General features: G+C 55.9%; 33 protein-coding genes (1 of these 33 running past the window's edge). 21 read left to right on the top strand and 12 right to left on the bottom strand.

The window, feature by feature from the left end; translation table 11 throughout:
* Nucleotides 1-1,143: Clp protease N-terminal domain-containing protein (locus VKV29_RS09150; RefSeq protein WP_324201005.1), on the bottom strand; the 1,143-nt coding region annotated here is incomplete at its 3' end.
* Nucleotides 1,144-1,433: 290 nt separating this feature from the next.
* Between VKV29_RS09150 and fliJ the strand changes: the two genes are divergently transcribed.
* Genes fliJ through VKV29_RS09135 form a run of 3 tightly spaced genes read left to right on the top strand, consistent with a single transcriptional unit; the run spans nt 1,434 to nt 3,178 of the window.
* Nucleotides 1,434-1,937, top strand: coding sequence for a flagellar export protein FliJ (gene fliJ / locus VKV29_RS09145; protein WP_324201004.1), 504 nt, complete (start codon nt 1,434-1,436; stop codon nt 1,935-1,937).
* Between the two features lie 2 nt (nt 1,938-1,939).
* The gene (locus VKV29_RS09140; protein WP_324201003.1) at nt 1,940-2,557 is read left to right on the top strand and encodes a lytic transglycosylase domain-containing protein; all 618 of its coding nucleotides are present in this window, start codon (nt 1,940-1,942) and stop codon (nt 2,555-2,557) included.
* A 24-nt stretch (nt 2,558-2,581) separates the two neighbouring features.
* Nucleotides 2,582-3,178 carry a MotE family protein gene (locus VKV29_RS09135; protein ID WP_324201002.1) on the top strand — a complete coding sequence of 199 codons (597 nt, stop codon included), beginning with the start codon at nt 2,582-2,584 and terminating at the stop codon, nt 3,176-3,178.
* 513 nt (nt 3,179-3,691) lie between these two features.
* Here the strand turns inward: VKV29_RS09135 and VKV29_RS09130 are convergent.
* A complete protein-coding gene (locus VKV29_RS09130) occupies nt 3,692-4,075 on the bottom strand; it encodes a glyoxalase superfamily protein (RefSeq protein ID WP_324201001.1) in 384 nt (127 codons plus the stop codon).
* 316 nt (nt 4,076-4,391) lie between these two features.
* Between VKV29_RS09130 and VKV29_RS09125 the strand changes: the two genes are divergently transcribed.
* The 3 genes from VKV29_RS09125 to xylA all read left to right on the top strand — a co-directional run bounded on the left by VKV29_RS09125 (nt 4,392) and on the right by xylA (nt 9,003).
* A complete protein-coding gene (locus VKV29_RS09125; RefSeq protein WP_324201000.1) occupies nt 4,392-5,378 on the top strand; it encodes a tetratricopeptide repeat protein in 987 nt (328 codons plus the stop codon).
* Between the two features lie 14 nt (nt 5,379-5,392).
* A complete protein-coding gene (locus tag VKV29_RS09120) occupies nt 5,393-7,657 on the top strand; it encodes a hypothetical protein (protein WP_324200999.1) in 2,265 nt (754 codons plus the stop codon).
* A 179-nt stretch (nt 7,658-7,836) separates the two neighbouring features.
* A complete protein-coding gene (gene xylA / locus VKV29_RS09115) occupies nt 7,837-9,003 on the top strand; it encodes a xylose isomerase (RefSeq protein ID WP_324200998.1) in 1,167 nt (388 codons plus the stop codon).
* Between the two features lie 75 nt (nt 9,004-9,078).
* Here the strand turns inward: xylA and VKV29_RS09110 are convergent, their stop codons facing one another.
* On the bottom strand, nt 9,079-10,896 hold the full coding sequence (locus VKV29_RS09110) for a hypothetical protein (RefSeq protein ID WP_324200997.1): 1,818 nt from the start codon (nt 10,894-10,896) through the stop codon (nt 9,079-9,081).
* Between the two features lie 272 nt (nt 10,897-11,168).
* Here VKV29_RS09110 and VKV29_RS09105 point away from each other — a divergent pair, with 272 nt between their 5' ends.
* On the top strand, nt 11,169-12,224 hold the full coding sequence (locus VKV29_RS09105; protein WP_324200996.1) for a Gfo/Idh/MocA family oxidoreductase: 1,056 nt from the start codon (nt 11,169-11,171) through the stop codon (nt 12,222-12,224).
* Here the strand turns inward: VKV29_RS09105 and dusB are convergent.
* A complete protein-coding gene (dusB, locus tag VKV29_RS09100; RefSeq protein WP_324200995.1) occupies nt 12,202-13,224 on the bottom strand; it encodes a tRNA dihydrouridine synthase DusB in 1,023 nt (340 codons plus the stop codon). The two genes, VKV29_RS09105 and dusB, sit on opposite strands and share 23 nt — an antisense overlap.
* A gap of 191 nt (nt 13,225-13,415) precedes the next feature.
* On the opposite strand from dusB, the gene VKV29_RS09095 reads away from it, so the two are divergent.
* Together VKV29_RS09095 and VKV29_RS09090 are read left to right on the top strand one after the other, a co-directional pair.
* Nucleotides 13,416-14,423 (top strand): zinc-dependent alcohol dehydrogenase family protein, encoded by a 1,008-nt coding sequence (locus VKV29_RS09095; RefSeq protein WP_324200994.1) that lies wholly within the window; start codon nt 13,416-13,418, stop codon nt 14,421-14,423.
* Nucleotides 14,424-14,476: 53 nt separating this feature from the next.
* On the top strand, nt 14,477-16,144 hold the full coding sequence (locus VKV29_RS09090) for a Ppx/GppA phosphatase family protein (RefSeq protein WP_324200993.1): 1,668 nt from the start codon (nt 14,477-14,479) through the stop codon (nt 16,142-16,144).
* Here the strand turns inward: VKV29_RS09090 and dnaA are convergent.
* On the bottom strand, nt 16,074-17,600 hold the full coding sequence (gene dnaA, locus VKV29_RS09085; protein WP_324200992.1) for a chromosomal replication initiator protein DnaA: 1,527 nt from the start codon (nt 17,598-17,600) through the stop codon (nt 16,074-16,076). The two genes, VKV29_RS09090 and dnaA, sit on opposite strands and share 71 nt — an antisense overlap.
* A 318-nt stretch (nt 17,601-17,918) precedes the next feature.
* Here dnaA and VKV29_RS09080 point away from each other — a divergent pair, with 318 nt between their 5' ends.
* From VKV29_RS09080 to VKV29_RS09070, 3 genes are all read left to right on the top strand, one after another.
* Nucleotides 17,919-18,899: an alpha/beta hydrolase gene (locus tag VKV29_RS09080; protein ID WP_324200991.1), complete on the top strand. Its 981-nt coding sequence runs from the start codon at nt 17,919-17,921 to the stop codon at nt 18,897-18,899.
* Nucleotides 18,866-19,558, top strand: coding sequence for a thymidine kinase (locus VKV29_RS09075; RefSeq protein ID WP_324200990.1), 693 nt, complete (start codon nt 18,866-18,868; stop codon nt 19,556-19,558). The genes VKV29_RS09080 and VKV29_RS09075 overlap by 34 nt, the downstream gene beginning before the upstream one ends.
* Before the next feature lie 78 nt (nt 19,559-19,636).
* Complete coding sequence (locus VKV29_RS09070) at nt 19,637-20,941, top strand: NCS2 family permease (RefSeq protein WP_324200989.1); 1,305 nt, start codon at nt 19,637-19,639, stop codon at nt 20,939-20,941.
* 13 nt (nt 20,942-20,954) lie between these two features.
* Here the strand turns inward: VKV29_RS09070 and VKV29_RS09065 are convergent, their stop codons facing one another.
* A complete protein-coding gene (locus tag VKV29_RS09065; protein ID WP_324200988.1) occupies nt 20,955-21,920 on the bottom strand; it encodes a hypothetical protein in 966 nt (321 codons plus the stop codon).
* A gap of 279 nt (nt 21,921-22,199) precedes the next feature.
* Here VKV29_RS09065 and VKV29_RS09060 point away from each other — a divergent pair, with 279 nt between their 5' ends.
* The gene (locus VKV29_RS09060; protein WP_324200987.1) at nt 22,200-22,928 is read left to right on the top strand and encodes a phosphoadenylyl-sulfate reductase; all 729 of its coding nucleotides are present in this window, start codon (nt 22,200-22,202) and stop codon (nt 22,926-22,928) included.
* A 25-nt stretch (nt 22,929-22,953) separates the two neighbouring features.
* On the opposite strand, the gene VKV29_RS09055 is transcribed toward VKV29_RS09060, so the two are convergent.
* The 3 genes from VKV29_RS09055 to VKV29_RS09045 form a co-directional block, all read right to left on the bottom strand.
* Nucleotides 22,954-24,879 (bottom strand): N-acetylmuramoyl-L-alanine amidase, encoded by a 1,926-nt coding sequence (locus VKV29_RS09055; protein WP_324200986.1) that lies wholly within the window; start codon nt 24,877-24,879, stop codon nt 22,954-22,956.
* Nucleotides 24,880-25,076: 197 nt separating this feature from the next.
* On the bottom strand, nt 25,077-25,505 hold the full coding sequence (locus VKV29_RS09050; RefSeq protein ID WP_324200985.1) for a hypothetical protein: 429 nt from the start codon (nt 25,503-25,505) through the stop codon (nt 25,077-25,079).
* Between the two features lie 104 nt (nt 25,506-25,609).
* Complete coding sequence (locus VKV29_RS09045) at nt 25,610-28,048, bottom strand: DUF6600 domain-containing protein (RefSeq protein ID WP_324200984.1); 2,439 nt, start codon at nt 28,046-28,048, stop codon at nt 25,610-25,612.
* A 258-nt stretch (nt 28,049-28,306) separates the two neighbouring features.
* Between VKV29_RS09045 and VKV29_RS09040 the strand changes: the two genes are divergently transcribed.
* The 3 genes from VKV29_RS09040 to VKV29_RS09030 are packed head-to-tail and all read left to right on the top strand — an operon-like array spanning nt 28,307 to nt 31,357.
* Complete coding sequence (locus VKV29_RS09040; RefSeq protein ID WP_324200983.1) at nt 28,307-29,317, top strand: YncE family protein; 1,011 nt, start codon at nt 28,307-28,309, stop codon at nt 29,315-29,317.
* Nucleotides 29,318-29,377: 60 nt separating this feature from the next.
* A complete protein-coding gene (locus tag VKV29_RS09035; RefSeq protein ID WP_324200982.1) occupies nt 29,378-30,043 on the top strand; it encodes a response regulator transcription factor in 666 nt (221 codons plus the stop codon).
* A gap of 3 nt (nt 30,044-30,046) precedes the next feature.
* Entirely contained in the window at nt 30,047-31,357 is a 1,311-nt protein-coding gene (locus VKV29_RS09030; protein WP_324200981.1) for an ATP-binding protein, read from the top strand.
* Here the strand turns inward: VKV29_RS09030 and VKV29_RS09025 are convergent.
* The 3 genes from VKV29_RS09025 to nfi all read right to left on the bottom strand — a co-directional run bounded on the left by VKV29_RS09025 (nt 31,301) and on the right by nfi (nt 35,889).
* Entirely contained in the window at nt 31,301-34,519 is a 3,219-nt protein-coding gene (locus VKV29_RS09025) for a PD-(D/E)XK nuclease family protein (RefSeq protein WP_324200980.1), read from the bottom strand. The genes VKV29_RS09030 and VKV29_RS09025 overlap by 57 nt on opposite strands.
* Nucleotides 34,520-34,532: 13 nt before the next feature.
* Nucleotides 34,533-35,117, bottom strand: a complete 585-nt coding sequence (locus tag VKV29_RS09020) for a winged helix-turn-helix domain-containing protein (protein WP_324200979.1) — start codon at nt 35,115-35,117, stop codon at nt 34,533-34,535.
* An 82-nt stretch (nt 35,118-35,199) separates the two neighbouring features.
* Complete coding sequence (gene nfi / locus VKV29_RS09015) at nt 35,200-35,889, bottom strand: deoxyribonuclease V (RefSeq protein ID WP_324200978.1); 690 nt, start codon at nt 35,887-35,889, stop codon at nt 35,200-35,202.
* 92 nt (nt 35,890-35,981) lie between these two features.
* On the opposite strand from nfi, the gene VKV29_RS09010 reads away from it, so the two are divergent.
* From VKV29_RS09010 to VKV29_RS08990, 5 genes are all read left to right on the top strand, one after another.
* Complete coding sequence (locus VKV29_RS09010) at nt 35,982-37,160, top strand: Gfo/Idh/MocA family oxidoreductase (protein ID WP_324200977.1); 1,179 nt, start codon at nt 35,982-35,984, stop codon at nt 37,158-37,160.
* A gap of 105 nt (nt 37,161-37,265) precedes the next feature.
* The gene (locus VKV29_RS09005; RefSeq protein WP_324200976.1) at nt 37,266-40,442 is read left to right on the top strand and encodes an ATP-binding protein; all 3,177 of its coding nucleotides are present in this window, start codon (nt 37,266-37,268) and stop codon (nt 40,440-40,442) included.
* Between the two features lie 80 nt (nt 40,443-40,522).
* Nucleotides 40,523-40,837, top strand: a complete 315-nt coding sequence (locus VKV29_RS09000; protein ID WP_324200975.1) for a metalloregulator ArsR/SmtB family transcription factor — start codon at nt 40,523-40,525, stop codon at nt 40,835-40,837.
* A gap of 93 nt (nt 40,838-40,930) precedes the next feature.
* Complete coding sequence (locus VKV29_RS08995) at nt 40,931-42,511, top strand: efflux RND transporter periplasmic adaptor subunit (RefSeq protein ID WP_324200974.1); 1,581 nt, start codon at nt 40,931-40,933, stop codon at nt 42,509-42,511.
* 5 nt (nt 42,512-42,516) lie between these two features.
* Nucleotides 42,517-45,877, top strand: the 5' portion of a protein-coding gene (locus tag VKV29_RS08990) for an efflux RND transporter permease subunit (protein WP_324200973.1). The gene runs 29 nt beyond the window's last position; the window shows 3,361 of its 3,390 coding nt (coding positions 1-3,361); it begins with the start codon at nt 42,517-42,519; the stop codon falls past the right edge of the window.

Genomic DNA, 45,877 nt, shown 5'->3' with positions numbered 1-45,877 from the left:
AGTAGAACCGGCTCCAACGATGGTATGCAGCTCGTCAATGAAGAGAATGATCTCGTTGGAGTGGGCGGTGATCTCGTCAAGCACCTGCTTGATGCGCTCCTCAAACTCGCCACGATATTTCGAGCCGGCAATAAGGGAGTTTACGTTCAGCTCCACCAGGCGTTTATCACGCAAAACCTCCGGCACCTCATGGTTGACGATGCGCTGTGCAAGCCCCTCCACAATAGCGGTTTTGCCCACACCGGGTTCACCGATAAGCACCGGGTTGTTCTTCTTGCGCCGGGCTAGAATCTCGATGGTGGTCTCGATCTCTTTAGAGCGGCCGATCACGGGGTCGAGTTTGCCCTGACGCGCCAGTTGGGTAAGGTCACGCGAATACTTATCGAGATGAGGTGTGTTGCTCGGGGTCTCTACTTTGCCCTCTTCGGCGCCCTGCCCCACGATCTTCATCGTCTGCTGGCGCAAGGCCTGGGGAGTAAGGCCGTATTTGCGCAACAGGTCGCCGGCGATGCCATCCTGCTCCATCAGCAGTCCGATCAGCAGATGCTCCGGCCCCACATAGCTGTGGCCAAGCTCTTGGGAGGCGATGAAAGCCTGCTCCAAAGCGCTCTTTACGCGGGGAGAGACGCCAAGCTCTCTGCCTTCAAAAGGCTTCTCGTTGCGGGGAGCGTTGTGCTCCAGATAGCCCTTTACATCGGTCGGGGAGATGCGAAACTGCTTGAAGATGGCCTGTGCCACCTCGTTATCCGCCAGAACATAGAGCAGATGTTCCGTATCCACCTCCGGCTGGCCCCACTCGGCAGCCTTTTCGGCGGCCTCCTGCAGCAGCTCTTTGGTCTGCTCGCTGAAATAGCGGGAGATGTCTACCGCATTGCGGTCATCCGAAGACGCGGTGGGCACTCGGCCTCCGAGAGGCCAGTCCGCTTCTGGAGAGCGCAAGGAACTGAGAATATCCTCAAACTCCTCAAACAGCCCACGTCCGAAAAGCGATTCAAAAGGAGAATAGTGCCTCTGCTCACGTTGCCGAAACCGCGCATAGTCGGCCTCACAGAGGTTCATGTAGGTTTCACGGCCGTCACGCCGAACGCGCACCCGCACCGTGGCCGGTCGAATCCCGCACACATCGCACATTCTTGTCGCCATTGTTTTCTTCCTCCTATAGCGTTGGCAAACAGTCTATCGCTCCGGTTAGTCAAAGCACACGGAAGCCACCCAGAAGAAAACACCTATTGTATGCCGCAGTAGCTTACGAGGTCGGCGAATGCGTGAGACGGGTTTAGGAGAAGCAGATTGTAGGAGCAGTTACGTTGAACGGCCTGCTTTTTCGTTAGGCTACTGCCGTTCAAACGAACCTCCATCCTAATTTTACGCAATAAACGCGCCGATAATTCTAAAACGAGGCTGTTTTCAGCAACATTTTTCTGAATAGGCCTTTGTACCGTCATTTTTACACTATGCGACGCTTTAAGTTTCGCTTACAGACCCTTTTAAACTACCGTCACACAATAGAGCAACTGCGCGAGCAGGAGTTTACCGCCGCCCAGGGGCGACTTGCACTTGCTCAGACACGCTTTAACCAACTGCGCGCTGAATTCGAGCAAACGCTGGCGCTTCGCCCAGGCGCCCTTCCCGGTGAGCGTTTCGATGCCGCCTCCATCGCCGATCGAGAGCGATACCTCCAAACGCTTCAGGCGGCAATGGCAGAGCAGCAGCGCAGGCTAGATGCCGCCCAGATCGTGGTGGATGAGAAGCGGGCGGCACTCGTAGAAGCCCGCCGTGCCCGTGAGGTGGTCGAAAAGCTATACGACAAGGAGTTGACCAACCACAAGATGCTACTGCTTCAGCTTGAACAGAAGGCTATAGACGATCTCGCGGTCATGCGGCACAACCTTACGCACCCCCTCTCGCCACTAACACATCAGGAGGAGGCAGCCTAACCATGATGAGCCATTTAGAGGCCGTTATGGCCCGAGTCCAGCAGATCGAAAGTCGCCTACAGATGCTCACCGATCCCCCTTCTGCACCGGCTGTTGCATCGGCACCAACGCCCGGCGCCCTTTCGGGCTTAACGACTCCGGCAGGTTCGCCCCCAACGCCGATCTCCCCGTTTCCTCTCACTTTGCAGGCCGCTCTCGCCAACTCGGCGCCCACAGCGCCCCGCTTCGCCCCCTACATCGAGGGGCTTATCAACAAATATGCGGCCATTAACGGTCTCTCGCCAAACCTCGTTCGCGCCGTTATCGCCCAAGAATCGGACGGCAACCCGAAAGAGGTCTCCAATAAAGGCGCAATGGGCCTGATGCAGCTCATGCCGGAAGAGGTACAGGAGTTTGGCATTACCGATCCTTTTGACCCCGAGCAGAACATCGCTGCCGGCACGCGACTTTTGGCGGGTCTGCTTCGCAAATTCAACGGCAGTCTGCCTTTAGCCCTCGCGGCCTACAATGCGGGCGCCCACGCGGTTCAGAAGTACAACGGCATCCCGCCCTATCCGGAAACGCAGAACTATGTGCGGCGCATTCTCGGCATGTTGGGCCAACACCCCCCTAGCCCTTAGCGATGCGGAAGGAGTGAAATCGGAATGAAGAAGTGGTGGATGATTCTTATTCCGTTTAGTCTGCTTTGCCTTGCATTAGGAGCGGCTTTTGGTCTGGCCAAAATGGGTGTGTTACCGGCGCGCAAATGGGCAGGTGAAAAGGGCGCTCTCGGCACGGTGGCGCGGCTTTCAGGCTTTCGGCCGTTGAAAAAGCCGTCGCCCAAAACGGCAGCGACCGGCTCGCCCCTCACAGCCGAACAGCTCGCCCAGCAGCAGCGGGTTTTGCAGGCAGAGCAGCAGGCCTTTGAACAGGAGCGCGCTGCATGGGAACGGCAGAAGCAGAAGGCTCTGCAAGCCTCATCGGTCGCTCCACCACCCCCTCCGCTTGATCCGGCTCAAATGGCGCGTTTGGCCGAAATCTACAGCAAGATGGATGCGCCGAAAGTGAACCAGATTCTCGACAAGCTTCCAGAAAGCGAGGTGGTAGTGCTGCTACAGCAGATGGACGAGCGCAAAGTGGCCTCTATTTTAGAGGGGATGGCTCCTGCCAAAGCTGCCCGCCTCACCGGCGCGCTAGCACACACTCCCCTCCAGTCGGCTTCCAACAGCGGGGCCAATGGTCTAGCTTCTCAAAACGAATAAGCGGCGCTTTAGGCGATGGGTTCTGGGATCGCCTAAGTCTTTTGAAACCCTCCCTCTTTCGGTAGAGGCCGACGTTTTTTTGCGCTTAGCTGTTTTTATTCCAGGTATCTCTTGACACGCCAGCGCCCCTACTTGTACAATTTACAATTCAGCCATCTACCCTTGTGATCTGCCGCATGTTTACAGAACGGCTAAAAGCTGCTTACACTCTGGACTATGAATTTCAGACTTTTACGAAGTCTGTAGTGATTCTTGATCGCACACCCCCTATAGCTTGCTGTGCATTTCTCTCTCAAGACTGTATACAGGCCAGAAGTCTATCACTTTACCTACATCGCTCTACATGATAGCAGACCCCTATTTCCTCCATCATCATCTGAACTCGGCGCACTTTTTGACGGAGACGGCGAAAACGATAGCCACCTAACTAAGCACTTCGCCATCCGGCGCCGATCCCCTTTGTTCGCTCTAGATGTACCCATAGTACACTAGCCCACGGATGCAGCCAGAGGCTCAGCTATCCGAGGGATGGTTTGGCGGCGGCTCCATAAAACGGAGCTTATTTCCATCAAGGTCCTGCACGGTCATACAGAGAAAACCTAAACCATCGTTGGGAGCGTGACACACAACCGCCCCTCGCCCCTGAAGCTCCTTATATAAGGCGGCCACATCCTCCACAACAAAATGAACGAGACCTCCCGGCTCGCAATCTCCGCTATGTTGGGTTAAATATAACCGCATGCCATCGCGACAAATGGACATGAATACCGGAAGATGCGGTTCGAAGCGGTGCTCCCACTCCACAGAAAAACCGAGCTTCTCAACATAGTACGCCTTGCTTAAGACATCATCGGTGATGCGAAGCGCGGGAATGACACGCTGTTTGGGTAAGGACATCTTTTTCTCCTGAAAGTTCGCTTATAGGCCCCATAGTTCTCTATCCAACGTTGTGCTAGTAGGCGCTATTGTCACTTGTATTACACACGCTACGTATAGGCCGTTGTACACCCTTAGCCACATACGGATTTTAACATAAGATGGAAGAGGGCGCAAGAGCTACCCATGCATATCCTTGATTTCTCACCATCTCACCTCTATTTAAAAATTGTCCTCCAAAAAGAAGGAATCTCTCGTTACTATCTAGAACTTCCTGCACAACATCGCTTCCATCAAAAGCATACAAAGGCCAAATCTGTTACTTTGAGAGAGAACGATGGACACGAGCAACGCATCCCTTACCGGTCAGGGCATTCAAGCCCTGCAATCAGGCCATCTTGCCCAAGCCATAGACCTCTTAAACCAGGCCCTGCAGCAAAACCCCAACGATGCCTTGACCGCAACCTACCTCGGCATTGCCCATTGCCGACAAAAGGATTTCGAGACCGGTATCCCCATGTTAACACAGGCCACCCAACTGCAGCCGGCCAACGCCACTTTTCAGTACAACCTCGCCGTTGGCCTCTATCAGGCCGGCCGTAAGGAGGAGGCAAAGGCCGCCTTCGAGCGCGTTCTCGCCATAGACCCCCATCATGCCCAAGCACAGGCGGCCCTTACGAAGCTGCAGACGGAGTTGGCGAACGCGAATCCCTCACAACCAACATCGGTACCCCTACAACAGTCGCCCACCGCTAGCCCGCCGCTTTACCAAGCCCAGTGGCTCGGCGGCTCGCCGCCTCCTCAACCCTACCCACAGCCTCCAGTACAGCCCTCTCCGATCTACCCGACACCGACAGGCACTGCCTACCCACCAAGCGCTCCCGGCCTAGTCTATAACCCACAATCGGCCGCTGCCGACCAACATCCCTCCATTAATACCCGCCTTGTCCGCGGCTTGGGCTGGGGCGCTTTGTACGGACAATGGTGGACATTCTGGAACATCTTCTGGTTCACCATCTTTAGTATGGTGAATTGGAATGGGCCGGAGTGGGTATTTATCCTCATCCTCACCCTGGTGCTTGCCGTAGTGTTCGGCATCGCCGGAAGTCTGCTGGGCCTCCTACTCGGTGCCATAGATGCCGATCCCGATCAAGGTGCCCTTATCGGCATCGGCGTGGGACTTGTCTTCTGGCTCCTCGAAATTTTGATAACCCACTTCGCCCTGCTCTCCGCTTTCATCAACTTCCTCTTCTGGATGTTCACTGGGCGCCGCGTGGGGCGGATGATAGCACGGAGAATTCAAGACATCATCTATGACTATTGAGGAGGAAACCAGAGATGTTCTGCCCCTTTTGCCAAAAGAACAATCTTCCCGGCGGAGTACGCTGTGCCTACTGCGGTGCGCTCATCTCTGCCCCTCCAACAGACAGCCCTCCTCCACAATCCATCTCGCCGACAACAACACCCTCCCTACTCCAACGCCGTCGTGGAGGGATTGTCGGATTATTGGCAGTTCTAGTCCTTAAGCTAAAGTCGTTTCTTGCGCTGCTTAAATTCGGCAAGGTGCTTGCAACCCTAACATCTATGCTGCTCTTCATCGCTGCCGATACCAGGCTGTTCGGCTGGAAATTCGGGGTGGGGATAGGGCTATGCATTCTAATTCATGAACTAGGGCACGTGTTCGTCAACTGGCGAAAAGGGCTTAAACAGTCTGCACCGGTCTTCATCCCTTTCGTGGGGGCCGTCATCTTTCTCAAAAAGTTTCCCGAAGACCCCACCATCCAATCGGAAAGCGGGGCCGGTGGCCCTGCAGCGGGCATGTTGGCCGCTCTTTTCTGCCTGCTTATAGGCTGGCTTACCCACAGCCCGTTTTGGCTCGCGTTGGCCAATGTGGGCTTTCTCATCAATCTGTTTAACCTCATTCCCTTCCCACCGCTAGACGGCTCCCACATCTTCACCGTCTTCTCCCCTGGTCTGTGGAAGGGCGTTCTCATTATCATCCTGCTTTGGGCGCTCAAAATGCCCTCCCCCTATCTCTGGATGATCTTAATCGTAGGCTTCTTTCGGCGAACCAGCGAGGCCGTCAATGCGCGCTATCTGCTCGCTCCACCCCTCGTTCGCCTGCGCATGGCTGCGATCTTCCTTGTGCTTTGCCTCGGAATGAGTTATGCCGCCAGCCTCACCCTACAAACACGCCAGGCCTACTTTCATGCAGGCCATCAGCCGGTAGCCACAACAGCATCGGCGACGGCGAGCGCCTCGCGCCCCAACCCCGTTCCCTTCACACCCGAACAGAAAGCAACGATTCGACATTTCGTTCAGGGAGCGCTCTTCGCTTTTACTCTGCTCTGCTGGCTGCCAATTCCTTTCCTTATTGCCAAAGCTGCCAACATGCGATGGCAACCTCCATCTCTCTTACCGGCCTTCGGCGCCATCGCCGTGTTGCCACTTCTGCTCTTTGGCGTGCCGCACATCGCCCCGCTGCATTCCATAGCCCTCCCTCTTCTTCTAGCCTATCTGCTCGGCTCCCTCTTCGCGTTCGTCTGCGCCCTGCGCGCCACTTTCAGCCACAGCAGAACGCCCAAAACCGTGTGGACTCTTACGGCGAACACGGCCCTTTGGGCAACCGCGGGGGCGCTCCTTGTGGCCTATCTCTTTAACAGCCTGCCTTTGGGTTTCATCGTCCTCATTCCAGTAGCCCTTCTGTTGGTCAGAGCACCATGGCTTATTAGCCAATGGATCGCCCTCTGTTTTGCTAATGCCGGGGATTATGGGCGCGCCCATGCGTGGTTCTCGAAAGCGCTTGCACAAACCCCGCCTCGCGCCGATGAGGCCTTCCTCCACCGCCGTTTGGCACGCATCTACTTGGCGCTCGAACAAGGAGAAACAACGCTTAAACATCTGCAACAGGCGGATTCACTGGCCTCCCTGCAGGGTGAAGTAAACATGTCGTACTACATTCATGCGCTTATCTTGCAGGAGCGCTATCTAGAAGCGCTCGACCTCTGTGAAAGCTTCTTACTGCCCACAAAACCACTCAGTCGCGCTGTGTTGGTTCGACGCTATGCTGACGTGCAGTACGTGCTGATCGCCTCCGCTCTCCAACGCGGATGGTATGACAATGCGCTGGCACGCAGTAACTACTGCCTTCATGAATATAAAAACGCCTCCTCTCTCATCACCTCATTGTTCCTGTTGCATAAAGCGGAAGCGCTGTTGGGTCTTGGCCGCTATGAGGAAGCGGAAGAGACGCTTAAAGCCATCCGTACCTTGCCGCAAACACCCACCCATCTTGCGCACAAGCTCTGCTTAGGCGCCCGCATTGCCGCCCAAAAGCACGATAGAGCCACCATGTTGCAGGCACTACATCGCATGCAAACGCTTTTACCCGAGAGCCTCCGTGTACGGTACTGGGTAGGCAGACTTCAATGCGAAACGAACCCTCATTCGACAGACAAGACCGCCCTAGAGGCTCTTGCCCACGATTTTCCACAAGAGTACTGGGGAAGACGGGCGCTCGACACACTGCAAGGTAAGTCCGAGCCGGCCCCGCCCCCCTCAACACCCCCGCCAACGGCTCCGGCATTTGACTTCGTCACCTAACCGGCCTTCAACACGAGCCGCGTTTCTTTGGAGACGTTTGCGCGAATACACCTCCCGCCAAGGTTTCAAAATGTTAAGCAGGAGAATACGGCAGATACCACGAATCTTTTATAAGGAAAAATCCCTGCGACGGAAAGGAGAGAAACCCCGGCGTCTCCGCCGGGTAGAATAGGCAAAAGATGAGCGACTATACCCCTCAAAAACACCATAAATTCACTTTCGGGCTTTGGACCGTAGGCAATGTAGGGCGCGATCCCTTTGGAAATGCCGTTCGCGAGCCTCTGTCACCCACCTACATTGTGAAAAAACTGAGCGAGCTAGGCGCCTACGGCGTGAACCTGCACGATAACGACCTGGTGCCCATAGATGCCACGGCAGCCGAGCGCGATCGCATTGTGGCCGAATTCAAGAAGGCTCTCGACGACTACGGCATGCGGGTGCCTATGGCCACCACCAACCTGTTCTTCGACCCCGTGTTTAAAGACGGTGCCTTTACCTCCAACGACCCAAAAGTTCGCGCTTATGCCCTGCAAAAGACCATGCGCGCCATGGACCTCGGCGCCGAACTGGGCGCGGAGGTCTACGTGTTTTGGGGAGGCCGAGAAGGTGTAGAGACCGATGCGAGCAAAGACGCGCGCGAGGCGCTTAAGCGCTATCGGGAGTGTTTGAACTTCTTGGCCGAATACGATATCGAGAAGGGCTATAACTTCAAGTTCGCCATAGAGCCGAAACCGAACGAGCCGCGTGGCGACATCTACCTGCCGGTGGTGGGAGCGGCGCTCGGTTTTATCGCCACGCTCAACCGCCCCGAAAAGTTTGGCCTCAATCCGGAATATGCCCACGAGACCATGGCAGGCCTCAACTTCGTTCACGCCGTGGCCCAAGCCATTGATGCCGGCAAACTGTTCCACATAGACCTAAACGGCCAGAAAATCGGACGCTATGACCAAGATTACCGGTTCGGCGCGGAGGATTTAAAGGCCAACTTCTTCTTGGTGAAGCTGCTGGAGGAGAGCGGCTATGAGGGCATGCGCCATTTCGATGCCCACGCCTATCGTACCGAGGATGAAGAGGGAGTATGGGACTTCGCTCGAGGCTGCATGCGTACCTACCTCATCCTCAAAGAGAAGGCCGAGCGGTTTAACACGGACCCCGAAATTCAAGGCCTGCTTCACGAACTGAACGCCGATCCGGAGGGCATTGGCGGTCTCATCCGCTCCTACTCGCCCAGCAACGCCCAACGCATCCTGGAGATGCAGTTCGACCGTGTCGCCCTCGGCAAGCGTGGCTATGCTTACGAGAAACTCGATCAACTCACCATGGAGATACTGCTAGGCGTTCGTTAAAGCCGAAGTCAAGTGCTAAAGACAAGGCCCTGCTTCTAAGGAAGCAGGGCCTATGTGTTCTTAACGAGAGATACACTATTCTGTGTCGGCCACTGTTCGCGTGGTGCGACGCCGCACGGTTGTTACGGGTTGAGGTGGTTGGCTCTGTAACGCCTTAACGAGATCGGCAAGGCCAAAGCCGTTAGGCAACAGCACAAAACGCTTGCCCTCTCGCGCACAGATGTCGGCGACGCCACGCCACTCTTTTCGGCTATAGCGCAGGCTTAACGCCACGATGTCGGTCTGTTGAATGTCGTGCTCGAAATGGCTGAGCAAGGTGGAAGGACGCATCTCAGGCCAATTCACCTCGGCAAGCTCCAGGGCCTCCTGAATTCGGCGGCGATTCTCCTCTCGTGGTAACCCGCCGATAAGGGTGAGGCGCTTGCCGCGGGTTTCGGCGCGAACGGCTTCCAAGTCCTCCTCAGACAGCTCTTGCGCGGAGTTTGGAGTGGATTCTTCATAGTCCGAGTTAATGCGTCTATCCCACTCCATGCTCGCCTCACGCAGCACCTCACGCAGGCGCGGATCGCTCTCCAGGAAGGAGACCCAGGGCGCAAGCGCATCGCGTAGACGCTGATCCAATGCGGAGACCCCTATGCTTTGGCAGCGCAGTAAGGCCTCATGCAGCCGCGCCTCATCCTGCTCTGGATCGGAACCGAAGTTGGGATCGGAGACAAGCGCCACAAGGTTATCCACCACGGCAGCACGGCGTGTGGCCGCCTCCACCGGAATACGAGCTTGCTCCCAGGCACTTTCGAGACGCGATGCCTTATCCACCAGTTCGGCCATGGGCACACGAGGGCGCAAGCTGAACAGATAGCATTGCGATTCGCGGGCCCAAGCGCGCAGGTTGTCGAAGAGAATCTGCTGGTAAGGATCGCGCGCGCCCACGCGGAAAAGCATCCGATTGAACTTTTGTTGGGTGGCCGCTACGGCTTCGGCCAGCGGCTGTAGGTCAGAGACGGTAAGCTGATTGTTGTGGGCCATCCACCACTCATAAGCCTCTTGGGCGCGTGCCGTCTCCTCCTGACGTTCGGCCAGCTCCGCCCACTGGTTGGGAAGGGGGCGTGGCTCGAGGTCATAGTCGAAGGCCACACAGTACTCTTTATCGCCGGCCTCTTCAAGCAGTTGCTGGATCTCCTTGCGAAGCTCGGTCACCTCGGTCACCTCGGTGTCGCCAGCCTCCTCCTCCAGTTTCCGCATGCGGAAGGCCATAGCCCGAAGACGCATTATATTGGGGATGTTCAGCTCTCCGTTCTCCTTCTGAAGCGGGAAGCGCTCTTTCCACACTTTGAGGTCTTCGCGCATCTGAGCCGCTTCCGCCTCGATCTCTATCAAGGGGCGTGTGGGATGTCGTGGGACACGGGCTGCCACAAAGGGTGAAGAGGTCGGGCGACCCTCTGTGCGGGCTAGAGGTGTAAAGGGCCGGGGCGAAAATTCTGTCCGCTCGCGGAAGAGGTTGTTGTTCCCCTGTTCGGAGGGCAGAGAGTAGGATTTTGGCGTGTGAGGCAGCGACGCAAGCGCTGCACCGTCGGTGACCTGTGAGAGCGCATCGAGCAGCTCTTTTGTGGCCATCTGATATTGCAACAACTCGTTGTAGAGATTGTTGTCTTCAACCGCGCGCGCGGTGGCGAGCAGCCGGGTCAGACGATCGTGTGCCGTAAGCAAAAAGTTGGCTCTTTGCTGGGCATACTGAGCCAAACGTGACTGCACCTGTGCGCAGTAGGCCTCAAAGGCCTCAGGAGTGCGCAAAGGTGACGGTGTAGTCGGTTCGCTTGCATCCTGTGGTTCAGGCGCACGGGTAGTTGCTACGGCCAGCGAAGGCTCCTGGAACTCAACATCGAAGTCAGACATGGATCGGAAACTCCTCAAAAGCGTGAATTAACTGTGCTACGTTATTCAGAAACAAACTTTGGGAAAATAGGTCATACGAACACCATCTTCTATATTCTAGCACGGCAGCGCACAAGATGTAAAGAGAAAATGGCGCCCGCCCACAAAAACCGGTTTTTTGCGGAGCTGGAGAGGCAGGAACACGTCCTACGAAAAGCTAACAACAAGTTACCAAAGGTTTGTGCAGAGGAAACAGCACGCCCTTTTTAGAAAAAAGCGTTTAGGAGAAAACGATGTCTCAAAACTATCGCTATGCCATTATCGGCACGGGGCTTCCCCACGGTTCGCCTGGGGCTACCGGCTTTGGAATGGCTCACTTCCACTATCCGGCCTTCGCCTCCACCGGAAAAGTAGAGCTGGTGGCCATTGCCGAGCCGAACGCATCGGCAGCACAGGTTTTTACGGAGAAACACCATGTTGCCCCCAAAATCTATACCGACTATCGGGCAATGCTAACTCACGAACGGCCCGACATCGTAAGCATCTGCACGTGGCCGCACCTTCACGCGGAGATGGTTATGGCCGCTGCCGAAGCCGGTGTGCGCGCCATCCATTGCGAGAAACCTATGGCCATTACTTGGGAGGACTGCAAAAAGATGAAGGCCACAGCCGATGCCCATGGGGCAAAACTCACCTTCAACCACCAGCGCCGACACCTGCTCGTGTTTCAAGCCGTGCGTGATGCCGTGGCACGGGGCGATATCGGCGAACTGGTGCAAATAGAGGCGCAGTGCCCCAATCTCTTCGACTGGGGCACGCACTGGTTTGACATGCTGTTTTTCTACAACCAGGAAACGCCGGCGGAATGGGTGATCGGCCAACTCGATAGCCGCCAGGAGCGACGCATTTTTGGAGCCTATCACGAAGAACAGGGGCTATGCCACTTCAAATGGAAAAATGGCGTGCGCGGCTGGATGGTCACCGGCTATGAAGCGGGCATCGGATGCACCCACCGCCTGGTAGGTAAAGAGGGGATTATCGAGGTGCTCTCGGAGCGCAAATATCGCATCACCGGTCCAAAGGCGTGGGAGGAGAAAGAGTTTGCGCAAGAGCCTTTTGATGAACACCGCCGCAGTGCCGCCGATGTTGTCCGTCAGCTCGAAGACCCAACCCATCGCTCACTCCTCTCCGCCGACTTCGCCATTCAATCCACCGAAGTCATCTTTGCTACCTACTACAGCAGCAAGATTCGGGGGCGCGTAGACCTTCCTCTCACTTACGAAGGGAACGCTCTGCTCGACATGGTGGAGGCCGGTGAGGTGGGACCTAAGCGGGCTCACATACCATGAGTTGGGCGTGAAATAGCTCTTCGATAAGCCTCCGAACCTCTTCAATGGTGTTGGCGTGGCTTATCTTCTCGCGAAAACGCGAGGCGTAGGGAAACCCTCGGAAATAGAGCGGTAGCTGGCCTCGGAGGTGGTGTACGGCCGGCCCTTCTCCCATACTTTGCGCCAGGTCGCAAAGATGAGAGAGGGCGACCTCGGCCCGCTCTTGAAGCGTAGGAGGCGGCAACAGCTCACCGGTGCGAAGAAAATGGGCGATGTCGCGCAGTATCCAAGGGTTGCCTATCGCGGCACGCCCCACCATAATGCCGTCGCAACCGGTCTCTTCTATCAGGCGCGCCGCCGCTTGCGGGGAGTTCACATCGCCGTTGCCGATAACCGGTATCGAGAGAAGCGCCTTCATTTGACGAATAAGCGCCCAATCCGCTGCCCCCTCATGCCCCTGAACGGCAAAGCGTGCGTGAAGCGTTAGCGCCTGAATGCCGATCTCTTCAAAACGTTTTGCCAACTCCGCCGTGGCAAATTCGCCGTACTGCCATCCGGGGCGTGTTTTTACGGTCACCGGTACAGAAACGGCCTTAACAACCGCCTCCACTACGCGGCAGGCCGTGTCGGGATCACGAATAAGGGCAGCACCCGCCCCCGTCTTACACACCTTGGGTACCCAACAGCCCATGTTGATATCGAGAATATCGGCCCCCACATCCACCGCGATACGGGCGGCCTCCGCCATGATGGCCGGGTCGGCCCCGAATATCTGTACCGCCACGGGGCGCTGATCGGGGGTTATATCGAACATCTTCAAAGTTTTCTTATTACCATAATGAAGAGCGGTAGTCGAAATAAACTCGGTGACAACGAGGCCGGGGCCGCCGATGCGCTTGGCAAGCCGGCGAAAAGCTCCGTTCGTTACATCCGCCATAGGCGCCAAAACCACCGGCGGTGAGATCGACAGATTTCCCACCCGAAAGCCTTCCCAGCCTCTCTGTTGAATGAGCGTCTGCATCTTCCTCATCAAATGACTAGTACGTTCGCAACGCAGCCCTTTTCGGCAAGTCTGAGAAAATGTTGTAAACTAGGTGCAGAGCCGTGAGCTTCCAAAACATCGAGTCGAAATAACCGAACCTCTGCCAAAATCGTACATACAAAACGAGAGTCCTTTATTCCAAAAACCTGGGCGAACAGGGAGGTTGTGCCATGCGCGCCATGGTTCTTACGAAACCGGGGCCGGTGGAGAGCTTGCCTCTACAGTTGCAGGAGTTGCCCAAGCCGAAACCGCATTCCGGGGAGGTTCTCATTCGCGTTGAGGTGTGTGGCGTTTGCCGTACAGACCTTCACGTGGTGGAGGGCGAGCTGCCGCCGCATAAATCGCCTGTTATTCCGGGCCACGAGGTCATAGGCACCATAGAATGTCGCGGGCCCGATGCCACACGGTTTCAAATAGGTGATCGCGTAGGTGTGGCTTGGCTTCATGCAAGCTGTGGCAAGTGCGCCTACTGCAAACGAGGAGATGAGAACCTTTGTGATAGCCCCATCTTCACCGGCTACGATGCAGACGGTGGCTATGCAGAATATGTGGTGGCGCCGGAGGAGTTTATCTATCCCATCCCTCCAGGTGTCTCCTCACGCGAGGCAGCCCCATTTCTCTGTGCCGGCATCATCGGCTATCGCGCTCTACGACGCAGCAACCTTCACCCCGGTGAGCCTTTAGGCCTTTACGGGTTTGGGGCTTCAGCCCATATCGTCATTCAGATCGCCCGTTATTGGGACTGTCCGGTCTACGTATGCACGCGAGATGAAAAGCATCAGGAGCTGGCCCGCCGACTAGGAGCCGTCTGGGTAGGCTCTGCGGCAGAACGTCCGCCGGTGAAACTGCGCAGTAGCATTCTGTTTGCCCCCGCCGGGGAACTGGTTCCCGTTGCGCTCTCTGCCCTCGATAAAGGAGGCACGCTTGCAGTAGCCGGCATCTATATGACCCCCATCCCCTCTATGGACTACGAAAAACACCTTTTCTACGAACGGAACCTACGCAGCGTCACCGCGAATACCCGTCAAGATGGCAAAGAGTTGCTGCACCTTGCCGAGACCATTCCTCTGCACACGCACACCCAAGAGTTTCCTTTGGAAGCTGCCAACGAGGCTTTACAAGCGCTGAAGCAGGATCGCATCAACGGAGCGGCGGTGCTCCGCGTGGCCCCTACTTAAGAATATCGGGCATAATCTACCGTTTCCGAGGCGCAGACAGGTAGAATCACACCATGAGTCATGTTTTTGCAGCGATAGACATCGGTACCAACTCCATTCGCCTGGCCGTTGTACGCATTGAAGACGATAACCATATCACCACCCTTGCCCAGCATCGGGAGATGGTGCGCCTAGGCGAGGGTGAGTTCGCTACCCACCGCATGACGCCGGAGGCGATTGACCGAGGGGCTTTGGTGTGCGCGAGGTTCGCCGACGTGGCGCGCGGTTTTGGCGCCGATGAAATTGTCGCCTTCGCCACTGCAGCGGTACGAGAGGCCGAAAATAGGGAAGAGTTCATCGAGCGAGTACGTCGTGAGGCCGGTATAGAGGTGCGTGTGATCTCCGGGCCGGAGGAGGCACGCCTCATCTGGCTGGGAGTCTCCAGTGGCATCGAGCTAGGCTCTAAACGGGCGTTGCTTATTGACATCGGCGGAGGAAGCACCGAGGTGATTGTAGGCACATCGGAAGGGCATGAGGTTTTAGAGAGCATGAAGCTGGGTGCCATTCGGCTCTCCAACCTCTTTTTCGACACGCCCGACCCGGTAAGCCCGGAGCTGTTTGCTAAAGTGCAAGCCCATGTACGCGCCGTGGCAAACCCGGTGGCGCGTCGTGTGCAACAGGCCGGTTTCGATCTCGTTCTCGGCAGCGCCGGAACCATCAACTGTTTGGGGCAAGTGGTGGCAAACTACACCGGGAATGTAGAGGCCTCTCAAAAGCTCACGTCCTCCTCCTCTTTGCGTGGCGGCATCACTTTTCGTACGGCGGATCTGCGCGAGGTGGTGAAGCTGCTCTGTCGTCTGCCTCTTGAGGAACGCCGCCAGGTGCCGGGCATGGACCCCGCTCGCGCCGACATCATCCTTGGCGGAGCCGCCATTCTGCTCACCTTTTTAGAACAGGTAGAGGCCGAACGCATCACCACCAGCGAACGAGGGCTACGTGAGGGCATTCTCGTCGATCATCTTCTGCGCCAAGAGGGAACACGCGAGCAGTTTCAAACGCTTTCGGTAAGGCGTCGATCCATCCTTCAGCTTGCGCGAGCTTGCAACTATGAGGCCGATCACGCTCATCACACGGCCTTTCTGGCGTTGCGTCTCTTCGATGAACTGCGCCGGCTAGGCGAACATAGCTACGGCAACACCTCGCGCGAGCTTCTGGAGTATGCGGCCATCTTGCACGATATCGGCACCTTTCTCTCCCATTCCAATCATCAGCGCCATGCCTACTACATCATCCGCAACTCCGACCTGCTGGGTTTCGACGACACCGAGATAGACATCATCGCCAACGTGGCGCTCTATCATCGCAAAGGCATCCCCAAAAAGAAGCATCCTAATATGGCCGACCTGAACCGCGAGGAGCGTCGGCGTGTGCGTGTTTTGGCCGCCTTGCTGCGGGTAGCAGAGGGACTTGACCGTAGCCATCTCGGCTTGGTGCGCGATATTCGTCTTAGACGGGAGGAATCGCCACGGCGCTTTGTGCTCACCCTGATAAGCGATGCCGAGTGTGAACTAGAGGTTTGGGGTGTTCAAAACAATAGCGATCTCTTTGAGTACGTTTTTAAAGCCCCGCTAGTCGCCGAGGTTGCCCACCCCAACTCCCTTGCGTTGGCACCTAGCGCCCCAGCGAGCGCCTCAGTCGCAGAATCGTCTGGCGCAGTTCCGGATCGATCTCCTGAAGCGTAATGATGCGTTGGCACGCATAAAGAAACGTGGTGTGGTCGCGCCGTCCAAAGGCCGCTCCGATATGGCGGGCGCGTTGCTCGGGCAGCAGTTCCCGACAAAGATACATCGCCACATGGCGCGCTAACGACACGTCTTTATTGCGATTCGTGCCCACGATCTCGGCGGCATCCACACCGAATTGGTCGGCGACCGCTTGAATGATCGCCTCTGGAGTAAGCCCTCTTGCCGGGATGGGCTTATCAATGAGATACTCACCAAGCACATTCTGGGCCAGCTCCACGGTGGGCGGCAACCCCATGACGGACGAGTAGGCCAGAAGGCGCGTTAGCGCCCCTTCCAACGCACGAATGTTGGATTGGATGGCGCTGCCGATATAGTGCAGCACCTCGTCGCTTACCTCGGCGCCCTCCCGCTGCCGACACATCTCCAAAATGGCGATGCGTGTTTCCAAATCGGGCGGGCCGATATCGGCAATAAGGCCGCTTTGGAAGCGGGAACGAAGTCGTTCGTCCATGGTGTTGAGATCGCGCGGGCTGCGTTCGCTGGCGATGACCACCTGCCTCCCACTCTGGTACAGCACATTGAAAGTATGGAAGAACTCCTCTTTGGTGTGCTCCTTACCGGCAATAAACTGAATGTCATCCACCAGCCAAACATCTATCTCGCGATATTGACGACGAAACTCATCGGTGGCATGCTCCTTCAGGGCGTTGATATAGTGCTGCGCAAAATACTCGCCGGAAACATAGGCCACCCGCATCTTGGGGTTGGTGCGCTTGATGGCGTGCGCAATGGCATGAAGTAGATGGGTTTTGCCTAGCCCAGAGCCTCCATACAGGAACAGCGGGTTGTAGACGGCCCCCGGACGCTCCGCCACATTCATCGCTCCCGCAAAGGCCAAACGGTTGGAACGCCCCACCACAAACGTCTCAAAGGTGAATCGATCGTTGAGCGGCAGCCCCGGCAGAGTTGGCATAGCCCCTTTAGCGGCCGAGCGAGAACCCGAAGATTTGGAGGTAACGCGCGGTGGCGTGGTAGAGGGCTTTGCTACCACGGCCTCTGCAGCCCCAGCCTCTTCCCCCTCATCTAGAGGCAGCTTTGGCTGCAAGACCTTCTTCGCATCCGAAGCGTCCTTACGCCCCGATGCCGCACCAGGAACGGACGTTTCACGCGGCATGACCACGATCTTCACCTGCAACCCACTGGTGTTGAGGTGAAACTCGAGGGCACTCCGAATGGCGTTGGCCGCACGGCTCTCTAACCACTCTCTCGCAAAAGGATTGGCGACACCCAGGGTCACCACGTTGCCCATGTAGCTTAAGGGGCGTGTGTCGCTAAGAAAACTATTGAATGTTACCGGGCTTACCTTTGTGGAGAGCAGAGCCAGGCAAAGGTCCCATACCTGGAGCAGCGCTTGCGTGCGGTCTTCCTCTCCGAATTCGAGCTCTCCGCTCACTCGCTGCCTCCGTAACCGAGGCCCGCTTCTTGCGGGCATGAAAGGGTAATTAAGTGATCTGTGAAGGAGGGGACGCGACTGCCTGCGTCCACAACGCGCCGATTATAGCAAATTCCAAGCCGTCTCCGCAAGCAGAACAGCGTCTGCTTTTTTGGATTCAGATAGGTTTTTTTGATAATTAGACAATAAACGCTTTTAGCTTTTTATAAAATAAAAACTATGAGGATACAGACATGGGGAACACTCTCCGAAGCTGCACTTATTCCTCCTTCACCGCCGTAGAGGCTAAATCGGGGACTATGCGTTATACTTATAGACATGTCGAGCCGTCAGCTTAAACCACACGAAGATATCCGCACGAAACGCTTTTTCCATCCCACCTATTTCGGCTTAGGTCTGATCGCAGGTGGGCTTTTGTGGGGGGGTCTTGCAGCTAGCTACGCCTACATCGCCACCCACCCACCCCGTATTCCGGTTTTCTTACCCAAGGATGCCCGCAGTATCGGGCTAGAGGAGGTTACCTTTCCCTCACGCGATGGCATCGTCCTCAGTGGCTGGTTTTTACCGGCCAAAGGCGAGGCGATCGGTGGGGTTGTTCTCTGTCACGGCCATCTCTATAATCGCATGGAGATGCTCTACTGGGCTCGACATCTGCGGGAGGCTGGTTTCCACACACTTCTGTTCGATTTTCGCAAATCGGGCCGAAGTGGCGGGCATGTCTGTACGGTGGGCTACTTGGAAACAAACGATCTGCTTGGGGCGGTAGACTACTTTGCCTCCCGCCCGGAGATGCAAGGGCTTCGCGTCGGCGTTTATGGGCACTCCATGGGCGGTTCGGTAGCCTTGATGACCGCCGCAGACGACACCCGTTTGGCTGCGGTTGTTACCCACGGAGCCTTTGCTACCCTTGAGCGCGCGGTCATTCGGCGTAGTCGCTTGCTCTTTGGCCCTCTCGGCGCGCTCATCACCCCTTTGACTATTGCCATTGGCCGGCGCTGGATTCCCATCTCTCCTCATACGGTTTCGGCGTTGAAGGCCATCGGCAAGATCGCTCCTAGGCCGGTTCTGCTGTTTCACGGGCAACACGATCGCATCGTTCCCGTTAAAGATGCCTACGATCTCTATGCGGCTGCCTGCCCTCCCCGTGCGCTTCATGTGCTACCAAAATCCGGCCATATTTGGATAGCCCCTGAAGAGCTGCCCGAATATGACCACTTGCTTGTAAAGTTCTTCACAACTCACCTCTGGAGGCGTGGAGAGAAGCGATGCCTACGCGCACCAAACAGCCCGGTTCTATAACGGTTATCTGTGGATGTATGTTCTCAGGCAAAACAGACGAGTTAATTCGGCTTGTACGACGAGCCCTCTATGCCCGAAAACGGGTACAAGTTTTTAAATCGGCTCTCGATACCCGCACCGATAACACCGTTATCAGCACCCACGACGGCGTACGATTTCAGGCCATCGCCGTGCCCGATGCCCGCACCCTCGAGACACTTCTAGACCCACGAGTCCATGTGGTGGGAATTGAGGAGGTTCAATTCTTCGATGAAGCCATCGTTCCCCTGTGTCAACGTCTCGCCGATCGCGGCATAGATGTGGTTGTGGCAGGCCTCGATCAGGACTTTCGTGGCATGCCTTTCGGCGTTATGCCCACTCTGCTGGCGCTCGCCGAGAATGTTATCAAACTGCACGCTATCTGCAAAGTCTGTGGTGGAGAGGCCACACGTACCCAACGCCTTGTGAACGGACGCCCTGCCTCCTGGAACGAACCGACCATCCTTATAGGGGCGGAAGAGACCTATGAGGCACGCTGTCGCCGGTGCCATCGTGTGCGAAATGCCCCCATCCACAGCGCCCGCGGTACGCACCCTATGCCCCCCACCCGCACTCCAGAAGTCACCGACCCGCGTCAGCTCGAAATGTTCATGGAGCCGGAGGTAGACAACGAAGTCTAGCGCGAAACTGCTCCAAAAGGGATGCGCTTTGCCTTATGGGCATCCTCTTGCCTGTTTCTAGAAAAGGAGAGAGAAGAAATGCTTGAAAAACGGTTTACCCTTGCAGCACGTCATACAGACCTTCGCACGGAGGTGGCAGCAGGCTTCACCACCTTCATGACAATGGCCTACATTCTCTTTGTAAACCCCTCCATTCTCTCCAATATTCCAGGCCTAGAGCATAGCGTGTCCGCACTGGCAGCGGCCACAGCCCTTACTGCCGCCATTCCTACCCTGCTTATGGCACTGCTAACCAACACGCCCTATGCCCTAGCCCCAGGCATGGGGCTTAACGGTGTACTCACCTTCGATGTCTGCCTGCAGCACCACATCCCCTGGCAAACGGCCATGGGCGTCGTTGTCATTGAGGGGGCGATCATCGCAGTGCTCGCGCTTACTCGGGCCCGTGAGGCCATCATGAACGCCATTCCCATGGGACTGAAAAGGGCGATAGCCGTGGGCATAGGCTTGTTCATCACCCTCCTTGGCATGGTAAATGCCGGCCTTGTAAAGGCCAATACCGCCGATGCCCCCCTCACCTACGGCTCGTTTCACCACAAAGAGGTGCTTGTGGCCAGCATCGGTCTGGCACTTACCCTTCTCTTTGTGGCCTTTCGCTGGCGTGCGGCGCTGCTATTAGGCATTCTCTGCACCACCATCGTCGCCCTCTTCACGAAAGTCGCCCACCTCCCTCCCGCCCACCAGCTCCTTCAACTACCGCAATTCACCACCCTAGGGCGAGCAGATGTGCTTGGCGCTTTGCGCCCGGCACTGTGGTCTACTATTCTGGCCTTTGTCATGAGCGACTTCTTCGACGCCATGGGTACCATCCTCGGCGTGGGTCAACAGGCAAATCTTGTGGATGCGGAGGGGCGCCTGCCCCGTCTCCGTGAAATTCTGTTCGTAGACGGGTTTGCCGCACTCTGGGGCGGCTTTTGTGGTGCATCCAGCGCCACCACCTATATAGAGAGCGCCAGCGGCGTCGCTGTAGGCGGCCGCACCGGCCTGACCTCTCTCGTCGTTGGCCTTCTCTTTCTACTCGCGCTCTTCTTCTCGCCCTTGGTCACCATCGTGCCGGCGCAGGCCACCGCACCAGCTCTCATCATTGTGGGATTTCTCATGCTTTCGAGCGTTCGCGACATCGAATTTCACCGTTTGGAAGAGGGATTTCCTGCGTTTATCACCATTGTTACAATCCCCTTCACCTATTCCATCGCACGAGGAATCGGCTTTGGATTTCTCTCCTATCTCCTGGTTATGTTGGCGCAACGACGCTGGCGCGAGATCAACCCGCTGTTGGTGCTTGTATCCGTGCTCTTCGTGCTCTCTTTCTGGTTAGGGTAGAAGCCCGATGGTACTAAGATGCTTCCGTTCCAACCTTGAGAATAAGATCGAGCGGATCGGGCACGCCGGGAAGTCGCTGGAACGGCAATGCCACTAACTCGCCTGTATCTCTGTTGAAGTCTCGAAGACGGTAGGTGGCAATAGGCGTTCCGCAAGGAATATCAAACACGCCACTTCTCCCCCTGAAAACAACGGTCTGCGGTTTAACGGAGATGGCCATGAGAAAGTTATATTTTGGGCCGTGATAGTCCTGGGCAGCCCCAAAAGGTCCGGCACAGGCCATGGCGCCGTCATACTTTGCATAAGGCTCTCCTATGCGATAGGGAGCATCTTGCAACCCCCGATAGAGACCGGCCCTTTTGTTTACCAAGGTAACCATTTTCCACACCAGATATCCTCTTGGAAAAGGCTCGTCGAGCAACGGCATTAGCCCCTCACGCTGCCATTTTTGTATCTCTCGATGGCCTTCACGGGTCGTCGCCGGCAAACGAGGATAGATTTCAACGAATTCTTCTAATTGATAGGTCTTCCGAGCCGGGACAATGCGGATTTGATAGGAGACGTCGTAAACCCCGGATGCCTTATAGTGCTTGATGGTGAAGTAGAGGGACGTGCCTCCAGACTCTTTTTCGAAGCAATAGCGGTTCGTACGCTTAAGTGGTCGGTATTTGGCATCCGCAAAGATATCGCAGTGTTGCGCCATAAGGCGCCAGCGAACCAGAGTCTGCGGGGTGAAGAGAGGCCTTCGTAAGGGTGGACGGCAATGGCATATGGACCAGTTCTCTTGATAGAGCCGCGAGGCTAGCCGCGCATGAAACTCCTGAACATACCCTAAGACGGTCTCAGGGGTTAGGGGTGGTAGAATCCAGCCGCAATTCTCGTAAATCGCTACCGTCCCATCCTCAAACATATGGTGGGATAGAGACCTCACCTCGCCGCTTGGGCTTAGGAAACGTTCCTTAAACTGAAGCAGACACATTGACCTTGCACCTCCACTTATTTAATATCTTTACAGCCTCCAAAACCGGAAATTTGTTATGTTGAGGTTTCTGCAGGCTTCTTTCAATCTACGCCATCCATAACGGCAACACGAATAACCGTTTGCGGTACAGTGTGTAGACTTCTTTCGGCGCTCACCACCTTGCCCTTAGCCAGGCAAGATTTTTTGGGAACTTATTGACAGGGTAAGCGTATTTTTGATATACTTCATATACTTAGTTAGTTTATCAAATTAGTCAGATTTAGAAAGAGGAGAACGATGACCCTGCCACCACCAAGCCGTGAAGCTCTTAACGCCTTAAGTAACTGCCTGGAAGAGCATTCCCCTCAAGAGATTCTGGCCTGGGCGGTTAAAATCTACGGAGAGAGACTGGCCATGGCCACCGCCTTTGGTGCAGAAGGTTGTGTTCTCTTAGATATGCTGGCCCAACTCGGCGCTCTTGCAAAACTGCCTTTTATCTTCAATCTTGAAACCGGCTACCAGTTCCCTGAAACGCTGGCTCTGAGGGAACGCATTCAGGAGCGCTACGGCCTTACCGTTCATTTTGTGCGTCCTAAAGAGACCGTTGAGCAGATGGAGGCCCGTTTTGGCGGCCCGATCTATCACACCAATCCCGACGAGTGCTGCCGTCTAAGGAAAATTGTTCCCCTGCGCAAGGTGCTTAAAGACTTCGACGCATGGGTAAGCGCCATCCGTCGCGATCAAACTCCCGATCGCGCTCAGGCCGGCATTGTAGAATGGGACTCCAAATTCGGTCTCGTTAAAATTAGTCCACTGGCGAATTGGACTCGCGAGGATGTTTGGGCCTACATTCGCACCCACAACGTGCCCTACAACCCCCTCCACGACCGTGGCTATCCCTCTATAGGCTGCTGGCCCTGCACGCGCCCCGTGCGCGAAGGGGAGGACGAACGCGCAGGACGTTGGGCCGGATTGCAAAAAACGGAGTGCGGCCTTCACAGCCGCCGCACCGTGCGCAGCTCCTAGAGAATACCGAATTCGTTGTAACGACCTACCTGTCTTTAGGCAGCAACAGGGCCGTCTGCGAATGCCCCTCGATGTAGAGTCGTAGCCCTCGGCAGATGGCTTCGGCCACTCTCTCTTGAAAATCTGGGTCTATAAGCTTACGCCGGTCCACCGGATTATCAATATAGGCCACCTCAATGAGAATGGCCGGCATCTGGCTTTCACGCAGTACGGCCAACCCATGCTGGTACAGACTGCTATCGGAGCGGGCGCCCCGGCTGGGCAAGCCCGTTACGGCCGCCACGGCGTGTTGAACGCAGTTGGCCAGCGCTCTGCTGCTTGGGTCTTCCATATGATAGTATGTGGTGGTGCCGGATGCCTCCCCAGGATGGCTACAGGCATCATTGTGAATGCTGATGAAGAAGTCGGCATGAATGGCGTTTGCAAGAGCAGGCCGGGCAGAAAGGTCTACATCTCTATCTCTATCTCGAGTCAGCACCACACGCGCGCCGCACGCTTCCAAAACTCGCCGCAGTTTAAGCGCAATGGCCAAAGTGATGTTCTTCTCGGCATAGCCGCCTGCCGTCGCCCCCGTTGCGGAACCGCCATGCCCTGGGTCTACGACGATCAGCTTATCTGCCAAAACGCCGGTCGCGTTGCGCGGCAGGCGCAGGCGCAGAACCACCTGATCGGCTCGCGGATCGAGCACAAACCCATCGTAGCGCGGGGTACGCAACCGGATACGCACCACAGGAGGCGTCTGATCGAGGGCGAACGCTTGCTCTTCGGTTAATAGCGGATGCCGGAAGCTTTGATCGGCTTGGGTCGAATCGGTAAGAGCCAGAACGGCACCGGGCAAGTCCAGCTGTAAACCACCGTCCTCCGTGTAACGAATGGAAGGCTGCACAGGCCCTGTTGTAAATATCCGAAGCGTGGCGCTTTGATCGTTGTCCGGCTCAAATACAATGCGTTGGACCTGGACGAACTTTGTTGCCGCAGGGGCATTCGGATTTGCCGAATTGTTGCCTTCCCCCGGCCCTCCGTTGGCCGTCTCTGTTTGGTCTGCCATAGGATTAGCGGGCGTTTCGTTGGAAGTGGTTGCCATTCTCTCTCCTCCCGGAGTCGTCGGCATCTGTAGCCCACCGGAACCTTGGGGCTTCGTTGTTCCACCGGCATTCGCCATTGCGGCCATCTTCGCAGCCCCTTTCGGGTCTTTCCACAACACAACGATAACCTGCCCTTCGGCATCGGCCTGTCCATCACCTGCACGTACTCGTAGGCTCAAGGGCAGGTTCACCGCCACGCGCACCACGTCGGGTTTGAACTGCCCCACACGCAAATTCTGTGTCTGCGGGTCATCGTCGGGCAGGGTCTGATTCAGCAGATCGGGGGCTAGCTTCGCCCCAAAACAGTCCACATAGCCCACACGTTGCCCATCCTCATCTATCATGCGCACCTGGTAGGGCACGGGGAAGGAGGTCGTAAAGCGTATGGCCCCCTGCTGTAGACGCACATCGGTTACGCGCGCCAACAGGTAAACTTCGTCGAAGCTGGTTGTGTTCGGAGCACCGTTGGCACGGCTATCTACTGTAAGGATATCGGCGGGAAGCAGCCGGGCTAGGTCGGAAAGCGCCAACATAGGTTTTCCCTCTGGTCGCGCAACGGCAAGCTCGGCCTCCTGTATCGGATGCCCATAAGCTATCTTCACCGCATCTCCGCGTTTGTTGAGATGTCCCTGTGCCCCAACCATCGCAAGGATATCGAGCGGAACAAAGGTTTCGTTTCCATCGCTCAAAGGCGATGTCGAGGCCTCTAACGGCTTGCTGCCCACGAAGACCCGGACGGGGCGTAGAGCGCTATCCGCTTTTGCTTGTCTTGGAGACAGGCAAAGCAAGCTCCCTAAAACGCAGATAAGGCAGGCGATCTTAGGCACTATGAAGCTGCCGATGGCGAAAGGGCTTTTCCGAAGCATAGCCTTTCCCTCACTTGTTAGGTTTTTTCCTGAACGTTCGAAGGCGCACGCGATTGATGCTTTTGTGCTCTATATTCCTACATTTTCGGAAAGATTCCTACCCATTTTAGAACGGCGTTCAGAGGATGCAGAAAAGCAGCACGGCAGACCCGACTTAGGGCCTGCCGTTATAAGAGACTGTTGACGAACAGAGAGAGTTACAACTTGATGTCGAGCAGGCCGCTTATGCCCACACCGGGTATTCGACGGATGTTCTTAATGCTCTTGGTCTCTACGGGAACAAGCCCGCGAATGCGCAGCCCAATCGAACTGAAACGCCCCTCAAACTGCACAACGGCCTGCACCTTATTCACGGCAGCACGCGGCCCCATCACCTGCACACCGCCCACTTCGGTGCCGTCACCGGCAGAAATAACGGGTACCACCTTTGTGGCATACATGGGGTTGTTCTGAGGCGTGCGTGTGAGATGGTTGATGGCACTGTTGATCTGTGGCCCAAATTTGCCGATAATCAAAGCCACTCCACCCGCCTTCAGCAATGAACCGAGAATATCGGCGCTGACCATGCCCGCGGAGAAGCAGAGCAACACGAGCATGATGGTGGCTTTATTGACATGGCGCTTCATAGTTTTACCTCCTTGTCTCATCCTCCCATCGTTCGGGTGGGAGGGTTACTATGTTTAGTGTAGCACATTCTCTGCCGCTTCCCTCGCCTATATTTCACTCCGAGCTACCGCTTCGGGCGATCTCGGGATGTGCTAGAGCCACTGCTCCCATGGTTTTCCCCACCACTAGGGATGCTCTGCGCAACATGTGGCGCCGGTTGAGGTGGAGGTGTTGGCGCATGATAGACAGGAGGTTGTGGTGCAGGCGGCGGCACATAAGGGGCCTCTCGACGAGGTGGCACAGGAGGTGGGTTCCACGCCGGCTGCACAGGATGCGGTGCATATGTGGGCACGCCCCGATCATCGTGGAACGGCGCGGGAGTATAAGGAACCGTACGCGGAGGGGCACCACGCCCGATGGATTGTTGTGGCGGGCTTCCGGGCCACTGCGGAGCCGGAGTAAAGCGCGGCATGGGCGCATTCGGGCTGTTCGGCGCGTAAAGCGGCCTGTTTGGGAACGTCCCTACACCGGATCGGTCGCGAGGTTCTGAAGGCAGGAAGGGCTGTTGGCCACTTTGAATCGGTCGGCCCGGTGTAAAGCCTAGCTCACGTCTGGCCAAAGCTGCCGCATTGGCCGCCCTATTCTCTGTTGCCCCATAACTGCCCATGCGATCCGGCGCCCGCCGATTCGTGAGATAGGACGGATACGAGGTACCTCCTTGAGACGGCGTCATCGCACGCGGCACGACCGTTCTATTTTCTGCAGGGCTGGGCGTCCGCGCAATGAAGTCTCTGGAACGTGAGGGAGAGAACTCCGATAGATCAGAGCTGCCATTGCGCGTACGAAGGGGCGGTGGCAAAACGCGCGAAGGGGCTGTGGGCATCGCCTGCTCGATGGCAACACGCCCTCGCGTCGAGGGGGTTGGAGCGTGAAATACCGCCCGTGTCTGCAGTGCCGACGGCGGTGTAACAAGTGGCATGCGCGAACGCACGGGGGTAAAAGAGAGCGGTGCCGGCAATAAACTCGGCGGGCCGGCAATCGGTTCTACGTTTCGGTCGGCCTCCGGCGCCCGGCCTCTGGTGAAGAGATCGGCCTCAGAGGGTGGCAGCGGGCGATAGGCACTTGCCTCGCGGAATGTGGCGAGCGTGGCATAGGTAGCCCCTGGCGCTCGACGCGCGTTGCGCGGAACAAAGAGCACGCTGCCCCGATTTAGATGTGTCGCCGCATAGTACTCTGTCGTCTGCTGGAACCGTTGAAAAGCCGTTAGGGGTACACCCGGAGGGGCTTCATTGATATTTGTTATATTCGTTACATTGTTAACATAGGTTACCTGATTCACATAGGTTGTGTCGAACGGTCGTGGCGCACAGTATGAGGAGGCCACCGGATAGTAAACGGCTGCCTGCGCGATGGAGAAGTAGGTAAACCAATCGCCATGGGCAAACGCAACGGTCAGTGTGCTTGGATAGCGAACCTCCTCAGGTGCGAGCGGTGCCCAGATTACACGGTCATCACAGACGCTAAAGTCCACCACGGCCGGCTGCCAGTATTGACATGCAGGGCCCGGCACCCATGCCCAACCAAACGGCTCATAAACCCATGTACCGTAGTGATATGGCGCCCACCCCCAGGGCTCATCGGAAACCCATGTCCAGCCGAAAGGTACCACCCATACCCAGTGCCCATCGCAGTAGGGACGCCAGTCCGCTCGCTCGATGTGGGGACACCAAACATAACCGTAATTGGGCGTGTAGCGCCAATCGCCGTAGTCGTCTAAATCGCCGGCCACCAGGCCGATGTTAGGAGGAAGGTGCTGCGCACGGTATAGCATGACCCGATCCCGATGATCGTTCCAATGGTCCCACTCATCTTCGGGAGGTGCTGGGTGAACGTTGTATGGGCTATCTATGCTTTGTAAAAAGACGTAGTCCCCTGCACGCAGTTCCGCTTCGCCTTGCTCCCCATCCAAAACAGCGCGTCCCTCTTGCACACAAACCTCCACGCCATCCCCAACCCCGACGCGAACACGTGCCTTTTCGTTGACTTTAATCGAGGCGTCCGGCGTGTCTATTTGATAGATAGAGTAGGCGTGGCGCGTTACCATAGTTGCCAGCCCGTTGGTTAAAACGATCTGGGTAAACTCCCCTTGCGAATCGCTATAGAGGGTCTGCATGGTGGCAAGAGCGCCCCCTCCTAACCTTAACAGACTGCCGTCATCAAACTGAATCTCAGCTCGGCCTCCATCTGTTACCCATACCTGTGCCCCCTGTCTAATCGGCAGATTCACCGAGGCGTAACTCCAGTCGGTAGAGGGGCCGGGACGCCACGTTACGTTGCCTTCCACATCGGAGAAACGCGCGAGGCGCACGGCCCCAGCCTCACTCTGTTCGGAAGGAGACTGCGTAGCCTCCGAGGAAGTAGGGGGAGTAGACGTGCTTGAGCCGTTTTCTTGGATGCGATAACCTTGGGTGTCATCTTGCGCTAGCACGGTACGGCCCAACATCGTGGTTCCCGTAGCGATGAGTAGCGTGATCATAGCCATAAAGTAGCATCGGTTTCTCATTTCTCTTCACCTTTTTCGACCTTTCGAGCGACCTGCCCGAATAAGTATCCCACAACACGACTAACCTGTCGTTAGCGTTCTCTAGGGCACACCGGTACCCTCTTTTCCGTATTTCGATCTGAGGTTTGCACTACAACAGAGCATGCCAAAAGCAACCTCATCGAGAGCACTTATTTACAATGCCTTGTAATTAAAAACGGCTAGCACGCCGCAACGTGACGATACTCTAGCTTAAAACGCTAAGGAGGAGCTTCTCCCATGAGAAAGGTTCTCAGAGCCTGCTTTCACCTTGCCTGTTATCTCACCATAGCCGGCCTTGTTGGCAATTGCACTCCCACCCAATCCAAACTTCCGCTCACATTCGTTGCCGACATCCCTCTACCCGGAGGAACGAGCCGTTTCGATTATGAAAGTCTCGACCCTAACCATCACCTGCTTTTCATCGCGCACCTGGGGGCGGATAGTGTTGTGGTTTTTAACACGCAAAAGCGCAAGGTGGTTGCGGTCATCCCTAATCTGCCCTCCGTTCACGGCGTCCTTGTTGTCCCCTCTATCAAACGCATTTACGCCTCAGCCACCGGTGAAAATAGGGTGGCTGCCATAGACGAAAGCTCTCTACATATTCTTGCCCGCATTCCGGCCGGAGACTATCCAGATGGCATGGCCTACGATCCATCAACGAAAAAGCTCTATGTGTCCGATGAATTCGGGCGTACCGAGACCGTTATAGACACACAGACGAATCGTCGTCTGAAGACCATTCCGCTCGGTGGAGAGGCAGGAAACAGCCAGTACAACCCGATTGACCATCGCATCTATGTGGATGTCCAGACGTTGAACCAGCTTGTTGCGATAGACCCTGCCACCGACACAATCGTTGCTCGCTACCCTATTCCGCCCTCTTGCGAACGCGATCACAGCCTACTCATCGCGCCGGCCCAAATGCTGGCCTTCGTGGCTTGCGAAGGCAACGCAAAACTTGCTGTTTTCTCTTTGAATACCAAGCGTTTCCTGCCATCGGTTTTTTTGGTAGGCCAAGACCCTGATGTTCTTGCGTTTGACCCATCGCTTCATCGTCTTTATGTGGCCAGCGAAAGCGGCGTACTCGCCGTTTTCCAGGTAGAAGGCACTACGCTTCACAAGCTTGGTCAAGCCTACCTAGCATACCGCGCCCACAGTGTAGCGGTCAACCCGCAAACTCGAGAAGTCTACCTGCCGCTGCAGAATGTAAAAGGGCGTGCTGTCCTTCGCATCCTCCACGAGAATTGAAGAAAAGATGTCAAAAGAAGGGTATAAAACCTCTAGCACAAAACGCACAAGACCACGCCGATGAATATCCTGATCGTAGAAGACGATAAGAGCGTCGCCCGCTTTCTACAGCAAGCGCTTACCGAGGCCGGCTACACCACACAGGTTGTGGAGGATGGAGAGACCGCACTCCGCTTGGCCGTCAGCATCGCCTTCGATCTCATCCTTCTCGACGTCATGCTGCCCCGCAAAGATGGTTTCACTTTGTGTAGGGAGTTGCGTGCGGCTTCCGTTACCACCCCCATCCTCATCATCACCGCACGCGACACGCTAGAAGACAAAATTGAAGGGCTTGATAGCGGCGCCGATGACTACATCGTGAAGCCCTGCCAAATAGGGGAACTGTTGGCACGAGTCCGTGCCCTGCTGCGTCGTGGCACCTCCAGCCCACCGGTGCTTCGTGTCGCCGATCTCACCCTAGACCCGGCCACACGAAAAGTCTGCCGCCAAGGAAAAACCATTCATCTTTCTATGACGGAGTTCGCCCTCTTAGAATATCTTATGCGGAATGCAGGGCGCGTGGTAACCCGATTGATGATCTTGGAACATGTCTGGCAGTACGACTTTGAAGGCAATGATAATGTGCTAGACGTGTATATAAGTTACTTACGAAGCAAGATCGACCGAGGCTTCGCACGCCCACTCATTCACACGGTACGTGGCGTGGGCTACCGTTTGGAGGGCTAACCCATGCTTTTTAACTCCATGCGATGGCGCATGACCCTGGTGTTTTCTGGGGCTACTGCCATTCTTTTGCTCATCGCCTGCTTCGTTCTCATTCGCTACTCGCGCCTCGCCATGGAACGCAGTGCCGATATCCTCCTACAGACGGCAGCGAAAAAGGTACAGCACGAGCTAGCCCACCTACAGCCTAACGAAACCACCCTCTACGAGCTTACCGAACAGGAGCGTGACCTTACAGAAGAGAATATCGCTCTGCAGATGCTGAATTCGCACGGCAAACTTATTTGGGCTTCCACTTCGCAAATGCCGATTTGGCCTTGGGGAGATCGGGATGATTGGCGAGGAACAACGTTTCGCTTTGGCTCCTATACCATTGTCATCGGGCTGCCCTGGCTTAAACACGAGCGCTCACAAGAGCGTTTGGCGCTCACCTTGATTGTACTGAGCCTCTTTATCTTCCTTACAGTAACCGGCGGAGCATGGCTTTTGGTGGGCCGTACGCTCTCGCCCATTGGCCGTTTGGCAGGGCAAGCCCGTTCGGCATCGGTGGAGCGCATGCGCGTTCACCTCACAGCCCCTTCAAAAGACGTCGAGATCGTCGAGCTTGTGACAACGCTCAACGGCCTACTCGACCGCCTAGCCGAATCGGCGGCAGCTCGCGGGCGTTTCTACGCCGCCGTCTCTCATGAATTGCGAACGCCTCTCCAGGCGCTTTCCGGCCATCTGGAGTTGGCGCTACAGCGCCCACGCAGCGAGACAGAATATCGCGCCTATGTAGAGGAGGCGCTCACCCAAACACGTCGCCTCACGGCACTGGTGCGCGATCTCCTGCTATTAAACCGCATCGAGATGGCCCCTACCCCCTCCGATGAGGCCATTGACCTTGTGGAAATTTGTGAACGCCAACTTGCCCACTATGCCTCTTTGGCGGGCAAACGCCATCTTCAAATCTACACAGAACTGCCATCGTTCCTTGAGATTATAGCCCCTACCAACCACGCCGAGATGCTGGTGCGAAACTTGGTGGAAAATGCAATTAAATATGCCAAAGAAGGCGGTCAGGTGCGAATTACGCTGAAATCCGCCGCTCAAGGCGCCGATCTGGAGATTTTTAATGAGTGCGCCCCGCTTGCTCCAAGCGAGTTGGAGCGCCTTACTGAACCCTTCTATCGGCCCGATAGCTCCCGAAACACGGCTACAGGGGGGAATGGACTAGGCCTCACCATCTGCAAAGCTCTCTCGGATGCGTGCGGCTGGAGCCTAGAACTTTGCCCCATCCCCACCGGTTTCCTGTGCCGTGTCCACTTCCCTTGTTGAACCAACACTCGACCCCGACACCACATCCATGCGGTATAACGGCTCGCCATCGTGGCCTTGAGGTGTCGTCCGGCAGATGTCAGAATAGGGGCAAAAACGGCAGTGGCTTCCCGGCGTCGCTGCTACATAGCCCCGCCGCATGGCATTTACATGGCGAATTGCGGCTTCAACGGCCGCTTGCAGCATGGCTGCATATTGCTCGTCGTTTAACGGCTGCACCTGGTCTCCCTTCTCGCGCTCCGGGATCAGCTTGAATCGCTGAAACGCTACCGTGCTTGTACGAAAGAGGCGGGTACGCGCTTTTTGGGTCGCAGAATCTATACACAAACCTCCAACCTGCATTCCAAAGAGACGCTCCAGGGCCAGCATCATAAGGGGCAGTCGAAGAGCTTTGCCGCCGGTGATCTCTGGCCAAGACGGGGGCTGTGCGGTTGTATAGTCCATCAGGAAAACGAGCTCTCCATCGGCATCTCTGTCTACTCGATCCACAACTCCATAAAGCTCCAGCGGCTCGCCACCTTGTGGGTCTGGAATTATCAGGGGCCGCGATAAAGAGCGTGAATCGTATACTGTCGAGTTTATCTGCGACACACCGAACGCCAGATGAAAATGGATCGGACGCAGAGGCAAACATCGGCTATAAAACTGCTCCTTCTCTGCAATAGTTTCTAAGATATGCATTAGCCCCTGCTGCAAGAGGCGTTTACGGTGCGGCGAAATGTCGGCCACGAGATTTTGAAGTTCGGTCTCCAACGCTCTCTCCAGCACCTCTTGAACAGCCTGTCCATCGGTGGCCGACAGCTCGGCAAAGGCACGGTATAACACATCATGGAGCAACTTCTCCTGGAGTAAAGCGAAGTTCGTTTGATTGCTTACCCGCAACTGCAAGCGGTACTGCAGAAAGTGACGGAAGGGGCAACGGGCATAGACTTCTAGCTCGGCGATCGAACAACGTTTCGTCTGCTCGCGCATCCATGCTCGCGCTGTCTCTTCCTCCACACGCGGTAACGGGGGCAGAAATCGCGCTTCGGCAACAGCACGCAATAGCTCGCCCGCCGATGTATTCTCGGCGCACAGCCGATTCACCATCTCTCGTATCTCGGCCCTCTGCTCCTCTGTAACGGCGGGGTCGAACAAGGGTACGCAGAGGTTCAAAAGGCGATCACGCCATGAGCTGGCATCTTCCGAGCGCGGAGCCACATCGCTCAGACGGCGCGATACCACACGTAGCAACTCCGGGTTGGTAGCCAGCGCCTCCCTTACCTCATCCAGGTAGAAAGAGGGAAGGGTATCGGCCTCGCCACTGCTTCGCGGATAGGAAAGAATAAGGCGTTCTGCAGGAGCTGTTACCGCTAAATAGAACAACAAGCGTTCTTCGTTCGCACGTGTCTCACGTGGTGCCAAATAAAGACCTGTTTGTTCATACAAGCGATAGCGCACGGCATCCGGCAAAAAAGGGTTTTCGGTAAGGCGGCGCGGAAATAGCCGTTCTAGGAGTCCCATCACCGCTACGACACGAGGCCGCCTTTGATGAATATCATAAGGCTCTGAAATCCAGACCTGATCTTCGCCCAGGCCCACCACAACGGTGCTGTTACGCCATGCTGTAATAAGTCTCTCGACAAAATCGCCAAAAGGCATCCGTTCTCGGTCGGTTAGCCGCATCATATCGGCCATAGAGTAAAGGGCCTCTATAGCCACACGATAAGCTTCCTGATCGCGTTTTTGCCGCAAAGGCTCGCCGAGTGCAATGGCCTCTGTAAGCCCGAACTCCTCGAAGAGAAGCTCTATCTCCTCGGCCATATCCTGAACGCTCTGTGCCTGCAGCAACCGCTCCGCTCTATTCAACATCGCCGTAAGCAATCGGGCGGATGCGGATGACGGTGCAAGAGCCGGCAACAAAGCTCCCCACTCGTTCTTCCCTCGCCCTATCCCTCTCTCATGAACAAGTAACCTCAGTCGCTCCGCCTCTTCGCGAGGCGTTTGGGTGTAAGAGGATTTGAAAAATGCCAGCACGGCATCGCGTGGCCAGTCGTGTCGCACCAGCTCAAGAAAGTTGATGAGGGCACGTATCAGTGGATTCTCGGCAACCGCCTCGCCGCCATAGGTGCCTATAGGAACGCCATAACGCTCAAAAACAGAGAAAAGAGTCGGGGCGTAGGCCTGAGCGTTGCGCACCACCACAGCAAAATCGTTCCACCGATACTCTCGCGTTTCGTGTAGACTTTGAAAGGCACGCGCCACCATCTCCGCCTCCATATAGACATCGGGGGCATCGAAAAGGAGAACAGGCTCCAGCGTTGCGCTTTCCAAAGGCTCAAAGTGCGAATCATGAAAAAGACGTTGACTTAACACGTCCGCAACCGACCTGGGGGCCTGAGGCGCGCTGAGCAGTGTCTCGCGGCACAGAAAGTCGGTTTTTAATCGCCGGATCGTCGGCTCCGCCGGGGCAAAGAGCAGAGGTCGGGCAGGGTCGTAGAGCAGAGTTACCACAAACCGCATTTGTGGAACGCACTCCGCCAACGTCGTCAGCAAGGCGATTTGAGCCGGATAGAGGAAATAAAAGCCGTCTAAAATGAAGACGTCGAAATCCTCCAACCAACGCACATGCCCCGAATGCATGCGCTGCCTTGCCAACAGCAACATGCCCTCGGCATCCTGTCGGCGATGTTGCAGCAAAAACCTCTCGTAGGCACCGTAGAGCCTTGCAAGTTCGAGGAGCTTATCTGCCTCGCGCGGGTTCCCCGTCGCCTCTACGGCCATCGGCCCGATCGCTTGAATGTCTTCTGGTGAAAGCCCCGAAAGCTTCCACTCTCGAATCTGTTCAAGCAGGGTGGAGAGAAACCCTTCATAAAAACGCATGGGGTCGAGATAATCGTCCGGATAGAGCCACCTTTCGATGATGTCCTGTAGGAGCAGGCGCTGAAACGAGCGTCCCACCATCTCGAACCCACCCCCCTCCACCAGGCGCACGGTAAACTCCTGGAGAGACATCACCGTGTTCGGCGCAGCCTCCGTCCCTAAAAGCGTAAGGGCGCGCTCCGCCTGCACTTGGGTCGCCGTGATGAAGAGGGTGCGGGCCGGCTCGAGCCGATAAAGCCCTAGCGCATACAGCGTCTTACCGGCGCAGGCCGGCCCTAGAACCAGCTCGAGAGAGGTCATTCTGGAACTTCGTTCATCCATGCCCGCATTGGTCTCTCAAATAGGCACGGCCTGCATCGGTGATCTCCCATAGACCACGCCGCCCCCGCGCCATAAGGCCTTTATCGCACAAGCTATTCCTGCACCATTGAGCAGTATTACGCCAGCGAGGTTCATTGGTAGACTCAAGAGTTTCATAGTCAGCCTCGGTGAGAACATCCTGCATAATCTCCCCAACCCGGTCCAACACCAGGCCTATTCTAGCCGCCCCACCAAACTCATCCAGCGCCTGCAAAATAGGACATACAAAATTCTCTTCCGGTGTACGTCTTCCTTGTGGAAGCCGTGACGACCGGGTTGGAGAGGCGCGATTAGGTTCAGCAAACGACGCGCCGGCTTGCTGTGCAAACAAACGGATTCCCTCGTCCCTCAGCCTCTCTATCTTCTCTTCGTAGCCTCTGATCTGCTCGGCATAGGCAGCATATCTCGACAGTTGACGATAGTCTCCCATATCGTTCAACAACTGTATCTGCTGATGGACTTCAGAGCGCTTGTCCTCTATAAGTTGCAGCAGTGCTGCAAAGGCCTCTTCTAAACTTAAATTATCTCTCTCCTCCATTCCTTTCTCCGTACTTGAATAAGCAAAACGACCGTCATCTATTCTACCTGCTTGCTCTTACACTCTACTGGGGATAAGAAATTCAGACCAACGATACCTCTCCCCAGCGAAGAGCATTAACATAGAGATGTGCTTGCCGAGTAGGTTCCGGCAAACGGGTAGCACCTCTACATTGAAGAACCAGTTGAATGGCGCTCATCAGGTCTACCCGATGCCCCACAGATACATAGATCGGAGCCACGTTCTGTTTCAGACGAAGCGCCGCCCCCACCACCTCACCCCGATCCACTATCGGTTGCCAAGCGCCCACATCGTTTGGAACCGGTTCATGATGCCCTACAAGCAGACTTTTGGCCACTCCGATGCTCGGTATATCTAACAGCAGCCCAAGATGGCACGCGATTCCAAATCGGCGTGGATGGGCGAGGCCCTGCCCATCCGCTATGAGAATGTCGGGACGGGTCGTGAGCCGCTCCCAGGCCTCGAGCAGAGGAGGCGATTCCCGAAAAGAGAGAAGGCCGGGAATATAGGGAAACGGAGAGATGGTGCGAACCCCTACCCGCTCCTTCAAGGTGAGGTGGGGCCGTTCAAGTACCACAACTCCGGCAAAAACCGGTGTATCCGCAGAGGCATGGGCAGCAAAAGAGATGTCACAGCCGGCCACCAGCTTAACCTTCTCGACTTCCAAAGGTTCCACACGGACTTCTTTGGCCAACTTTTTCTGCAGTTGGATAGCCTCTTGAGGCGTTAAGTTCCAGGAGTGGTGTATCATCGTCGCATTCTTGGGCGTGGGTTCCTCGTTTTATTTTATGACAACAAGGTAGAATTCCTGCAGAAACTCGATAGCGTACAAGGAAAGGCAAAATGCAAACCTACGGTGTTGGGATGGTGGGCTATGGGTTTATCGGGAAAGTGCATGCCCATGCCTATCTATCATTACCCCTCTTTTACGATCCGTTGCCGGCTAGGTTGCGTTTGGTGGGAGTTTGTACGGCAACGGAGGAGAGCGGGAAAAAGGCGCAGGAGCAGGCCGGTTTTCTGTTTGCGACACGCGATTATCAGGCCCTGTTGGAGCGCGAGGACATTCAGATCATCAATATCTGTGCCCCCAACGATCTCCATTACCCTATTTTACGTGATGCCCTAAAGGCGGGCAAACACATCTACTGCGATAAGCCGCTCGCGCTGACCAAAGAGGAGGCGGTGGAGATCGTCTCTCTAGCGCGCAACGTTCCCACCGTGCAACAGATGACCTTCAACTATCGTTTTGTGCCGGCGATTCTACGGGCGCGACAGCTCGCAGAATCGGGGTTCTTAGGAGAACTGTTCAGTTTTCGCGTGGCTTATCTCCACGCGGGCTATATTTCTCCCCATCGCCCTTACTCTTGGCGCATGGATAAGGCACGAAGCGGTGGAGGCGCCGTCGCCGACTTGGGGGCACACATCTTTGACCTCGTGCGATTCTTGGCAGGGCCTCCGCTTCCGATAGAACGTGCCGGAGAGTTTCAACGGGTTAGTGCCCGTCTGCAAACAGTGATTACAGAGCGGTTGGATGTAAGAAGCGGCCAGATGCGCAAAGTGGATGTGGATGATATCGCGCTCGTGCAGGCTCAGTTGGCAGGAGGCGCCTATGGAAGCTTGGAGGCCTCGCGTTTGGCAACCGGGGCGCAGGACGAGATTCGCCTGGAACTCCATGGAAGTCGTGGCGCCTTGCGCTTCAATTTGATGGAACCCAACTGGCTCGATATCTACGATGCCACCCTGCCGGAAGAGGATTTGGGGGGAAAGCGCGGTTTTCAACGCATCGAATGCGTCTCGCGCTATCCCAAACCCTACGCCTTAGGTGTTACCAAAAACAGTGTGGGCTGGATACAATTTCATATTCATAGCCTCTTTGACTTCGTGTCGAATATCGCGCGCCATGAAGAGGGGCAGCCTCCCTCCCCGCTCTCTCCTACTTTCGAGGATGGTTTGGCCGCACAGAGAACCATCACAGCCTGCCAAAACTCCGATGAACACGGCGGGATGTGGGTCGAAGTCTAGCAACTAACTTCGTCACCTCGATGAGATGAAAAGGTATATTAAAACAAAGAGTCTGTTCGGTTGTATCCTAAGCCTCTTCCTTAACAAACCGGTAGAGGGTTGACGATGCAAGTTCAGTCTTATACACTTACATTTTTGTGCACCGATATTGAGGGCAGCACCAAACTGTGGGAGAGTGCTCCGGAGGCAATGCAGACGGCTCTCGCCCTTCACAACGCGCTCCTGCAAAATGTCATTGCGGAACATGGAGGGCATCTCTTCAAAATGATGGGCGACGGAGGGTTCGCCGCTTTTGCTTCGGCCACCGATGCAGTCCATGCCGCCCTCGATTTTTTGAAAGCCCTCCGCACCCAAGAATGGCCTCCTGAAACCGGCCCCCTACGGGTGCGCGTCGCGCTACATAGTGGCACCGCCATGCAACAAGCGGAGGACTATTTGGGACCGCCTCTTAACAAAACGAGCCGACTGGTGGAAGTGGCACATGGCGGGCAGCTTATTCTTTCGGAGGCAACCAAGATTCTTGTGGAAGTTCACCTGCCGCCCAATGCCGATCTGCTCGATCTCGGCTGGCATCGGCTACGCGACCTGAAAGCACCGGAGCATATCTACCAGCTGATCCATCCGGAGTTGGAACGCGACTTTCCCCCTTTACGCTCTCTTGCCGGAGGCTTTTACCCCAACAATCTGCCGTTTCAACTGAGCAGTTTCATCGGACGCGAGCGCGAGGTCGAAGAGATTCGTAACCTGCTTGAAAGTGGACGCCTTGTGAGCCTGGTAGGAGTGGGCGGCTGTGGGAAAAGCCGATTAAGCCTTCAGGTGGCAGCAGAGATGCTAGAGCACTTTCCCGACGGGGTCTGGTGGGTAGAGCTGGCCTCGGTACAAGAAGGGAACGGAGTGGCGTCTCAAATAGGCAGTGTGCTTGGGCTGCGCGAAACACCGACGGAGCCAATGGAGGAAGTTCTTCTGCGCTATCTGCGTAACAAGGCACTGCTCTTGGTTTTAGATAACTGCGAGCATCTCCTGGAGGCTGTAGGGAGATTGGTGAGCCGCATCCTCCGCGAATGTGGGGAAATAAAGATACTGACAAGCAGTCGTGAGCGCTTGCACGTTATGGGCGAGCGTGTCTACCCTGTGTTGCCGTTGAGCCTGCCATCGTCGAACGAGAGCTTAAGTGTGGCGGAAGTCGCCCACTATGAGGCTTTGGCGCTTTTCGTGGAGCGAGCACAAAACGTGCTACCCGAGTTCCGGGTAGATAATGAAAACCTAGAGGCTTTGGTGGAAGTCTGCCACAAGCTCGACGGCATTCCGCTGGCGTTGGAGTTGGCGGCCAGCCGTTTACGTGTGATCTCTTTACCGGAGCTTGCCTATCGCCTGGATGAGCGTCTACGAATTTTGCGAGGGGGCATGCGTAGCGAGCTGAGCCGCCACAGAACCTTGAGGGCCACTTTAGACTGGAGCTATGAACTGCTAACTCCTCGCGAACAGGAGCTGTTTTGCAGTTTAGGTGCATTTCGCGGAGGATGGAGCTTAGAGGCCATCGAGCATGTAGGAGAGGAAGCCTACGGCCTAGAGGCTTGGGAGGTGCTTGAGCTATTAGAAGGTTTAGTCGAGAAGTCGCTATGCATGATGCGGCAGCGTAAGGGGGAAGTGCGCTACAACCTGTTGGAAACGGTTCGCGAGTATGCGGTGGAAAAACTTCGGGAACGGGGGCCAGAGTTTGAAGGCCGAGTTCGCCGGGCGCACGCGCACTACTACACGAACCTTGCCGATGTCGCCCGCACCGAACTTTTAGGCAAGGAAGGAGTCTACTGGGCCGAGCGGCTAACAGAAGAATGGGCGAACATAGAGGAGACCTATGCTTGGTATAGACGGCAGCACGATTGGGAAGCCTGTCTACGTCTATGCGTTGCCCTTAGCGATTTCTGGCTTCTGAATGGCTCTCTTCGCGAGGGACTTACCTGGTGTGAGGCCGCGTTAGCGAACTATTCTGCTGAAGACTATCTGTACGGGAAAGGGCTGGTGTTGGTCACGCATTTGCGCTATCGGCTCGGAGACCTCGAACAGAGTCAAGCCTATGCGGAAAGGCTATGGAAACTGGCCGAACACCTTCATCACGAGGAGCTACTGGGTTTTGCCCATCGCTTTAAGGGTTATTTCGCCTTTTTAAGGAAAGACTACTCTGCCGCCGAAGCCCATTTCAAATCGGCATATTCCTATTTCCGTTCCGTAGGAGATCGGATCAAAGAGGCCATTATGCTAGCCGAGCTTTTCACAATCCCCTATAATCTTGGCGACTTTGAAAGGGCGCAAGAGTACATCGAACAGGCCATCGCTCTACACCGTGAAGTGGGCGATGAAATCAGTCTTTCCTATGATCTATTCTGCCTTGGTCAGGTTTTACTACAGCAACAGAGTCAGTTTGAGCGTGCCCGTTCGCTCTTTGAAGAGGCTCTTGCAATCGCACGAACACATGGTAATGTGGGCAATCTGCCACTCTATTTAAACGCCCTCGCCCATGTTTACCAGGAGCAGGGCGAATATGCTAAGGCGCTCGCTTTGGAGGAGGAAGCGCTCGCCATCTGTCGTAACACGGGCGAACGATGGAAAGAAGCGGGTACGCTTGCCCAGCTCGGACGCCTGGCCTACTATCAGGGCGAGTACGAAAAGGCCAGGCACTACTTCGAGGAGGTTCTTCAACTCTATCCTACTCCTGACAACATACCTGCTCTCCATCATATCCAGGCTGCAAACTTCGGTCTTGCCACCCTAGCCCTTCGAGAACGGAACTATGAACAGGCCTATCAACGGTTCCAACAACTCGTGGAATGGGGGCGCCAATACCATCTCCCCTTAGCTATCTCCGCACCGCTAAGAAAGTTATCGTTACTTGCCCTATTGCACCATCAAGAGAAAACAGCCCGAGACTGCTTAGATGAGGCCCTCGCGGTGGCCAGAGAACATGAAGATGTAGACGAGATCGCCTATACCCTTCGGGCCTATGGGGTCTATAGGGCCTGGCAGGCACAACATGAGGGTTACTCAAAGGCACAAAGGGTTACTTTCGCACTTTGTGCAGCGCGCCTGATCGGCGGGGCGCATCGCATTCTGGAGGACACGCAGGTAAAAGTATCGCCCTACGAGCTAACCGAGCAAGGCGAAGGCTGGCTTGCACAAGCGCGTGCACTTATAGGAGAAGATCGATTCGAGGCCGCTTATAACGAAGGACATGCTTGGAGCATGGAACAGACGATCACCGCCGCCTTGGCAGAGCCGCGTCCATAGAAGAGTTGGCACCGATGGGGAACCATCCTCTAAACATAGGCGTATAGCTATATAGCTAGCATCTATATAAGGAAAGCGGCATGACAACGACAGAAACGAAAAACCAACTCATCGATCTGGAGACGCTTCAACGTGTGGCGCCTATCATCCGAAATGCGGCCCATCCGTTGCGTCTTCGCATTCTCGACTATCTTCAACACGCCGGTAGAGAGCGCAACGTAAGCCAAATCGTGGAGGCCGCAGAGGCAGAACAGGCCGTGGTAAGCCAACAACTGCGAATCCTTAAAGACCAAGGCATCCTCAGCGCACGCCGTGAGGGCACGAACGTCTACTATCGGATCGCCGATCCAAGCGTGCTGCTCTTGCTCGATTGCATCCGCCATCATAAAAAGTAGCTGTAGCATATGCCTGGACCGGGCGGCTTGTAGGCGTCCATCCATCCCTTGCCTTGCAGAGATACGAAAGAGTCGTTTTCGGAGGAAGTTTATATGAATATAGATATATATCAATTTATTAGACACCGAAGTCTACAAACAATGACAGCATGGCGGCGAAGCGGAACGTTAGGCAAACGACACAAAATCGTTTTGGTTGGCCTGCTTCTGCTCATCGGGTTGGTGGGCATGGTCTTCTGGCGCAGGCATGCCTCCTCCGCTGAGGCTGCCGACTCACAAAGCCATCCCACAAGCAACACCACGGCAGTTACCGCTCCTATAGAGACGGTCGCCCTAACCACTTTGCCACAAACCATAGAGGTAACCGGTAACGTAAGCCCCATCGTTCAAACAGATATTGCGCCCAAGATAACAGCCCGCATTCTCTCCTTATTTGTACATGAAGGGAGCCGTGTGACGGCAGGAGAGGTACTGGCTGTTTTAGATACCCGTGATCTCGATGCGAGTATCGCTCAGGCGGAAGCGGGCGTTCTCGCTGCGGAGGCGGCCTATCGGGGGGCGCAGATGGCCGAACAGATGGAAGGCAAGGTAGACAACGCCCAAATTGCGGCGGCACAGGCCCAGTTGCGCGAAGCCCAAGCCGCCCTAGCAGCGGCTAAAGCAAAGCAACAACTGGTGGATACCGGCCCACGCAAGCAGGAGCGTGCCCAAGCTGCTCTCGCAGTGACGCAAGCGAAAGCCAAACTCGTTCTTGCCGAACGTGACCTCCATCGCATGGCAGAGCTTTATAACGAAGGGGCCATCTCGGCTCAGCAGTACGATTCTTATCAAAGCCGCTACGAGGTCGCTAAGGCACAGTATGAGAGCGCTCTGCAGCAACAAAGCCTCGTGAACGAGGGAAGCCGTTCCGAAGAAAAGCAAGCGGCGGCGGAGGCGGTACGCCAGGCACAGGCTGCTGTACGTCGGGCGGAAGCCGGCCTTCGTGAAGCCGAAGCAGCCGCTGCAAAAGCGCAGGTGAGGCACGAACAGACGCAAAACACTTTTGCCGCTTTACAACAGAGCCGTGTAGCGCTCCAGCTGGCCCGCATCACGCGCAGCTATGCGGTTCTACGCGCGCCTTTCGATGGCGTGATCACCCAAAAGCTAGCGGATGTTGGCGCGATGGCTATGCCCGGCGTTCCCGTTCTTCGTGAGGAGGGCACACAGGATCGCTTAGAGTTGACCGTGCCGGAAAGCGCCTTGCCCGCAGTCACCATAGGAAAGCCCTTAGAGGTGCAGATAGATGCCTTAGGAAACAGGCACCTTGTGGGCATTGTGACCGAGATCGCGCCGCAGGGTGACCCGAACAGCCATACCTTTACCGTGAAGGTGCTGCTGCCTGCAGATAGGGGTGTTCTTTCGGGAATGTTCGGTCGCGTGAAACTCCCTGTCGGCACGGAACGGCGTATGCTTGTACCGGCCGGCGCCGTTATGGAGCGAGAAGGACTTCACTACGTCTATGTTGTTGATCCTCAGAACGTGCTTCATCTCCGACTGGTAACGCTAGGGCAGTCGTACGGAAAGAGCCTTGAGGTGCTTTCGGGGCTTAATCCGGGAGAGCGCATCGTTGCCGATGCCTCATCTCCAAAGCTACAGGACGGTTTGCAGATAAGACCGACAGAGGATGGGAGGTAAACCAAATGGCCGATCACCATACCGAACATACGCATGAGGCCACGGGCGAGCCAAAAGGGGGACATACGCCGCATCATTCAGACGGATCGGCGCATTCGCGCCTCGGGCTAGCCGGCAGGTTAGCTGCGGCTTTCGTCTCGTCCAAACTAACTCCACTCATTATTCTGGCGTCGTTGCTTTTAGGCTTCATCGCCGTGGTTCGTACACCCAGAGAGGAAGAACCGCAAATTCATGTTCCGATGATAGATGTCATGGTTCAGATGCCCGGAGCCACGGCGAAAGAGGTAGAGCAACGCATAACAAACCCCCTGGAACGGGTGATTCACGATGTGCCGGGCGTCGAATATATCTACTCCACCTCAAGCCCAGGGCAGTCCTTGATCATTGTGCGTTTCTACGTGGGAGAAGACCCCGAGCAGAGCCTTGTGCGCTTGGAGGAAAAATTGCAGCCGCACTACGATAGCCTACCTCCCGGCGCGTCAAAGCCCATTTTGAAGATGCGCTCTATTGACGACGTGCCCATTTTAGCGCTAACGCTTCATGGGGCAAACTATAACTACTACACGCTTCGCCAGCTTGCCGAACGGCTTCGGGATGCCATAAAGCAGGTGCCCGATGTCTCCAATGTAGATATCATCGGTGGAGAGCCGCGTCAGGTACGGGTTATTCTGAAGCCCGCGCGATTAGCGGCCTACGGCCTGACTCCTCTGGATGTGGCCAATGCGCTTGAGGGGGCCAATGCCCAACAGCAATCAGGGTCTTTTGATAAAAATAACACCCAAATATTGCTGCGAACGGGCGACTTCCTCCGCAATGCCGAAGATGTGCAGAACGTGGTAGTGCGTAGTGTCGGCGAGCGCCCCATCTTTGTGCGCGATGTGGCTCAAGTGGTCGAAGGGCCTTCGGAGCCGCAAAACTATGTCTTTTTCGGCTATGGGCCGGCGACAGGCAAGAAAACCACATCGCTTCAAGAGGCCGTTACACTGGCCATATCGAAGCTACCGGGCACCAACGCGGTAGACGTGGTACGGCGGGTCATGAATAAAGTAGACACCCTGAAAGGGGTCATCCTGCCATCCGACGTGCACATCACGGTTACGCGTGACTACGGCGCTACGGCCAACGAGAAGGCGATGGAACTGCTTTTTCACATGCTGATCGCCGTGATTTCGGTTATGCTGTTGATAGCGTTGGCTTTGGGGTGGCGCGAGTCGCTGATCGTTGGTGTTGCCATCCCGGTAACGCTCGCCCTCACCCTGTTTATTTTCTATCTCTACGGCTATACCCTAAACCGCATCACCCTGTTTGCCCTGATCTTTTCGATCGGTATTCTTGTAGATGATGCCATTGTGGTTGTCGAAAACATGGTTCGGCACTTTCGTATGGAGCAGGGAAAGCCCTTCTCCTTACGAGATGTGGCGATTCGAGCGGTAGACGAGGTTGGTAACCCCACCATTCTCGCTACGTTCGCCGTTATCGCTGCTATTTTGCCGATGGCTTTTGTTCGCGGGCTGATGGGCCCCTACATGCGGCCCATTCCGGTAGGGGCCTCTGCCGCCATGTTATTCTCCCTTGCCGTGGCCTTTATCGTTACGCCATGGGCTACCAATATCATTCTCGGCAGGCACCATCAGCATGCCCAACCCACCACCCCACCAAGCGACCACCCGAAAAAGTCGCCGGACGATTGGACCACTCGGCTTTATCGGCGGGTGATGAAGCCGCTGATCCATTCGCCAAAAGCGCGTCGACTCTTCTTTGGGGGCGTGGTCCTCCTGTTGCTCGGCGCGATGTCGCTTATCGCGTTGAAGTTGGTGGTGGTAAAGATGCTGCCTTTCGACAACAAGAACGAATTTCAATTAATCGTGGATATGCCGAACGGCACCACTTTGGAGCAGACAGCGGCGGCCACAAAGGCATTAGCCGACTATATCGCCACCGTGCCGGAGGTGGCCAACTACGAACTGTATGTGGGCACCGCCAGCCCCTACAACTTCAACGGCCTTGTTCGGCATTACTATCTGAGAAACGCAGCCTATCAGGCCGACATCCAGGTGAACCTCGTGGATAAACAACATCGAAAACTGCAAAGCCACGATATTGTAAAGCGCATTCGCCCCGCATTAGCCCGCATTGCAAAAGCATGGGGAGTGCGGCTGAAGGTTGCCGAAGTTCCGCCCGGCCCGCCGGTACTCGAAACCTTGGTCGCAGAGGTCTACGGCCCCACCGATGCCGAGCGGACGGCCGTGGCGCGCGAGGTGAAACGGGTCTTTGAACAGACACCGGATGTTACCGACGTGGACTGGTACCACGACGACGCGCAACCAACCTATCAGATAGTGGTAGACCGACAGAAGGCCGCGTTAGCACATGTGGATGTGCAGACGGCCGTCAATGAACTAACCATGGCCCTGCACGGAGCGGCGATAGGATTGGCCCACGATCCGGAAGCCCGAGAGGACGTGCCCATTTGGCTACAACTACCTCGTGGAGATCGCAGCGGCCTGAACCGCCTACAAAATCTCTACGTCCCCACCCAGGATGGGCGCAGCGTGCCGCTGAGCGAGTTGGTGCGAACGATAGAGGTACCTGCAGACGAGTCGATCTACCACAAAAACCTGCTGCCGGTGGTCTATGTAACAGGCGATGTTACCGGACGGCTGGAAAGCCCGGTCTATGCCATTTTGGCGATGAATAAAAAGTTGTCGCAATTGCGAATGCCAGATGGTACGCATCTCAACATACTCAGCATTCGACAACCGAACAACACCAATCGTCTCTCCATGAAGTGGGACGGTGAGTGGCAGATAACCTATGAGGTCTTTCGCGATCTGGGACTTGCATTTGCCGTCGTTCTGATTCTCATCTACATTCTGATCGTGGGGTGGTTTCGGTCTTTCATCACGCCGTTTGTCATCATGGCACCGATCCCCCTTACGCTTGTAGGCATCTTGCCTGCCCATGCGCTGCTCGGTGCGTTCTTCACGGCCACCTCCATGATCGGCTTCATCGCGGGTGCCGGTATCATCGTGCGCAACTCGATTATCCTGGTGGACTTCATCGAGCTGCGCCTACGTCAGGGCTTTCCCCTAGAAGAGGCCGTCATCGAGGCCGGCGCCACACGTTTTCGACCCATGCTTCTCACCGCGGCGGCGGTAATTGTCGGCTCGTTTGTTATTCTCTTCGATCCGATCTTTCAGGGGCTGGCCATCTCTCTCATGGCTGGTGAGATCGCCTCAACACTTCTCTCGCGCTTGGCGGTGCCCGTGCTCTATTATCTGGTGCGCCGCCGCAGTCGGGATTTAGACCGATTTGCTCCCTTCGGTCGGCCCGATCTCGAATCCGCAGGTGGGGCCGTAGACACCG

The sequence above is a fragment of the Chthonomonas sp. genome, from assembly GCF_035294165.1.
Classification (GTDB): domain Bacteria; phylum Armatimonadota; class Chthonomonadetes; order Chthonomonadales; family Chthonomonadaceae; genus Chthonomonas.
The sequence above is the reverse complement of the archived record's forward strand: the minus strand, read 5'-3'. Positions and strand labels throughout refer to the sequence as shown.

Bases quoted from the DNA above. Each gene is read 5' to 3' on its own strand.
- VKV29_RS09140 (WP_324201003.1), top strand. From the start codon at position 1,940: ATGATGAGCCATTTAGAGGCCGTTATGGCCCGAGTCCAGCAGATCGAA.
- VKV29_RS09135 (WP_324201002.1), top strand. From the start codon at position 2,582: ATGAAGAAGTGGTGGATGATTCTTATTCCGTTTAGTCTGCTTTGCCTT.
- VKV29_RS09130 (WP_324201001.1), bottom strand. From the start codon at position 4,075: ATGTCCTTACCCAAACAGCGTGTCATTCCCGCGCTTCGCATCACCGAT.
- VKV29_RS09125 (WP_324201000.1), top strand. From the start codon at position 4,392: ATGGACACGAGCAACGCATCCCTTACCGGTCAGGGCATTCAAGCCCTG.
- VKV29_RS09120 (WP_324200999.1), top strand. From the start codon at position 5,393: ATGTTCTGCCCCTTTTGCCAAAAGAACAATCTTCCCGGCGGAGTACGC.
- xylA (WP_324200998.1), top strand. From the start codon at position 7,837: ATGAGCGACTATACCCCTCAAAAACACCATAAATTCACTTTCGGGCTT.
- VKV29_RS09110 (WP_324200997.1), bottom strand. From the start codon at position 10,896: ATGTCTGACTTCGATGTTGAGTTCCAGGAGCCTTCGCTGGCCGTAGCA.
- VKV29_RS09105 (WP_324200996.1), top strand. From the start codon at position 11,169: ATGTCTCAAAACTATCGCTATGCCATTATCGGCACGGGGCTTCCCCAC.
- dusB (WP_324200995.1), bottom strand. From the start codon at position 13,224: ATGCAGACGCTCATTCAACAGAGAGGCTGGGAAGGCTTTCGGGTGGGA.
- VKV29_RS09095 (WP_324200994.1), top strand. From the start codon at position 13,416: ATGCGCGCCATGGTTCTTACGAAACCGGGGCCGGTGGAGAGCTTGCCT.
- VKV29_RS09090 (WP_324200993.1), top strand. From the start codon at position 14,477: ATGAGTCATGTTTTTGCAGCGATAGACATCGGTACCAACTCCATTCGC.
- VKV29_RS09080 (WP_324200991.1), top strand. From the start codon at position 17,919: ATGTCGAGCCGTCAGCTTAAACCACACGAAGATATCCGCACGAAACGC.
- VKV29_RS09075 (WP_324200990.1), top strand. From the start codon at position 18,866: ATGCCTACGCGCACCAAACAGCCCGGTTCTATAACGGTTATCTGTGGA.
- VKV29_RS09070 (WP_324200989.1), top strand. From the start codon at position 19,637: ATGCTTGAAAAACGGTTTACCCTTGCAGCACGTCATACAGACCTTCGC.
- VKV29_RS09065 (WP_324200988.1), bottom strand. From the start codon at position 21,920: ATGTGTCTGCTTCAGTTTAAGGAACGTTTCCTAAGCCCAAGCGGCGAG.
- VKV29_RS09060 (WP_324200987.1), top strand. From the start codon at position 22,200: ATGACCCTGCCACCACCAAGCCGTGAAGCTCTTAACGCCTTAAGTAAC.
- VKV29_RS09055 (WP_324200986.1), bottom strand. From the start codon at position 24,879: ATGCTTCGGAAAAGCCCTTTCGCCATCGGCAGCTTCATAGTGCCTAAG.
- VKV29_RS09050 (WP_324200985.1), bottom strand. From the start codon at position 25,505: ATGAAGCGCCATGTCAATAAAGCCACCATCATGCTCGTGTTGCTCTGC.
- VKV29_RS09045 (WP_324200984.1), bottom strand. From the start codon at position 28,048: ATGAGAAACCGATGCTACTTTATGGCTATGATCACGCTACTCATCGCT.
- VKV29_RS09040 (WP_324200983.1), top strand. From the start codon at position 28,307: ATGAGAAAGGTTCTCAGAGCCTGCTTTCACCTTGCCTGTTATCTCACC.
- VKV29_RS09035 (WP_324200982.1), top strand. From the start codon at position 29,378: ATGAATATCCTGATCGTAGAAGACGATAAGAGCGTCGCCCGCTTTCTA.
- VKV29_RS09030 (WP_324200981.1), top strand. From the start codon at position 30,047: ATGCTTTTTAACTCCATGCGATGGCGCATGACCCTGGTGTTTTCTGGG.
- VKV29_RS09025 (WP_324200980.1), bottom strand. From the start codon at position 34,519: ATGACCTCTCTCGAGCTGGTTCTAGGGCCGGCCTGCGCCGGTAAGACG.
- VKV29_RS09020 (WP_324200979.1), bottom strand. From the start codon at position 35,117: ATGGAGGAGAGAGATAATTTAAGTTTAGAAGAGGCCTTTGCAGCACTG.
- nfi (WP_324200978.1), bottom strand. From the start codon at position 35,889: ATGATACACCACTCCTGGAACTTAACGCCTCAAGAGGCTATCCAACTG.
- VKV29_RS09010 (WP_324200977.1), top strand. From the start codon at position 35,982: ATGCAAACCTACGGTGTTGGGATGGTGGGCTATGGGTTTATCGGGAAA.
- VKV29_RS09005 (WP_324200976.1), top strand. From the start codon at position 37,266: ATGCAAGTTCAGTCTTATACACTTACATTTTTGTGCACCGATATTGAG.
- VKV29_RS09000 (WP_324200975.1), top strand. From the start codon at position 40,523: ATGACAACGACAGAAACGAAAAACCAACTCATCGATCTGGAGACGCTT.
- VKV29_RS08995 (WP_324200974.1), top strand. From the start codon at position 40,931: ATGAATATAGATATATATCAATTTATTAGACACCGAAGTCTACAAACA.